A 57,671-nucleotide genomic window follows, 5' to 3' on the forward strand; every position below is an offset into this window, starting at 1 on the left:
ATCAGCACGTTATGCGCACACAAAAAGCATTTATCGTTGGGGAGTTAAGATGCTTTTGGCTGCTATTGTTCAACTGATGTTTTGGATTATCGGGGTCATCGCCCATAGCCAAAATTACCAACGCGTTTTTCAGGCAAACACCGTCAGAGATAAAAAAGTATTCTCTTATTTCTATCTGGGGCAGTTGATGATTGAATTTGATAAGCTACAAGAGCTCAATATTGACTATGAAAACTTGCCAACCCTGATGGAGCAGGAGTTGGCTAGAAAATGGTAAATTCTAGTTGTTCAAAAAATATCAGGGGATCACTCAGGCCGCGAAGGGCAGTAAGTTGAGACACTTCATTATTAATCAAAGTCTTTTGAGCCTGGCTTTCTTCTTTTAGGGAACTCACTTCCTGTACTTGTTTGCTGTGCAGGTCGTTTTCAAGTACTTTATTATGCTGAATGACTTTTTTAACTGACATTGCTTGTGGATCTTGCTTTAAGGCCTGGTAGCCTTTGAGGGCTTCGGCTTTCGCATTGGGATCAGCTTTGATTTGTTCCCAATCATCAGTTGCTTTAATAAGGTACAGTTGACCGTCTGCATCTTTAATCAGTTTTTGATTGGCGTTTAAGGTTAGTTCAGCATCTTTTATTGAACTAACGGGTTCTCCGTCTGCATTAACAAAGTATTTTTCGTTTCGATGTACGGCAAGCATGTCGAGGTAGCCTGCAGCCTGAGCGTTTAGCCCCGTTAGAACATGTAACAAAGCACGTGCTTCATCGTCCTTACCTATCGTGAGTAATTCATTCACTTCATCTGCATGGGCATCCATCTGAGCAGCAAGAGCGTCAATACGTTCCTGAATTTCTTCAGGAGTTAAATCGGGATTATCATCAAGGAATTGTTCAAAGAGAAGAATATTGGTCTCGTAAATTTCATATTTAACTTCAATATGCGCTTCTTCAGTTTTTAATTGCTCCATCTTTTTGTCAAGAGCTTGCTCTTTAGCTTCAATTGCCTTCAATGCTGAAGCATAACTGGACAAAGTCATCTCTACGTTCTTAATTGACTCAGATATGGCGTTGCTGTGTGTTTGAGGTTCAGGAGTTTTTGCTCGTTCAATAGCCAGTTCATTTTGCTGTATGACCAGCTCTTTAATTTTATCTTTAGCGTGGGCTTTCTTCTCCAGATACCAGAGAAACAGCATAGCCTGCAATCTGCTCATTAAGAGTCTTTTTTCTTGCTGTTCCAAGCGACGTTCGTCTTCAATAGCCTTTTCCAACGCCAGTTCCGCTCCAATTTCTCCGATAATCGCTTCTCCAGCAGGAGAATGAAGAAATTTCTTGACGTCTTCAGGAGTTTTTAATCCAAAGCGACTCAGATTGATTGTCGGTCTGTAATCTTCTTGTGATTTGTCACCCGTTCTTTTGCTTTCGGCTTGTGCATCTTCTGCAAAAATAGAGTCAACCCAAGCATCTAAAGATTGAGGTATTGAGCTGAGTTGGGTTTCTGATAGCGTGCTGGATTCACTTCTTGGATTAACATTTAAACCAGTTGAGTTAATTGGTTCTGCGGTTTTTTTACCAATTTCAAATGAGTTTGTTTGATTGTCATTAGCCATATATATGATCCTGTTTACGCCCAGTTAAATTAATTATACACAAATATGATCAAATAAGCATCAATTTTTTCAAGGGATATGCTTATTGTTAAAGTAATTGCAACCATTTTTTCCTTGGTAGTGGAACCTATGGATAGGGCAATGTTCATCTGATTTCATGGTGCCTCCTAATCTTAGGTATAACTCTCTGATTTTGCAAATGAATGTTCTTGATGGTTATGTAATACAGAGTGCAATTGAGCATCGAGTGGATTTCTGGATTCTTGTTGAGTGAATAATTGGGCGTAATGGTCTTGAGGATTGGGCGTTTCAATTGGAGTAATTTGTGCCTCATTGCCGAGCAGATTACGCATTAAACAGTGACTTTTAGAATGAGGAACTAATTCTGAGCGCCTTGGTTCACTGTAGTAATAATGTTGATCATCCAAAATGGTATGTAAACGCACATCCTCTTCACGGAAAGCCCAACGGTATAGTTCACTGCGACTTATTTCAACCTGGGATAGAACATACTGCTTTGTTTCTCCGGCTGCGTTATCCAGCCAATCGCACAGACCAGTCATTACCGACGCGCTGATTCTAAAGAGCATGCCCATTGAGTTATCCCAATAGGGTCCAATTTCGTTCAGCCCAGTGCCTGTTAAATAGAAGACTATTCGACTAACTGGATTGATAATGGTTAAAGAGATGCGTAATCCCAATGATAATGCATCTATTAATGGCAAAATCAGTGCATTCTTGATGAGCTGAAGTGGAGGAATAGAAAGTACTCGTACTGTATTGATGACTATGTTGAGGAAAGGAGAATCGGAACAATGCTGTATTGGGGAACTAAATCCATAAAGCGTTGAAAATTGAAATTCAGCGATAAAATTGTTCAGGGAGGGTCTTTCTGCAATTTCAATTAGTAGTTGTCCTATAACACCAATATTTCCGAGTATTGCCAGAAATTTGCGTAGAATGTTCGTTATTCCTCTAAAGGGAACATGAATGAACAAGGCAGATCCTTCAATTAGAGGTACTGTAAGAATTGCAAGGCAAAAATCAAACGCAGCGGCAATGAATTGTTTCCCTGTTTTGATTATTTGCGTGCCGCTTTTTTTGAGTCCATTAATAAATCCATCATGATAGCCATAAAAATACCATTCTACAAAGGGTGCCAAGCCTATTTTTGCAACAGTAATGCACGTCTTGCAAATCCATTTACACGTACCCAATAACCAATCATCCCCGGGATGCATAATCGTATCATACAGTGCAGCTCCACCCTTACCACCCAGAGCGGCATAATTGCTATAAGGAAAATCGCCCATTTCCTGTTGTAATGCCGGGATTGCTTTAGTGAGGCCATAACCCAGGCTAAGTGCCAAGGCTGCAATGATGGCGATTTCAGCTGGGTCTTCTTTTAATATTGAAACTGCTTCAACAAAAAATTTATCCAGATTACCAACAGCAATCATTCCTTGCCATAAAGTGACTGAAGCAGAAATCGCTTCTGAAATGGTGCCATGGTTCATCAAGCGTGCCAGTTTCTGTGTCGGTTCAATTCCTGATATGAGGCCGCTCAAGTAGAGCTTGTTTAAGACTGACTCCAGAGCTTTGGGCGCCAATATGGCGCCTGCACCGTATAAATAAGCAGCCATCGCCAGAGTGCCTACCATGGGATTACGCTCACTGGTATCAATGAAAAAAGTACCCAGATGCCGCAATACTCCTAAAAATCGATGTAGAGGATTGTCATAAGGATGCGGGCTGGGTGGATGATTGGCTCGAGCTATCACATAGGGAGAATTGGTAATGTGTTCTTTAATAAATTCTTCCAGAGTTTGACCATTAGCTAATAACCCTTTTTTTTTCAGGGCATCATGAAGTGAACGGCGTTTTGGATTTGTCGGTCCAGATTTATTTTGTTCGATTATGGGTTCGGGCTTTTTAGTATGAGTTGCATGGACATGACCCATAAAATCTTTATGTAAGTCATGAATAATGAAATGGCTCATCCGCTCATAAAAATTTTGAAAAAATGTTGGAATACGAGAGATAAAAGCGTTGATTCTCAGGCTGATACGTTCAGGTAAATAGAGATGACGTTTGCTCACCTGACTCAGAGTATAGAGATCCTGACCTTCTGGAAGAGGGTAGAACTGTGCGTCTTGTATGAAATAATTAAGTGCTACCAGTTTGTTGTCCAAGCGCATGATGATTTGGTTATTTGCGACGATAATGGCCCAATTTCCATCGGACAGTGCTCCAAGATCTTTTTTTGCTTGTTTGATGGATTGTGCATGAATGGGTTCAATGGCGCTGTTTGTTAAATTGAATACTAATTCATTTAAACTCGGATACCCTTTCTGGGGCAGCCCTTTAAGGACATAATAGGGTTTAATTTTAGTTATTGAAACGCCATCAGATCTTTGTTTTATTTTAGTTTTGTGGGTTGGTTTTTCGTTTATGGATAAATAATTTAGCCAATCCTGACCGTCATTCCATAAGGATCTAATAAAGGTTTCAAATTTTGAAAATCGGTTCGCGGGAACTTCATTAAGATGAGGTGCGGATATTAAATCATAATGAGTGCAAATGACTCTCAAAGCATCATCAAGATCGCGCGCATCGTGCCCAATGTGCAGTTCGCTATCCCAAATAAAGCACAGAGGTTTCTGTCTTGGGTCCAGTGTTTTGTGGATTTTAGAAAAATCCATTTGATCCTGGCGGGAGACTGAAAAAGCTCGGTTGAACTGATAATGTTGTGCTGCTTTGTGGGCGTCATACAGAACATTGCCTAAAGCGCCTTCAGAAAGTACTGGATTATTGGCAATTCTTCGGTTGCCATCCCTGCATGTCTCTATAATGGCCAGAACGTTTCTTCTTAATCGCTCGTGTCCAGCAAAATCGTCTGATTTTATATGGCGCTCCTCTTTGAGCAGAGCATTCAAAGAATTAATGCACGCGTTAGCCAACTCCATTTTGCGCTGTTGTTCTGGACTGAGCGGTTGCTTATAGCTTTCAGAACGAACTCGGTAACGATGAACAGTACTGATGACATCGGCAACCAGAGATGAAGGGCGGTTACCGGGAAGTAGTTTTATCAGGTCCGAATTATGAGTAAACAGCATTAATTGCACTGTTTTTTTATTATGATTGGCTATGAGTCGGAGTCTGTCGCCACCTTGAAGCAGATACTCCATAGTGTAATTTCCATAAAGAACTGTACCCGCTTCATGACTGAACGCATTGCCAGTTAAGGTTGGCATTTCTTTATGTTTGTAGGGTTTTATACGTAATGGAACAATTACTTGTGTATGACCATCCGTAGTCAGGAACTCAGGCATAAAATCCGTATTTTGCACATATAGTATGCAGATTAATGGGTTTTTAGGGAAAATAGCAAGTAGAAACGATACAATTTTTATTCCCACCTTATATACTTGGATCTCTGACGTGAAAAGCTGGATGTTTTACAGCCTGACTGCTAAAATGACTTAAAAATAAACAGGAATCTATTTGAATGGTTAGTTATTGCGGATATATCGCTTTGGTCGGAAGACCTAATGTAGGCAAATCAACCTTGCTGAATCGTATTTTGCAACAAAAATTAAGTATTACCTCCAAAAAGCCACAAACAACACGCCATAGCATTTTGGGAATTCGTTCCGAGGGAGAGTATCAATTTGTCTATGTCGATACGCCTGGAATACATCAGGGCAATAAAAAGGCGATGAATCGCCTGATGAATAAAACAGCCATCAGTGTTTTACGCGATGTTGATGTCATTGCGTTCCTGGTCGATGGCACGCATTGGGAAGAAGAAGATGAGTATGTGCTGGGTTTGATAAAGCAGGCAAATGTTACTTGTATTCTGGTTATTAATAAAGTAGATAAAATTAGCGAAAAAGATCAGCTGTTGCCCTGGATTGAGCACATGAGTCAACGTCATGACTTTGCTGCAATCATCCCTCTATCGGCTAAAACAGGAGTACAGGTTGAGGAATTGGAGAATCGTTTAATTCCATTTTTACCAGAAGGCCCGCATTTATTTCCTGATGATCAATTTACAGATCGATCCATTAAGTTCTTATGCGCAGAATTGCTACGGGAAAAAATATTCCGTTTCTGTGGACAGGAGATACCGTACTCGGTTTCTGTAGAAATTGAGTCTTATAAGGATGAAGGCAATCTGGTTCGTATTCATGCGTTAATATGGGTTGAAAAGGACAATCACAAACGTATGGTGATTGGCGATAAAGGCCAAAAATTAAAGGAAATGGCGACCAGCGCTCGTTTGGATATGGAAAAAATGCTTGGGAAAAAAGTATTTTTACAATGCTGGTGTAAAGTGAAGTCTGGTTGGGCTGATGATGAGCGTATGCTAAAACAACTGGGTTATGACAGCTAAATCACTACAGGCATGGGTTATTCATAAACAATGGTCTGGGGATACCAGTGCCAGAGTCACTTTTTTTTCCCGTGAATTAGGGTTGGTTAACTGTCTGTGTAAAGGGGGTAGAACCCCTAAAAAACAATCGTTGTTGCAGCCATTCACTCCTTTATGGGTTAGTGTTGATGAGCGTCATGATCGGTATTATACCCGAACCATGGAAAGTATCTCTCCCATGTTACCTCTTGAAGGTCATTCCCTTTTTTCCGGATTATACATCAATGAATTACTGTATCACGCCTTGCGTCCGATCTATCCAGATACCGAGTTGTTCGATGCTTATTTAGTGACCTTAAATGGGCTGGCTACAACCGAAAATCGGCTGACGATCGAATCCATTTTACGCCGTTTTGAATGGGCTTTGCTTCACTCCTGTGGTCATTCTTTTTCATGGACTGAAGAGGCACGAACCGGGGGACTGGTTCGCACCGAATACAATTATCAGTTTATTGCAGGGGAAGGATTTGTGGTCTCTGATAAAGGCATTCCAGGTGAGCATCTTCTGGCTTTGGCAGAAGATAACCTGGATGAGGCATCCTGTCTCAAATCAGCAAAGCGCATTATGCGCCAGGCGATAGATCATCTTTTAGGCGGGCGTGAAATTAAGGCCAGGGCTTTATACAGCAGCAGTTAATTGACATTCGGGAGAGTGCGTTCGGGCATTTCGGAGATGAAGTACATCAATAGCAGTTTGGCAGGAAGTCTATTATACTTTCCATTTTAAGATTTTGTGGTGAAAAATGAATAAAGAGTTATTGTTAGGCGTTAATATCGATCACATTGCCACGTTACGTCAGGCACGTGGAACTCGCTATCCGGATCCTGTTCAGGCTGCCATGGATGCCGAAGAGGCGGGCGCTGATGGCATTACCCTGCATATGCGTGAAGATTTGCGGCACATTCAGGCACGTGATGTTCGTTTGATTAAACAGGTATTGCAAACCCGGATGAATCTTGAATTGGCAGTTACAGATGCCATGCTGGATTTTGCGGAAGAAATTGCACCAGAGCATACCTGTTTAGTTCCAGAAAAACGTGAAGAGCTAACTACAGAGGGTGGTTTGGATGTATTAACTCATCAAAAAGCGGTAGAGCATGCTGTTCGACGTCTGGAGCGCATGGGAAGTGAAGTCTCCTTGTTTATCGATCCGGACAGGGATCAGATAAAAGCAGCTGCTGATATTGGTGCACCTGTTATTGAATTACATACCGGTTGTTATGCTGATGCGACAAATGCAGAACAGCAAAGTTATGAACTGGAGCGAATCAAACGTGCAGCAGAATATGCGTCCAGTTTAAACCTGATTGTCAATGCGGGGCATGGACTTCATTATCATAATGTGAAACCCATCGCTGCAATAAAAGAATTACTTGAATTGAACATAGGCCATGCCATTGTTTCCCGAGCTCTCTTTTGTGGATTAAAAGAAGCAGTTCGGCACATGCGCCAATTAATGCAGGAAGCGAGACTTTATGTTAATGAATGACGTGATTGTTCTATGAATAATATGAGGCGCTGGCGACGGCGTTCAATTGGTGTGAGAACAACTGAGTATTAGCACAGCCCTCACCGGTAGATGATCTGTAGGCACTTTTTGTGAGGGATTACAATGCTTTCAAAGATCTTTAAGAACAGGATTTTTCTTTATTTTGGTGAACATGGTCCCGAGCTTGATTATATTGTCGGAACAACCATAACGGATTTAACCAATTTAAAAAACAGCGCGAGCAATACACAACTGTCTCCAGCAACGATTACTAAAATCATTGTTGGATGGAACTATCTGGATGCAATTTTTAATTTTATGTTTGCTACCAGTTTGTTTGCTGATACAACAGATTATCGTTATAGATATAATGTTGTAAAAGGAATTATTAATGTATTCGAAGGCATTGAATTATTTGTTTTTTCTTACAACCCACCTCTAAATTCAGCCCTGAATTTAGAGGGAGGTATAGCGCTCGCTGGAACCGCATTTGCTTTGGGAATGGTCGCTGATGTGGTGTGTGCATCCCTAGATTTTCACAAGATTTATAGAGAGTCCTGTTTTCCAACCTGGCTGGAAGAACAACTTAAGGCTTATCAATACGCTGTGGCCCATGGTTTTGATACCAAGGAATTAATAAAAAAGATACGAACACGCTGTAAGGCTCATATTAATGGAAATCCATTTGTCGCCAATGTAATAAGCAATGTGTTAAAAAATCAATTGCTCACCGATCCTGAAAATCCGCTTTCTATTATCGATCTCACTCATAATTTAGATTCAGTAGAAACGAAGCACAAAATCAAAGATCAATGGATGCAGGAACAACTGGAGGAGGCATATAAAAGGAACAGAACATTTCTGGGAGTTAAAATAACCAGCATGATTGGCATGATTTTGTTAGCCGTTTCAGGCTTTTTGGAAAACGCCAGTGATAATAAAGATTCCTATCCTATACTCTTAACTTTTGGGTTGGCGTTGACCACTTTTGTTGGATGCTATTATTCATTAGTGAATGCGGAACGACTCGTTAATCAGGCTTCTACGATGTATCATCGTTTCTTTCCAGTGAGCAAAAATGAAACCAACGTCGTAGAACTTGAGGAAATACGCAGTGAACTGGCTATTCAAGGTTAATTAGGGGGCAGGCATCAAGTGGTTTATTTACTTTTAATCATACCACTCGAAAAATGAGTTTAATTTGGAGTCTTTGTAATGTTAGAGTTAACGATTAAAGGATCCAGGGGTGAGAATGTCTAAACTGATACCCAAAATGCCGAGAGGAGTCATTCCTCTTTATTTCATTCAAGGATTTTCCACATTCTCATTTGCCGTCTTGTACTCATCACTTGCCCTTTATAGTACGAAACAACTCGGTCTGTCTAACGTACTAACTAACAGCATTGTAGGTTTATTTATCGCGTTTAATTATATTTTGCAATTAACTGGAGGCTTGATTGGAGGTCGGCTGCTAAGCAATCGATGCTTATTTTTTATTACTATCATAATCCAAAGCATGGGAATAATTGTTCTTGCTTTGGCTCAATCGTCAATGCTCTATTTGGGGTTAAGTTTGTTTTTGGTTGGTTGTGGATTAAATACTACCAGTTTGAATAGTATGTTAACCCAGCGGTTTGAGCAAAGTGATGATCGCAGGGAAACAGCTTTTTTTATTAATTATTCGGCTATGAATTTAGGATTTTGTGCTGGATATTTTGCTAGTGGATTTTTTGATTACTCCAATCAGTATCAGGGTATATTTTACGTCTGCATTATGACAAACGGAGTTACACTTTATTTAATAACAAAATTCTGGTCTGCTCTTGGCGATAAAAATACACCTTTGATGCAGATGCCCACATCCCAATCTCGCCGACAAAAGAAAATCGCAGGACTCTTCTCCGTTTCAATTTTGGTACCGGCAATGTTTTTGTGCTTTCATTCAACAAACTTGAGTAATGGAATAATCGCAACTTTGAGTGTTCTGATGTTCGGTATGGTTCTTATGATTAAGAATAAACAAACATCATCTATTGATAAGCGCAATATAATGATTTATCTCATTCTGGCGGTGAGTACTTTGCTTTTTTGGATGATTTATCTGACTGGTCCTATGGGAGTAACTCTATTTATTAAGAATAATGTAGATAAAAACATGCTGGGTGTTGAATTGGCAACGCAATGGATTCGAAATATGAATCCGATAGTCATCATCATAGGTGCACCCCTAATGGCTATGATGCTTAACCAATTAAATGCAAAAGGATACACTATGTCAGTGCCCATGCAATTTGTATTCGCATTTATTTTTCTTGCAGGATCCTTCTGTTTTCTGTCTTGTGGTATTATTTATGCTAATCCTTTGGGACATAGTCATTTATTTTGGGTGTTCGGTTATATTATTCTGCAGGGTTTGGCTGAATTACTTATTGCTCCAGCAGGTTATGCCTTGGTTGGACGTTTAGCTCCTCCTCAGTATCAGGGCATACTCATGGGAACCTGGATGATGGTTTCAGGAGTAGCTGCCTCAATTTCTCAGTATTTCTCAAATGCCATGGTGAGGACAGAAGCCACTAATCCACTGATTACTAATAATGATTTTTATCAGGTATTTAAGCAATTGGCGGGGTGGTCACTATCAGGAGCATTGTGTTTGTATTGTATTTCTCTGTATTTGAAAAAGAACCAGCAGTCTTTAGAGTATAGTTAATTCCTTACCTGATTCATTATTGAATGGTTATCCACATTTTCTGTGGATATCTCTGTGCATAGGCTCTTGGTTTATGGATTATCGGGATATTGTGACAATTGCGCTGCTGTCCCTACATGATAAAGGAAGCTGCATCAGGCAGGTATTTGCTGATAATGAAACAAGGCGATGGTCAACAGAACCGGATTATTAAGTAAAAAAAATCCCGGCATAAAACCGGGACTCAGGTAGAGGAGACTTTATCAGTCACGGCCTGAAAATGCGCTTAGCAAGTTAAGCAGGCTGACGAACAGGTTGTATATTGATACGAAAAGGCCAACAGTTGCGGATATGTAGTTTGTTTCGCCACTATGAATAATTGCGCTGGTTTGCAAAAGTATCAATCCAGATGAAATTAAAACAAAAGCAGCTGAGATTGCTAACTGAAGGGCTGGTATCTGGATGAATATTCCAGCCACCATTGCCAGTAATGCAACCATAACACCTACAAAAAGAAATCCTCCCAGGAAGCTGAAGTCCTTTCTGGTTGTTAATGCATAGCCTGACAGAGCAAAGAAGATCATGCCAGTACCACCTAAAGCTGTGGCTATAAGTTGTGGGCCATTAGAAAATCCAGTCATGTAGTAATTCAGCAGTGGGCCGAGGGTGTATCCCAGGAAGCCGGTAAAGGCAAAAACGCTGACGAGACCCCAGACGCTGTTTCTCAAGGCTTGAGTTAAGAACATTAAACCATAGACACCAACTATCATAAGCAGTGGGTTCATGGGACCAGCACCACTTGCGTAGGACATATAGGCAGTGAAGGCACTGAATATAAATGTCAAGCTAAGTAAAAGGTAGGTATTACGCAATACTTTATTGGTAGCAAGTACAGATTCACTACGCTGAGTAAGGATTGTAACATCGTTTCGGTTCATCTTTAGAACTCCAGTTATTTATATTTAGTCTAGCATACCTATGGCCAAGTTTCCTGTTTTCAAGGGCTTTACTTGAAAATTTCAGGATAAACTTCATATTTAGATAGAAGCTGACACGTTATTATTAAGTTGAAACCAGTATCCTGTCAATTTTGTTTTTTTAATCCCTGGTGCCCCATAGGATCTATAGTGCTGTATACTCAAGATATAGTAAGATGAAATTAATAAAAAATATAATTCGGGGAATACTATGAATCGGGTTGCTCTGGTACAAATGGTTTCTTCATCCAGGGTGGATGAGAATTTGCGGCACGTTGAACAGTTTATGTTGCAGGCACGGAGCGAAGGCGCCGAATTGATAGTATTACCAGAAAATTTTGCATTCATGGGGCTTAAAGAAACCGATAAACTGGCGATTGCAGAATCCTATGGTGAAGGGCCAATACAGGATAAAATAAGTCAACTAGCTAAAAAAACAGGTTTATGGGTTGTTGCTGGCACTATTCCTGTTAAAGGAAGTGGCACAAAAGTCAGAGCAAGTTCTATTGTTTTTGATGATCAAGGGAAGCATGTTGCACGCTATGATAAAATACATTTATTTGATGTGCGTGTTTCTGAACAGGAAGCTCATCAGGAATCGTCTACAATAGAACGTGGCCATAGTGTGGTCGTGCTGGATACTCCTGTTGGAACCATTGGGCTGACTGTGTGCTATGATTTGCGTTTTCCGGAACTATATCAACAATTGCTGCTCAAGGGAGCACAAATTTTTACGGTTCCATCCGCTTTTACCGCAGTAACCGGTCTCGCTCATTGGGAAGTTTTGCTCAGAGCCAGAGCTATAGAAAATTTATGCTACGTCTTGGCTCCTAACCAGGGGGGGCAGCATGAAAATGGTCGCCAAACCTATGGACATAGCATGGTGATAGAACCTTGGGGTAAAATTTTGTCGCAAAAACAGGTTGGTGCTGGCATGATTACAGCCGATATCGATTTGCAACGGTTAGAACAATTAAGACGGCATTTTCCCTGTGTGGATCATCATGTTTTAGCGTTATCCTGAATAATTAATAGATAGGTATAGAAATGACACAAGCTCTTGCGATAGCGAAAAAATTGTTACTGGCCCCTGCTGCTCTGGATGAGTCAGGTATCGAAAAGCTATTTAAAACAATGATGAATCGTCATATTGATGACGCTGATTTGTATTTTCAAAGCTGCAGCTATGAATCCTGGTATCTGGAAGATTCGGAGGTTAAAAGCGGCAGTTATTCTTTGGATAAAGGTGTTGGAATAAGGGCAGTTAGTGGCGAAAAAACAGGTTTTGCTTATTGCGATGATATACTGTTACCTTCCATGCTGCGCGCCGCAGATGCTGCACGCTCGATCGCATTGACAGGTTCAAAAGCTGTTCAACCTGTTCATGTCAGTAGTGCGCCAGTGAGTCGATACCAAGGCCTCAACCCTATCGAAGGAATGAGCAAACAGGAAAAAATTGCTTTATTGGAAGCCATTGATAAGGAGGCTCGAAGCATTGATCCCAGAGTGATTCAGGTGAATGCTTCGTTAAGTGGTTGTTATGAAGTCGTTATGGTAGCTGGCATGAACGGTCAGATGATCGCTGATGTCAGACCGCTGGTCAGCGTCAATGTCAGTGTTATTGTTGAGGACAAACAAGGCAGGCGTGAGTCAGCACGAACCGGGGGTGGGGGGAGAGTCGCCTATTCGTATTTTACCGAAAAAGAAAATGCATTAAGTTATGCCAGGGAAGCCGTTCGTGAAGCCCTGGTAAATCTGGAAGCAAAACCGGCTCCCGCAGGAACCATGCCTGTTGTATTAGGTCCGGGATGGCCAGGTGTGCTATTGCATGAAGCAGTAGGGCATGGATTGGAAGGTGATTTTAATCGTAAGGGTCTTTCTGCTTTTTCAGGTCGTTTAGGTCAGCAAGTTGCTGCACCTGGAGTGACTGTAGTCGATGACGGCACTCTGGCTGACCGACGTGGCTCATTGACGATAGATGATGAAGGAACACCGTCTCAATGCACCACTTTGATTGAAAATGGAATCCTGGTGAATTACATGCAGGATAAATTAAATGCCAAATTGATGGGAATGCAATCAACAGGTAATTGCCGCCGCGAATCCTATGCTCATATTCCTATGCCCAGAATGACAAATACCTACATGCTGGCTGGACATCATGATCCGGAGGAAATTATTCGCTCCGTTCACTATGGTTTGTATGCGGTTAATTTTGGCGGTGGACAAGTGGATATTACTTCTGGTCAATTTGTATTTTCTGCAAGTGAAGCCTATCTAATTGAAGAGGGTAAAATTACTCAACCTGTGAAAGGTGCGACACTGATTGGAAATGGTCCGGATGTGATGAAAAAAATCAGCATGATAGGCAATGATTTGGCACTCGATCGTGGAATTGGCGTTTGTGGCAAGGATGGACAATCAGTGCCTGTTGGCGTGGGACAACCTACACTTAAAATTGATGCATTAACAGTTGGTGGCACCAATTAACGGATTCGGATATCCGCGGCTGTGACCGCGGAATCTGGACAGTATTTTTTGAGGTTAAAAATTTATTTAAATGAGTTCGATTGATGTTCAGAAGGCAACATGATGTTATTGTCTTTTAGTAATCCCTTAAATTCAACAACACTATGCGGTACCGCCCAGAAATGTAAGGAGTTGCGTTTTATTTTGCACACATCCATTATCTCCTTGACCCAATCGTCTTGAATTGTACCAGACTCATCACTGTTGGTGAGTCTATTCAGAATGGATTTTAAATCAGTTACTTTTTTATGTTGTGTACTTGAAGTATAACGCCCTCCAGCTCCCTCACTGATATTTTTGATTAGGATTGAAACGATATTTATTAGTTTTGTTTTAGCATCTTCTAATATTGGGGGTTCAGGAGTTTCTTCTAAAGCTTCTTCCGATGCCATTCCAAGAGGTGTGTCCTGTTGCTCGGTTATTTCATTGTCGTTGTTTGGTTCTTCATTCAGATGTTGTTGAGCCAGTTCTTGAGTTTGTGGACTTTGCATCTGGTGTTGGGATTGTGTTTCAATAGCGAGTTCTTGAACCATCGCTTCAGCACTCTCAATTTCCTTTATCCTGTCGTGTGCGCTTTGCTCCATTATGTTCTTCTTCTTTTTGATGGTTTTTTGTATTAAGCCACTATTCGTGTTCATTCCATCAATTTCTGCTAATAATTGTGTCTTATGGGCTTCAACTTCCTCTTTAGTCTGTTTATTTTCAAAGTTGACATCAATCGCTGCTATGGCCAGAGCAATCGGACGTCGTTTTAATATAGAATCCCATAGCTCTTTTTGGGGTGGGGTCATAAAAGGGATCAATTGTTCGAATTCTTTAAAGGGTGTAAATTCAATGTGTTCGGTAATGGCTTCTTGCCAGCGTTCTTTTCCTTCTTCGGATAATTCCATCAGGACTGCAGTCAGACTTGATGTATCAGGAAATTTATTAGCTATGTCCGATTTAAAAATATCTAACAATATGGGAATAAAATTGAATGTGATATAAGAGACTGTTTTATTGGTTAGTTCTAAAAGGAATTCTTTATTATCAATCACATCTTGTGCTGTAAGTACAGTGCTTTTAGGTAATCGTTTTTCTGTTCTCAGAATCTTCAATAAATCTTTAAGATCACCTGAATTATTTATGTCTTCAACCGTATGATATTTTCGGAGATCTTCGATACAGTCTTGACTTAAAAGACCATAGGTTGTAGCCAAGTACGTACTTTACGGTCAATTGGTATCATTCCCATATAAAGATGGAATATATGAGAAGACCAAGAAGCATCTAATGTCACAGTTTTGTTCTGTTCCAAAGCTTCTTTAATGGTCTCACGCATCACTGCAGTGCCAAAACCACTACCCTTGACATAGCTGTGCACCTTGTTAATATGTAATGCATCCTCTCTTGCTCTACTAAGGGTATAATAACCTCTTTTTAATAGCTCTTTATGGGCTGATTCATCATGTTTACTTTGAGTCATACTGATCCTTAGTTCAAATATTGAATATCAAGTAGTATCTCCAGGATAAAAAAATATGAATCGAATAATTCGAACAGCCCGGAAGATAATTTTTTAGCCCAACTGTAATTTTGCAAGGCAATTGTTGCTGTTTTTAATTAAGGAAATATTAAGACAGCTCTATGTTCCAGGCGCAGAATTGTTCGTGCTTTGATTTAACGTGACCGTATAGTAACCCCTTCCTCGAGTCTATTAATCTCTTCTTCAAGCTGATCCAGGATTTTTGACGAAGCGGTTTGATGTACAAAAAAGAAGCTTCGATTAGACGCTAAATTAACGATGCCTTTAACCATCAGGCCAACACCACCCAAAAGGGCCAGGCTCAGATTAACTAAAAACTCAGACCACCCTCTGTGCTTGTCCAGGGTCTTATGAGCTGTATTGATCAGCTCTTTCGTTTCATTTTTATATGCAGCAAAATTATGATGAATTAAATAACTCTCAGTTGCCGCGTTTAGACGGGTGTGAAGTGTTGTGGCGGTTTGGTATGCCTCATTGAGTGATTCAATTTCCCTGGTGTGATGTGCTGCTTTTGCTTGTTGAAGGCGCAGAGCAAGGTTGTTTATTTTATCTTCAAGCCGCTTCATATTTATTGCGATGTTATGGTTGTTTTTTTGCTCTTGATCCGCTGATTGCAGACTCTTGATTTCATCTGGGTTTTTAGTATTGGAATGATAATTCTGGAGCAGGTGGGATATCCCAGTCAGTCGCCCATGAAGTTCAGGATCATTTGAAGTCGGTAGCAGTTGACTTGCTATTACTCCATCGTTCCTTTGCAAATTCAGATCAGCCCCTGCTTTGAGCAAGGCATTGATGATTATGCGGTTGTCATATTTATCGCTGTGTTGAACAGCAATCATGAGAGCCGTGGCACCATCAGACATTTGCAGATTAACGGATGCATTTTTAGAAAGAAGCAGTTGTACTGCATCGTAATCATTCGCGAGAACTGCTTTCATTAAAAAGGTGTTTCTGACGTAGCCCTTGCGTTCATCAAATTGATTAATATCAAGTCCAGCTTTTATATAACGATCAAGTTGTTGTTCATTAATCGATATTTTATATGGTGTTGTATCTTCTTTCTGTAATGAAAATGGAACTATTGGTTGTGGTTTATCGAAAAATAGATTAATTGTACTTAAATCCGGTTGAACTCCTTTTTGGAGTAATACTTGAAAACATTCATCGCTGACTGAGTTATTATTCCATAATGCACGCCACAATAAATTATTTAGAATTTCAATATCCGTTATGGGGCTGATGTATTGTATCGCAGCATCATTATCGTGTTCTTTTATCGCTTGTTCATACAGCACTTTTAATTTGGCATGGTTTAATAGATGATAGGATTGTGGGTTATTATTTTTTAATACATTATCCATTGCTTCTAGGGTTGATGCATCATGCCATGGCACATTGCTGGCGTACGTTATCAATTTATCCAAAATGATGAAGTTATCATCGTTTTTCGCTGTTTTTGCTGCCAGGAGTATTATTTGCTCTGGTGAGGTAAGTTTCCAGCGATATTCCTTAATAAGAAATAAGGCAATTTCTTTCTGTTTGAGTTTAATAGCAGTAGTTAATGCGATGTTAACTGCTTCCGTGGAGTGGCGATTTCCATGCAATAGTAATGCGATATGTTCAAGAGACATCCTTTTTTCGATTGCATACACTATTTCCTCAATCGAAATTGGCTTGGCACCTTTTTTAATGAGTAAGTCTACCAACTGTTTGTTCAGTAAATAATATATCGCTACTTGAAGAGGAGTTTGGCCTTCGCTGCTTATTTCTTCCAGATCGGCCCCATTGCTGATTAGTCTGTCTAAAATATTGTGGCTGTAAATAGGATTACTGTTTAGATAATCAAATAAATTTGGCTTTACAAGGGTGGGGTATTGAGTTGTTGTGAATTCAAGATCATGCACATGGATGTGATCCTTTACTTGTTCAAGCAGGCTGCCTTCTGGTGCAAGAGTTCCATCAATAGCTGATGACACCAATTTTTTTATACCCTTCAAATGATTAATAAATTCAATTTCTTTTGGGTTCTGAGGTCGGTGGTGGAGGACGATTGTTGCACAATAAAAGGATGAAAATAAAAAAGGGAGTATGTGATCTGCATCCACTGAATAGCGCCCAACAGATAAATTGATTAGACCTATGACCCCATTAGGCATCTTTTCAAATAAGAGGATTGCAGCACTGCCTTTTCCTCCTGGGCATACTGCTAACAGATTTCTATTTTGATTAAACAGAACGCCATAAAACTCTCTGCCAAGGCCATTTGGTGAAATCACAGTGCCCAATTTTCCTTCCGGTACAACACGGTGCTCTGCAGTCAATAGTGTCAGATAGTCTTGAAGCAAACTTAGGGTGCTGTCTGGATAGTCACAAAATGGTTTATCGTATCCTTTTGTTGCTGATTGGAGCGCATCTTTATAAGGATTATTTTTATTGAGACTTAGCTCAAGTAATTGTGACTTAAATTGCTCCGTACTGAGCATCTCCCACGATGCATCCGTAAGCGAATAACGTCTTGTATTTGATGGCTCGGCCGGATTACTGGTCGCTGCACTGCCCTTACTCGCTTCTTTCTCATTTTTAACAACAATCGATGTATCGTGTTTCATAGCTAACTCCTAAAGTAATTCATTGTCGGTTGCATCGGTGTGGATTAAGTTTGTCATCTGAAGATTAAAGAAATATGAATTTTGCTGTGAGTTTGTTGATAGCGGTTATGAAGAATTTAAATGCTATCAGTTCCTTTTGTGAATGCACTTCAATGGTACCAATAGCAAAAATCAGGCTGAGCACAACGCTTGATATTTATTGAATTTGACTTGTCCTGTCACGATTGAATTGCTTGAGGCAAGCCGATAATTTTTAACATAGCCATATCGATTAAACATTTATATATAAATGCTTGATTGATAATGGGTACATTCGAATCAACGTGTTTTTTTATCATCTTATAAAATTGTGAGTTGTCCAATTTGCTTTCATGTCCAATCTCTGCGGGATGTTCCCATTTGTGGATGATCGGCAAGGGTGAATGGCGTTTTTGTATTCCTGATAACTGTTTCAAGCGAGTTAGAAACTCGCGGTACCATTCTTCATAGAATTCCAATTGATCTATTTTATAGCCGAACTCTATAACCCAATTGATGATGACATCTAAATTAATCGATCTATTTCCTGTTGGATTTATAACACAGTAAGTCGCGTAATCAGTTCCAAAAACTAATGCATCATCTGCAATCGTGTCGGCTATAAAGTCCACTGGCAAGCCATCAAAACATGGTTTGAAGTCCGTCTCATGTGTCACTTCGTAAAATGTTTTTGGCGCAATTCCTGTATTGATTATTCCAGCCATTAATCGAGTAAAAAAATCATCTGCATTGATTTCGCCTAAATAGGTACTGTGTGCCAGAATCATTCCACATCGAAATACATGTACAGGAAGATCAAACGCTTCACTGAAATTTTTTAACAGTACTTCACCGGCCCATTTGCTGGTTGCATAACCTTCCGCATAACCTGTTTTGTTATAACGCATTGGCCATTGTTTGCGAATGTCCTCAGTTTCCAAAATGATAGAACGGTGGTACAAGCCCTTGGTCACCGCCACACTGGACACAAAATGGATTGGTTTTAATTTATTTTGAAGCGCAAAACGGATCACCTCTACTGTTCCCAAGACGTTAGGTTCAAATAATTGCTCATAGGATAAAGCATGATTTACCAGTGCTCCATTGTGTAAAACCAAATCAACTTCTGTTGCCAATGTATCATAAACATCATCGCTTAAACCAAAGTTAGGGGCGGTTAAATCTGCTGCATAGACAACAAGGTGATTTTGAGCCAGCTGAATAAAACGCTCTCTTAGCGCAAATTCGCTGTGTTGAAAACTCTCAAACATTCGTTTACGGGCATGAGTGTTATTGTGAGCTCTGACGAAACAAATTAATTTCCCCTGATTAAGAGAGAGTTTTTCTAATAATGCAAGTGCTAAAAACCGTCCCAGATAACCATTGGCACCTGTCAGTAATACATTGGAAACAGGGAGGCTTTTGTCTCTTTTAGGTAATTTTTTAGCCTGTTCCATTTCATGAGAACTAAAAAATGCCGACAAGTGTAAATCACTGGCAAACAGTTTCATTTTTTCGGATTTGGATGCGTTAATTGGGTGTATGTCTGAAAAGATAATAGCATGAGTTCTGCAACGCTCCGTTTTGCCATGACGTTTCTCATTCACATTATTGATTAAATTTTTTATGCTGTATGCAGGATTTAAAATCAGACTAACGGGTACAGAGACAGAATAGATGTCTTTAATTGTATTCATCAATCGCACTGCATCTAACGAGTCACCACCTAAATCAATAAAACTGGAATTACCCCACTCAATGTTTTGTGACCCAAGAACAACACACACCAGATTCTCTATACTTGAATCAGAATTTCCTAGGTTGATTAGATCTGCAAGTTGGTTTTTTTCAATGTGTTCATAGAGTTCTTCCAAAGAATGCCCATATTTCTTTTTTAAATTGTTTCTTGCTAATTTATTACTTTCAGTAATCAATTGATTTTCTTGAGAAAAGGGTTCCAGTTCCATAATAAAATCTAATGGAACTTCATAAGATCGTATTTGTTCTAATTTGGCAATCGCATGAATTTCCTGGAGAAGGATTTTTTTCATTTGAACTGGATTTTCAGGTAAACCCAGTTCGATGAGCTTCTCTTTTAAAAGACTGATATCGGGAACTAAAACAGCTAACAGATAGGAACGTAGACTGCTGCCGTAGAGAAATAGTTGTTTAATTAATCTGCTGCCACCTAAAAAAATTTGTTCTAAACGTAACAAACTGACAAACTCGCCGTTTCCTAATTTAATAATATTATTTATCCTGTCAATCAAAAACAGGTTATTAGGGGCGCGCTCTTCAACGACATCACCAGTTTTTAAATAGCCCTCGGCATCAAATAAATCAGCGGTTGCGTCCGGATTTTGATAGTAGCCAATCACAGCGCGATGGGTTTTCATGTATAATTCACCGCGTGGATAGGGTTTGTCAGTGGTGAAAAAATCAAGTTCTGGACGACTTACCAATTTATAAGCTATTACATTTTGTGGTGACGTTTGGTTATTTATTAAGATAATACCGAGTTCGGTGGAGCCATAGACATCAATCACCGGTACATCAAAAAGACGTTTTAAAAAATACATTATTTCAGGTGGCGTTGGCGCTGATGCGGTAATCGCAATAGAAAGCCGATCACCCAATATGGTGTTTTTCATTTCAGACAGGATTTCGTTCTCTATCTCTGTCCTTGGGGAAGGGTTACTGGCTTGCAAACGATTATTTACAGCAATTTGAATATTTTGATAAATCAATTCAGAAACTCGTGGGACTAGGTATAACACTGTAGGTCTTACAAGGCGTATTTCTTCAAAAAAAGTAGACATATCTGATTTTGAAGCAAAGTAAGTAGTTCCACCCTGCATCAACGAGTTGATAACAATCATGCGCCCAAACATGTGACTTAGCGGCATAAAATTAAATACGATTAATGGAATATCAGGAGTGTGTTTATAAAATCCGGTCTTTGTCCATAACTCCCTCCATGATTGCTCTGTAATCATGGCTCCCTTGGGTAAACCGGTACTGCCTGAAGTGTAGACCAGTGTTGCCAGATGGTTTGCGTTGTTTTGGGGAATAAATGGTTTCACGATAACGGTATGTTGTCCCCCTCGCTCCAGATCAGCTAATGTCAGCAGCTCACATTGTATATTTTGATTTGCAAAATCGGCTCGAAGTGTCCGAATCTGAATGGAGTGATCTTTATCCTCTTCATGACAGTCAAGCACAATAATACTTTGTATGGAGGGGCAATGAGGTACTGCATTACAAGCCAACTTTAATTGCTGTAAACCTGTAATCAAACATCGCATCTTGGTGTCGGTTACAATTTTTATTAGTTCTGGCTCTTTGATATTGAATTGCAATGGAACAGAAACAGCACCGAGATAGAGGCACGAAAATTCAGCTAAAATATATTCTGGACTACCGAATGCGCAAATACCCACAAAATCATTGGGACTTACACGATTCGAATAATTGAATCCCTTTGCGATATAAGATATCCGATCCCAGACTTGTCTAAAAGTAAGTGTTTCAAATTCAGGTAAATAATGTATTGTTTGATTTTGATTTTGGTTGGTGATTTCTGTTTTGCGATAACCAAGCGCGGGTTTATCGCCATATTTGAGACAATATTGTTCTATGAGTTCAATACAACTTAGTGAAATTTCCATAAGCCTACTCTTAATCAGAACTGGCTCTGTGAGTCTTGGGAGTGAACGCTTAAATTGAGTATAGTATTCTGTTTTTAAAATTGAAAATGCTGCCTAGGCATTGTTTATAAATCAGGTTTGTTGACAGGTTACTTGCTTCGATAACTACTGGATCCCTCTGTCAATGCCTGTTTTGCGAGCAAATAGGCTACAACTCATAGATCCGGTGGTCAATGCCGCGGGAATTCGGATGGAATGAGAGTCATTGCGATGCCTTGGATTTCTGTGGGAATTGGGTTGATATGAGAATTGGTGCTGCATTTTGGATTATTGTGGCTTGGCTCTGTTCTCATTTTGTCGTCATTTATGAGAAGGGAAATATCTATTTGGAGATAATTTATTGACAATATCCTTCTTCGCTGAATCTGTTTGCATGATTAGATCAAACGCAAGTTGAGAAAATAATGGAGCAAGTTTATTGCCGTATCCAGCAAAACCTGTGAACCAGAATAATCCCTCTTTATTGCCATCAAAACCAATCAAGGGCAGTGTGTCTTCACTGATGGTTTTTATGCCCACCCAGGTTGTTTTTAATTTTGGAGTAGGAAATGTGACTTGCTTGAGTCTATCCAGCAGCTTTGCTACAGCCTGTCTATCGGGAAATGCAGGTGTGCGCAGAGTGGTTAATGAGGTTTTGGTAGTGTTGGAAGCCACTATAAATTCATTAGGGTGATGCACACTGGGTTTTATGAAAAAACTCATCGAATCATCCGTGATGGCAGGGATAAATTGAGCATCATCCTCTAACCCATCAAAACCAATTAACGCGCAATCTTCACGTTGTAGATGAATGTGGGGTGTGTTAAATAATTGATTAGTCCATGGCCCTGATGCATTGATCACTATCGGGGTGTTATAGGTTGTTGATGTGGTTTCTATTTGCCAAACTTTGTTCTGAGTCTTTATGTGTACGACGCGTTCAAAAGGGTGTAAGAAAGTATTTTTACACCTCTGAAGGGCAGTTAACAGTTCTTTTTTTATGCATTCTATTTCCAGGTCGAAATAATTTTTTTCATAATAGAACGATTGGAATGGATGAAAATCAATTAAGCTTTTTATTGCTTCAACTGTTTTGAAATCAAAGCCATAGTCTGATAGGGCATTGGGGGAGGATAGGGGAATGAAGTCCTTGTAGTCCCTCTCATCTACGGGCAGCAGCGAACTAATCAAACGGCCGCGTGGTTTGATGATGTCTGGATTTAAATTGGTGTAGAATTGAAGGCACTCATGCAGATAGGGTGTAAAGAGCTCTGAAGAATAAGATAAAGAAAACCCTGCAAGTGACTGCGAGGTTGTGCCGCTAAAAAAGTCATTTTGCTCAATCAGAAGTACCTTATTGGACCCCATGCATCGATAGGCTAAGGAAAGCCCGGCAATGCCACCACCAATGATAATGATATCGTGCATGAGTTACTCCCTTGTACTAATTTATCGGGTGAACAAACAGTTCGTTCAAGTTTCGGCTACTTTCTAAGTGTTCATCCCAAAATGGGTTCGAAACATCAAGGGTTTCAACCCTTGTTTTATCAAGTAATTTTTAATGTAGTCCACTTTGTTTTGAAGTTCATGGTCATGAAGTGAAATATAGACTCCAGCACAAGATCCACTATGAGAACCAATTAACCCAAAGACGATTTTATCATCCACAAGCTGTTTTAATTGTTTAACATACCGATTGGGATTGCGTTTTTGATTCATAAGGAAACTTGTTGTTGTGACGGTCCCAAATAATTGCTCATCACCATGTTCGCAGGAATAGACAAAATCTTTTAACAAATTTGCATAGTGTTCTTTTTCAGCTTTTGAATAATGAATTGTCTTATTGTATTGAATTGTGTCGACTGTTTTGTCATCAAAAACCCCCACAATCATCATGTCAGAAATTGTGTTTTTAATAAAATAAATTGGCTCGGCGGTGTAATGGTTAAACACCAGTAATCCTGGATACAAAGTACTGTCAGATGGCTCAATTTTTGATAGGATTTGTCCACACAGTGTATTGGAATACTGCTCTCCTGCCATCAGATTTAAGGCATTAAACAGAGCAACCAGGTCACAAGTAGAACTTCCTAATCCGACCCCACGAGGTATCACGCTTTCAAAAGTAATTTTATTTTTGATCGTGGCATGCGCCAGAGAATGGAACAACTCTAAAAAGCGTGCTTTTTTGGCTTCCAGGTTTTGATTTTCTTCAAAGAGGTCTTTGTAAATACGACAGGTGCAATGCACCGTAATCGGGCAAGACACTAAAAAAGGGGTATTGGTTGGCAACCATCCTTGCAAAAACTCGCCGAAATGGGCGTAAGACACGCCTTCATAGTACTCGTCATTAGAGATCCTGACCATGATACAATCCCCCAGTCAAGATCGCTACACACCTATCTCCAGGTTGAATCCATCCTTTATTTTTTAATTTCTTAAATGCAGCCACGGTGGCGGCCGAAGTATGGCATGCATTGACGTATTTATTAGCGAGAAATTTAAAACTCTGATCTATCTCATCCTGGGTCACCATACAAAAACAGCCTTTGGTCTCTTCCACCACCTGTTTGACATAAGGATAAGATTTTTTAGGATTACTGCGTAAAATTGCCTTGGCCAAGCCCACTGGATCTTTTGGGATATAAGACTCAATGATCTCTTCCGAACCCTCATTATAAGAGAGACACATCGGTTGACAGGTATCCTGTTGCACACAGACCATTTTGGGAATTTTCTTAATTAATCCTTGTCGATGCAGTAGTTTCACTAGGCTGTGAAAGCCAATAACGCCCATGCCACTGGAAACCGCTTGAATAAATACATCCACATCCCAATTCATTCGTAATAAACTTTCAAGGTATGAGGTCTTTAATCCCTCACGCCTAAAGGGATTAAAGAAGCCCCCCTCATAAAAAATATGTTCTTTTTTAGAAAATGCCATGCAGGCTTCATCTGCTGCTGAGAGGTTATTTTCCGCTACATGAACTGTTGCATAGGGATTCGTGAAATAGAGCCTTTGTGCATGCAGTGTTGATGCAAACACATGAATGCGCAAGGCACCCTTAACTTTATTCGCCCAATACATGTAGCTAGATCCTGTGTTGCCTGAGGAAACCAAAGTCACTTCTTTGCAACCAAGAGCAATTAAACTGGGCACAGAGATGACGCATTGTCTGTATTTTGTGCTGATACTGGGCAATACTCCTTCGTTTTTGCCATACAAGATGCTCTCGTCATCGATTAAAGGAATCAAAGGCGTTTCTGCACAATCATAAAACGAATGAAATAGAATGGGTAATATTGAATGAAACCGCCAGATCCCTGAATAACGCATGTCGATGGAGAATTCTGTATTTGGATAGTCGCAGGCTATAAGTCCATTGCACGCTTTACACTGAAAGTTTAGGCTTAATGAATCCTCGTTACCACATTTTAAACATATAAAACGGCAGGCTGGGTTAAGTTGGACTTGTCTAATATCATTCATTGAACACCTCGAGATCAAGTGCACTAATCATGGTTTTCTTGTAGAGAAACTGATGTTTCAAAAGGCGTAATTTACAGCGTTACCGTAAATCTCACGGAGCCTTTGATTCCGCCAATTTTCACCATAAAAGCATCACCAAATCAGTCGTTTAAAGTGTTTATTTCAAACATCATTAATACCATTAAACTATCCTAAGTGTTGACCAGATTGTTCATTTTTTCAAGACATGATACGGCTTTCCATCGTTGATAAAGGCGCATTTATTCAAAATTCGAGCATTTTTTGATGTATTATTTTTATACTATTATATTAAGGTATCTATTGAAAAAGTGACTTTTTAATGACTCAACGACTTAAAGTTGGCTTGGCACTGGGGAGCGGATCCGCTAGAGGCTGGGCGCATATTGGTGTGATCAAGGCATTAGTCCAACTGGGTGTTCGTATTGATTGTGTTGCCGGTTGTTCCATCGGCTCGCTAATCGGAGCGCTTTATGCACGTGGCACACTCGATGCATTTGAGCGCTGGGTTTTGCAACTTGACAGAAGAAAAATGAGTAAACTGATTGATTTGAATGTAATTGGGGGCGGGTTGATTTCGGGAAGTAAGTTAATGAATTTTTTTAAAGAATTTGGTCTGGATGGCACTATAGAGGAACTTAAAATTCCATTTAGCGCAGTAGCAACAGATCTTAATACGGGTCGTGAAGTTTGGTTGAATAAGGGTTCATTGATGCCTGCGATTCGCTCTTCAATATCGTTACCCGGTTTATTTACTCCATTACGTCACGAACATCGTTGGTTGGTCGATGGTGGCTTGGTAAATCCTGTCCCTATCTCTTTATGTCGTGCAATGGGAGCAGATCTGGTCATTGCGGTAAATCTTAATCACGAATTGTTACGCCCGGATCCTAGCGTAACTGATCAGTCCGGAATGTTCTCAATTCTTAGTCTTCGCTTGGAACAGTTGTTAAAACGGATTTTGGGATACAATGAAGGCCCGGGTTATTATGATGTGTTAACCAAAAGTATTAAAATAATGCAAGATCGAATCACTCGCGCCAGGGCTGCCGGTGATCCTGCTGATTTAACTCTAATTCCGCATTTGTCTGGTATTGCTTTACATGATTTTCATCGAGCTGAAGAAGCGATTACAGAAGGTATGTCTTGTGTATCAAGAGAAAAAATGAATATTTTACAGCTAGTTGGTCTAGACTAATAGTAAAGTAATTAAAGAAACTCGATTGCTTAAGGATACGCCATGCAAAATGAAACTACTTCTAATACCTTATTCCAGCTGCTTTTAAAAAATGAAAAAGAATTAGCTGATCGGATCTATCTTAGACAGCCTAAAGATGGGGTATGGCATGAATACACATGGGCAGAAGTGATGCTTCAGGCTCGAAAAGTAGCTGGATTTTTACATCAATTAAAACTTAAACGAGGCAGTCATATTTCCATTATTTCTAAAAACTGCGCTGAATGGTTTATTACCGATTTTGGTATTCAACTTGCCGGGATGGTTAATGTTCCACTTTTCGCAAATCAGAATGCAGACAGTGCTCGTTATGTGTTGGAACATGGGGATGTGAAGCTGGTCTTTATAGGCAAGCTGGATGATCATCAACATGTCCGCCAATTCATTCCGGATACTTATATTACCGCCGATTTTAACTATCATCGCGATTTAAAGGTGAATTACACATGGGCTGATGTAATGGCAAGCAATCCTTTAGTGGATTTGATTGAACCAGGTCCTGAAGATTTATATACCATCATTTATTCCTCTGGTACCACAGGCTCACCTAAGGGTGCTATGTACACAAACAAAGCAATAGCTAAGTATGTGACCTTGTTCCCTAAAGACATTCTTAGAATCAGGGATTTGGAGCATTATAAGCTAATTTCATATCTTCCTCTCGCTCATGTTTACGAACGTTCTGCCATCGAGTTAGCCAGTGTAACGATTCCTTGTGATGTATCATTTGTCGAAAGTCTGGATAAATTCGCTGAGAATTTAAAGGAAATTCAACCTACATTTTTTACAGCCGTTCCCCGAATTTGGGGTGTATTCAAACAAAAAATTGAGCAAAAGGTACCGCCGGCGAAATTAAATTTTTTATTAAAGATTCCTTTTATTTCATCACTGGTCAAAAAGAAAATCATTCATGGTCTTGGCTTGAACGATTGCGTCAATTCCTTTTCTGGCGCGTCGCATTTACCCATACCTATAATCGAGTTTTTCGAGAAAATAGGCATTAATATACAAGAAGGATATGGCCAAACTGAAAATCTGGCGTATGCGACCTTTTCTCTATTAAACGAAAGAAGAAAGGGATATGTGGGGACTCCCAGGTTAGACGTAGCAATTAAAATAGGGGAAGACTCCGAATTGTTGATCAACTCACCCTGTCTCATGTCCGGATATTACAAAGACAAACAAGCTACGAAGAATGCATTTACTTCTGACGGTTGGTTACGCACAGGTGATGTCGTAGAAATTGACTCCGCTGAGCGAGTTAAAATCCTGGGAAGACTGTCTGAAAACTTTAAAAATCAGACGGGTGAATTTGTGGCTCCCTCTCCAATAGAAAAACGCTTTGCCGCAAATAACAAGATTGAGCAATTATGTCTGGTTGGACGAGGATTGCCAACCAATGTGCTCCTGGTTACCTTAAGTGAAGGGGCTCGTTTGAGCCAAAATAAGGAAGAAATCAATCTATCCCTACAAGAGAGCTTGCATAAGGTTAATGCCAAGTTGATGAAATATGAGAAAATCAGTCATATCATCGTTGTAAAAGACGCATGGACTACCAATAATGACATGCTAACTCCAACTCTTAAGGTAAAACGTAAAGTAGTCGAACAAAATTACGAGGGCTTGATTCAGGATGTCATATCGAAACATCAAGTTGTGGTTTGGGAGTAATGGCTCTTAAAATAAAACGCCTAATGTATACCAAAAGGGGATGGATGCCAGGATTACGAATAACTTTAAAAAGGTAAACCAGGCATTTAACTTTAGCAGGGGCTTTAGCAGAAAATTATTATTGCTTTTAAGTAGTTCTTCAAAACAGAGAAAGTAACTGGATTGATAAGGAAATATCCAGGCTTCTGTTGCTAATAGAATGACAAAAGCGACAATCCAGTTGCAAACGGGGCTTTGTAGTGCAAAGGGGATAATTGCAGTAAATAAAATGGCAGGTGCAATCATGGTGCCGAGAACCAAACCGCCAATCCAGCTAATTGCATAAATCAGCGTAATGAAACAAGCGACATTACTTTGAGCAAGATGGGTCAACCATTGGAAATGATTAATCAACCAGACATCAACCCCAAGGCTTTGAATGGTACGCATAACCCCAATAATGGCGCCAAAATAAAATAAGAATCCCCAGTTTATTTTATTTTGCAGTTCTTTTGAAGTTAAAGCACCAGTGATAAAAAGGATGATAAAAATAGACAGACAAGTCCATAATCCCGATATATTAAAGCAGGTTGATATTATGGTTCCTGCAAAAAAAACGACGAAGCTTAGGATTGCTATATGTTCAATCAAGGTGGGTTTTCCCATAGAACACAGTTCTTTTTTAAGCTTATATTGATTGATGTTCAGGTTGTTATTGGGTTTGAACAGAATAGATTGCAAAATAAAAAATAAGGTGATGAGCATTAATCCGGGGAACGATGCCAGTTCAAGCCAACTAAGCCAATTTCCTTGCCATTGATGTTGTTCAGACAGTAATCCATAGATAATAAAATTACTTGATTTACCGGTAAGAAAAATTGTAGAGAGCAATATGCAACCGTTAAATGCAGAATTAGCCAATGCATTTGCCGAACTGCTTCGTGGCCTTATTCGACTGCTTTCCATAATATCATTTAATAATGGAGCGATTAATGCCACTCTGGAGCTTTGGACGCTCATCATGGGGGTCATTAACGCGCCAAGAAAAAACAAGCATTTTTGCAATAACGATTGTTTTAAAGGCAGTTTAATTAACAGGATCAATGACACACGATAAAAGAGCCTGGATTTGGTTAATAAAGCACCAACAGCAAACACACTGACTGCAAAATAAAAACTGTCCGAATTAAATCCGGAGAGTATTAACGTGCTAGGGGCTACATGAAGCAGCATGGCCGCAATTAAGATAATTAGCGAGGGAATGTATTCGGGTACCAGCCTGAAGATCCACATGACCACTGCTGCGACCAGAGTGATGGTGAATTTGGAATAGCTAAAACTGACGGTATAGCTTTCCGTGATATCAAAGACTATCAGGGAACATAAAATAGTAATTAACCACCCTAAAACAGCGACGTTGTTTTTAGAAATCGTGATCAGGGTCTTATTCAGAAGAGGACGAATTTGATGAAATAGTGCACTCGAACCTTGCAAAATAAAATTAAAAATGGCCATCAGTAAATAGAACCGTAATGGGTGATTACTCAGTAAGGATAAGCTATCAGCAAGCTAATTTACTTAACAAAGAACTTATTTCAAAGATGCGATCTTCGGGAGCTGTGCTATCCAAAGTGAAGCGCAGGCGCTGTGGACCTTCCATTTGATAACGTTTTGCATGTACTTGAATCAGGCTAATTAAAGCGCCTGGGTCTATTGATGGTTTTTCGTTAAAATCTAATTTTCCCTGTTGTCCACTGGCACTGATTTTTTGGATGCCAAGCTCTGCAGCCTTTAATTTCAGTTCAGTAATCAGTAGTAAATGTTTAACAGGTTGGGGTAATAAACCGAACCTGTCGATTAATTCAATTTGTAAATCATGAATCTGTTGTTTGTTTTTAGCATTGGAAATACGTTTGTACATGATCAAACGATTATGGATGTCTGCAATATACTCTTCAGGAATAATCGCACTGATACGTAAATCGATTTCAGGACCTTGGTGCATTGGCGCTGATAATTCCGGAATTTTTCCAGCTTTCAAATCATGCACGGCTTTATCCAGCATTTCCATAAACAAATTAAAGCCTATGGCATGCATGTTGCCACTTTGATCTTCTCCCAGTAATTCACCCGCCCCTCTAATTTCCAGATCATGGGTTGCCAGGGTAAAACCTGCCCCTAAATCTTCAAGCGACACGATGGCCTCAAGGCGTTTTACTGCATCAGTTGTTAACGATTTTTCGTCAGGTGTTAACAAATAAGCATAAGCCTGATGATGTGAGCGTCCTACACGGCCACGGAGCTGGTGTAACTGTGCCAACCCAAATTTGTCTGCTCTATCAATGATGATGGTATTCGCGGTTGGTATGTCTATCCCTGTTTCTATTATCGTTGTACAGACCAGAACATTAAAGCGATGATGGTAAAAATCAGACATCACCCGTTCCAGTTCGCGTTCACGCATTTGTCCATGAGCACTGCGAATTTTTGCTTCAGGTACCAGGGTTTGCAGATCCTGGCATACTCTGTCGATGGTTTGAACGTTATTGTGGAGGAAAAATACTTGTCCACCTCTTAATATTTCACGTAGCAAGGCCTCTCTGACTACGATGTCTTTCTTCTCTTGCCAGAAGGTTTTAATTGCCAGCCGTTTTGCAGGCGGGGTTGCTATCAACGAAATGTCCCGGATTCCTGCCATCGCCATGTTGAGCGTTCTGGGGATAGGAGTTGCGGTCATGGATAAAATGTCGACATGAGTTCGCAATGATTTCATGTGTTCTTTTTGTTTTACGCCAAATCGATGTTCTTCATCAATAATTAATAGCCCGAGATTTTTAAAATTAATGGTACTTTGGAATAATTTATGAGTTCCAATGACGATATCCACTTTGCCAGAGGTGAGCGATTGAAGCACAGACTCTGATTCTTTAGCGCTGCGAAAGCGGGATAAGAGTTCAATGTTGATTGGAAAATCCGCGAAACGATCTCTGAATGACTCAAAATGCTGGCCAGCCAAAAGGGTGGTAGGCACTAAAACACAGACCTGTTTTCCATTTTGTACGGCCACAAATGCTGCACGCATGGCTACTTCCGTTTTGCCGAAGCCGACATCGCCGCAGATCAATCTATCCATTGGTCTTGGGGATTGCATGTCTTTAATGATCTGGTCTATGGCCTGAAGCTGATCGGTTGTTTCAGTAAATGGAAAGGCACTGGCAAATTTAATGTATTCGCTATGATTAAACTCATACTGATGTCCTGGTTGCGCTTCCCTCTTGGCATAGAGATCCAGCAATTCAATAGCCACATCATGAATTTTTTCAGCTGCTTTTTTCTTTTCTTTTTGCCATTGATCCGTACCGAGTTTATGCAGTGGTGCATGTTCGCTGTCGACGCCAGTATAGCGGCTGATTAAATGGAGCGAAGTAACGGGTACGTATATTTTATCCTCGCCTGCATAAGCAAGAACGAGGAATTCGCTGGAAGTATCATTTGTGGTGATGTATTGCAAGCCTTGGTATCGCCCTACACCAAATTGCAAGTGGACTACCGGAGCGCCGAGTCTTAATTCAGCCATATCGCGAATGATTAAATCAGGATCGACTGATTTTTGCGCCGCTCTGCGCTGTGGAGTACTTTGTTCACCGAACAGCTGAGATTCTACAATTAAGATAATATTTTTATTCGTTAATTCACAGCCGTAAATTAGTGGTCCTGTGGTAATGTTGATCGGAGAATTATCATTAATAAAATCTACCCAAGAATTGTGTACCGTAGGGAAGATTCCACTCGTTTTAAGAAGATCCAGCACTACTTCACGTCGCCCTGCGCTTTCAACAACGATTAAGTATCGGAACGAGGGTATCGAACAATACTGACGTAATTGAAGCAAAGGTTCCTGATTTTTTCGGTCTATCGGTAATTGAGGTGCTTTTGAAATATCAAAATTGATTACTGCGCCTTTTTTCTCTGAGGGTTTATGGAAGAGGCGTAATTGTTCATAAGTATTAGCATAGGTAAGCAATTCAGTTGGATTAATGAAGCATGCGGCTGGAGTTAGAATAGGGCGGCTTACGTCATAACGTCTTTGCTCGTATCGTTCATTTAATTCTTGCCAGAATTGCTCCGCATTTTCCTGAATGTCTTCAATCAGGCACACTCGCGACTCTTCAGGAAGGTAATCAAAAAAGGTAACTGTTTTGTCAAAAAACAGGGGGAGATAATATTCTATCCCTGCGGGAAACTGACCGTTAGAAATGGATTCATAGATGGGGCATTGGCTGGGGTTACCTGGGAAAAGCTCTCTGAACGATCTTCTGAAGAGGGTTTGGCTCTGTTCATTTAAAGGAAATTCCCGTGCTGGTAATACATTGATTTCTTTAATTTTTTCTATGGTTCGTTGCGTTTCTGTATCGAATTCTCTTAAGCTTTCGATTTCGTCGTCAAACAATTCAATTCGAAAAGGTAGCCCGCTTCCCATGGGATACACATCGATTATGGAACCGCGTAAGGCATATTCCCCATGCTCCAATACTTTATTGACGCAGTGATAACCTGCTTGCTGTAACTGATTTCTGAACGTATTGAGGTCAAGTTTTTGACCTTCTTTCAGCATTAATGCATAGTGGTTTAAAAATTCAGGCGGGCAAAGTCGGTGCATCAACGTGCTGGCTGAAGTAATCACGACAGCATCCTTCACCTGTTGCATACGACTTAGGGTATAAAGTCGTTCTGAAATAATGTCCTGGTGAGGGGAGAACTGATCATAGGGTAAAGTTTCCCAATCAGGGAAAAATAACAGTTCTTGTTGTTTTTTTTGAGGGTTCAGGAAAAATTGCAATTCGTCCTGTAACTGACTGGCGCTGAGATTATCTTGCGCGATAAGTAATTTAATTCCTGGTGTTTCCTGGCAATATTCTGCCAAAGCAAGCGCCAGACTGCTACCGTATAGTTGCCCCCAAATTTGTTTGTTTTTTGTTGGATGGTAAAGCAGTGTTTCAGTAACCATGGAATTATAAAGCAGTTAAAACCTAAAGGAAATCCATTATACCTGTATATTTTCTATTCTGCATCTTAAAAGACATTCATCAGGGGAAACGTATCTAAATTTAGAACCTTGTTGTCATTAAGCTTAGGATTATTCATTGTAGATTGGCTATTTTCCTAACCCTATTAGCAAAGCGTAATACGGGCTTCGAAGGATTAGCTTAATGATAGTGAGGGGCGAGTGAAGCGACTTAAGCCGACATGGACTCCAGTTCAAAGGTTATTTCTTTATTCCCTTCAATTTTGTAGCCTGTTGGGCTGTACATGAAAAAAAAACTGTCTTGCCCGCGCAGGCGGGCAACCATCCATCAAAATAATCTGAAACTCAAATCAAACCACTGGGGATTGTATTGCTCGATATAGACTAACAGCAGGCCAGCCCTGTTTATTGATTTTTATTGGTTTTTTCTCATTCTGCCATTCGCCAGTACGATGAGCCCATTTAAATGCAACGGCCAAGAGTGCAACCATTTTTTTATATGAATTTTTTATACGTGAGATGTGTGTCTCCAAAGTTAAATTCACGTACCTTAAAACAGCCGAATAGGCATTTAATTTCCCAGCGAGCTATCTTAATTTACTTCAGTGCCAAACTAGAAATGGTTGCCCGCCTGCGCGGGCATGACAGGCTTTTGGTTTTCTACAGAGCTGTTTGCGTGCAAACAGGATTGTTCTCTCCCAAATTCGGTTGTAATGAGGTGCTGATTGCAAACAAACGGGCTTAACTGCTAAGTCGCTATGGTTTCCAGGTTAAAGTCTACTTCTCTTCATTTTTGTACCCTGTTGAGCTGTACCTGACAAAAAAAACTGTCTTGCCCGCGCAGGCGGGCAACCATCCATCAAAATAATCTGAAACTCAAATCAAATCACTGGGGATTGTATTGCTCGATATAGACTAACAGCAGGCCAGCCCTGTTTATTGATTTTTATTGGTTTTTTCTCATTCTGCAATTCGCCAGTACGATGAGCCCATTTAAATGCAACGGCCAAGAGTGCAACCATTTTTTTATATGAATTTTTTATACGTGAGATGTGTGTCTCCAAAGTTAAATTCACGTACCTTAAATCAGCCGAACAGGCATTTAATTTCCCAGCGAGCTATCTTAATTTACTTTAGTGCCAAACTAGAAATGGTTGCCCGCCTGCGCGGGCATGACAGGCTTTTGGTTTTCTATAGAGCTGTTTGCGTGCAAACAGGATTGTACTCTCCCAAATTCGGTTGTAATGAGGTGCTGATTGCAAACAAACGAGCTTACCTGCTAAGTCGGTATGGTTTCCAGGTTAAAGTCTACTTCTTTATGTCCCTCAATATCTAAAACGATCTGAGACAGATGAAGAACGATGATGCTTAAAGGAAGAAGACACACGAGATCCACCGGAAATTTAAGTACACCAATTCCTCCAAAAGAGCCAAGGTAAGAAATCAAAAGCAAGGAAAACATATAAAATATAAACCAGTACAAGGGGTAATTATGGAGGATGAAGCTTTTTCTATGATAAGCGACACAGACTAAAAGGCCTATCAATAGCGCGACATCAAGTTTCCATAAAATAGTAAATCCACACCAATACAGCATTAAATTACAAAAATAAAACGCCAGATGGGAACATACCAGGCTCCCTGCCAGTTTAAATGGTCTGTGGGTATTAGGTTGCAATTGACGCATTGCCAGAAGGCAGATAGGGCCTATGCTGTAAGAAAGAATGCTTGCGGAGGACAGGAATGCTACCAGTTTTTGCCATCCGGGAAAGGGTAAAAAGGATAAAATGCCAACCAGAAAATTGGCGTAAAGAGTGATATAGGGAATGTTGTGGCGATTTACTTTTAAAAATAATTTGGGTAAATGGTTATTCAACGCCATACCGTAGACAATTCGTGACGTTGCAGCGGTATATACAAGGGTAGTACCAAAAGGTGAAAAAGCAGCATCTATCATTAACAGAGTAGCTACGACCCCAAGCCCTAGCAATAAAGCCAGCCCAACCAAAGGACCACTATCACCAGGATAATTTAAAGCGCCCCAGCCTTGCGTCAGATATTTTTGAGGCATGGCTGCAATAAAACTGAACTGCAACATGAAATAAAGAAGAAAGCCAACCAGAACAGCGCCCAATATGGCAATTGGAATATTGCGTTGCGGATTTTTTACTTCTCCCGCCAGAATCAGTCCATTTTGAAAACCGGTAAATGCAAAAATAACCCCTCCAGCGGAAAGTGCAGAAAAAATATTGACCCAGCTGCTTTTATCTCCGAGGCTCAGACTGATGTTTCCAAGGTCTGGCGCACTGTGGAGAAGTGCAATAATAGCCACACTGGGCAGGGCAAATTTGATGAGGCTGGCGTATTTATTACATTCTGCCAGTAATTTGATCCCATAAGAGTTGAGCAATACGACAAATAGCATAATGCCTATGGCTACGATATAACCAGTTCCTGACAGTTTCAGCGTCGCGGGATCGTCAATAATCAGGGTTGGAAAAAAATGGCTGGAATACTGAAGAATTGCCTGTATTTCTATGGGCGTCATCACGACGTATGAGAGCCAGGAAGTCCAGGCAAATAAAAAACCCACCTCCTGTCCATGAGTGTAGGTTGGATAATTGGACATGCCTCCCGAGACAGGGAACATAGTACCCAGTTCACACAAGGGCAGGGCGATAAACAGCATGAATAGAGCAGCAATGATCCAGCTTATCAACGCATTGCTTCCTGCCATTTGAGCACTGATGTAAGGGCTGAACAGCCAACCCGAACCAATCATTCCACCAGCAGCGGCGACTAATATATTCACTGTCGAGATATCACGTTTTAGCAAGGATAACTCCTTTTGGTTATGCTGTTTCGATTAAGTCTACTTGAGCTAATTCCGTTTCATCCAATTCAATATCTACTGCTTCAATTTTTTGGAAACGCGAGGTGATTTTTTTTGCCGAAGTATTTACTTCATTGACGTCTTGATGAGCTAAATCAATATGCCTGGACAGTTTATCCATACGTTTTTCAAATCGTTGAAAATCATCTGCAAGAGCATGTAAATGCTTTTGGATAATATGTACCTGCTTTCGAGTCGCATCATCTTTAAGCACCGCTTTAGCCGTAGTTAATACAGCCATCAAGGTACTGGGAGAGACTAGCCATACTTTTAAGCGTTGCGATAAGGAAATCAGGTCGGGGTAATTCGCATGTATTTCGGCAAAAATGGATTCAGCCGGTATGAACATCATAGCACCATCTGTTGTCTCATTAGGGATGATGTATTTTTCTGCAATGTCTTTAATGTGTTTCTGGATGTCCTGTCGAAATTGCTGTTGAATGGATTTTTTTTCAACGGACATGGCATCCGTGTTGATTAATCGTTGGTAGGTTTCCAGGGGAAATTTGGCATCGATTACGACATTTCCTGTAGGTTCTGGTAAGAACAAAATACAATCAGCTCGCTTTTGATTGCTCAATGTATATTGCATTTGATAATGTGTACTTGGGATCATATTGCTGATTAATGTTGCAAGTTGTACTTCACCAAAGGCTCCTCGCGCTTTTTTGTCCACCAGCACATCCTGTAAACTGACCACATGATTGGACAGCTCTGTAATTTTCTTTTGTGCTTCATCGATAATGGTAAGTCGTTTGACTACATCAATAAAGGTGGATGAGGTCTTTTCAAAACCTTCGGTAAGTTTGTGATTGACCTGTTGAGTAAGGCTGTGCAAATGCGTCCTTATTTCTTCGGTAAGAAGTTGTAAGTGAGAGGTAAGTGAACTGGCATGCTGTTGAAAGCTATGATTCATCTGTTCTCGTACATCCGTCATTTGCTTTTGTATGGTATCACTGATGATTTGTTGGGTAATCAGTTGCCCCTGAGCTATTTTCTCATTAATGCTGTTTTGACTGCTTTGGTAGGATTGTGTCAGATCCAACTGTAACTGGTGCAGTTGAGTCGTAAGAGCCTGCTGGATTTTTTCGTGAATAGTCTCGCTTAACGCTTGTTGCTGATGTTGTTTTTTTATAAACCAGAAGGTGAGAAGCAGTTGGAGGGCAATAGCGTATGCTAAGCCCTCGGTAAGGGTGAAGGAAGAAAAAGATATCATGCATTATTCCACTAATTGGGTCAGCTTGATAGGTTGATTGTATTGGTAAACAGTTTTCAGTTGACCGTAATCTATCAAGCGTAAATAGCCTAAATAAAGATTATCGTCTGATAATTGATTGGAATTGTCAAAGGTAAATTGAATAATCTGCTTTCCTGGTTCAAGCCATTGTGCTCTTTGGGAAGTTTCAACTGGTATGGCTTCCCCTTTATTATTTTTTCGATATAAGACACTTTGCAAGGCGTAGCGGCTTGCGGTGGCGACATCAAGGGTTGCGACAAAGGTTAATGGTTTTGATGATAATTTTTTAACATTCAGCATGCTGGCAGAAGGTACAGAATAGGAAAATGCGGTGTGTCCGCTACGTCGTACCAGTTGATGTCCATATTCAGACTGGATGTTTACTTCAACATACCAGTTCTCGCCATGGTCATTAGTTTCCGAGTTTAGTAGCGCAGTAGCTTCAAATTGATTTTTTTTAATTTTACTAATGTCTAGAGGGAAATATTGTCCTCCTGGTCCTATAAGCGTCGCATTAATATCAAAAACATCATAATCTGCATAATCATCAATCAGAGATATTTGTGCCGTTAATTTATCGCCATATTGATAATGAAGGGCATCCGTTTGGACTTCCAGATACGTTGGGGAAAATTTGTCATACACGTTAATCAGATAGGAATCTGCATCTTTTAATGAGACTTCATCGCTTTTAAGAATGAATGTTCCAAAACCCAATTCAGGCTTTATTTGCAGCATGGTTTGATGTTTGGTCGATAAGGTTTTATCTCCAAATGGCTCATCCTGACTGTATAAGGCAGATGCGTCCTGTAAACTCAATAATTGATTTTTAGGAGTTTTAATCGAAAGTTGTGGAACCAGTTTATTTTGCATGGGAGTAATACGAACAATCGCTCCCGGGGCTGTTGTCGTGATCTTTACTCCAGCACGAAGCTGTTCCATGCTGATGCGTTCTTTATAACCGTAACTTTTTTGGCTGTTATTTATTTTCTGATCCAATGGCTCATTGGATATGCTCCATTTATCTTGTAAATTTTCATGGGATAATTGGCTGCACACATCACATTCATAGGATTTTACAGGTTGTCTTGGTAATGTCAGTGCATGTGCCTGGGTAAAACAAAACGCAGAAATTAATACAAATTGGATTGTTTTCATTGTACAGCTCCTTCTGTAGATAACGCACTTATCAGAATTTGATCAAAGCCAAAGCAGGAATGACGACTTTGATTATGACTTAAAGGCGCGTTATTTTCGGTTTTATCTCTATCGTAAAACCACAGTTCGCCAGCAGCCAATTGTGAGGTGCAATTTAAAAAGCCATCCGCACAAGTGTCCAGATACAATTTCGTTATTTTTAAACCGCTATTGAGCAAATAGCCATTACAATAACTTGCAGAAGATAAGGGGGAGGCATAAACATCGGTACCTACAATTACTTTGAATGGTGTTGAGAGAGAGGGGCGACCTTTTCCACCTAATAATAATTCTTCATTATAAATGAGCATATCACCTACACGCTGTTGTTTCACTGCATCAGAGAGATAACCCAGCAGCCAGGCAAGGCTGGTTTCAAAAACGCCACCGCCTAGTATTTCATCTGCCAATGGTGTTCCTAAACTGGAAGGCGCGATCGCGATCACCTGATTTATTTTGTGTTTCAGGGTCAAATATCGGCCATCATAAGTCGGATTGGAGAGTATCCAGCGAATAATATTGGCGCCATCCGAGTGGGTATAGACAGTCATGGAGCTGATATTTTTTTCATTAATAAATTCAAGGAGCTGGTCTGCAACGCAGTTTGCTGCATCTTCATGCCACATATACTGGCTAAAATCACAATGGACCACTAATAAATTTTCCGGCTTGGCCAATCCTTTTGACATACTGTCGATAAAGTCTGCTTTCCAATATCCCCCATAGGCATCTTCTCTATGATCACGGGTCCCATGAACTAAAGCCATACCTGGATTGGGGGTGTTTTCTGGAAGAGCCTGGATTAAGGTTGAGAATAAAAACAAACAGAGGGCGATTATTTTGCGTTGAAGGTCCATTTCTTAAATACCTTATCAAAATCAGAAACGTATCTATATCATAATTATGATTCTGGATTCAAGCAGGATACGACGAAGTATAAAGTGTACTTTTTTGTTGTTCGAAAGTATGAATAAAAGTGATAAACTGGATTTTTTAAAATCGGGAATCTTTTCAATGAGTAACGATGAAATTCAAGAGCAAATTAAAACTCTCAGAGATTTAATTCAAACCTACGATCATCATTATTATGTTCTTGATGAACCCTTGGTTCCTGATGTTGAATACGATCGTAAGTTCAGGGAATTGCAACAATTGGAAGCCGAGTTCCCTCAATTTTTAACACCAGACTCACCAACCCAGAGAGTCAGCGGAACACCTGCTGATGCATTCATGCCGGTTTCTCATAAACAACCGATGTTATCTCTCTCAAACGTTTTTTCTGATGACGAGTTGCAAGCATTTATAAAGAGAGCAACTGACAAGCTGGATGAGCCTAATCAACAATTACTCTTTACCTGTGAACCCAAGCTGGATGGGCTGGCGGTGAACATGACCTATGAGTATGGCGTTTTAACTCACGCAGCAACTCGGGGAGATGGCGCTACAGGAGAAAATATTACTGCGAATATCAAAACGATCAGTTCTGTTCCTTTAAAATTGAGAACTGACAATCCGCCCCGTTTGATTGAAATTCGAGGTGAGGTTTATATTCCTAAAGCAGGTTTTGAAGAATACAACAAAAAGGCTCGGGAAACTGGTGAAAAAACTTTTGTCAATCCACGGAACGCTGCCGCAGGCAGTTTAAGGCAATTAAATCCAGCAGTAACAGCCAGCCGACCATTGGCAATTTATTGTTACGGTATTGGTGCATGTGAAGGTTACAAACTCCCTGACAGTCATTGGGAGCAGTTGCAGTTGCTTAAAGATTTTGGTTTTAGAGTATCTAATGAATCAAAACAAGAAATGGGAATCGAAGGATGCCTCGATTATTACCATCGAATGTTAGAAAAAAGGCAATCATTACCTTTTGAAATTGATGGTGTTGTTTATAAAATCGATAGCATTCCCTTGCAACAGCAATTGGGTTTTGTTTCACGAGCTCCTCGATTTGCCTGTGCTCATAAATTTCCTGCGTCTGAAGAAATGACCCAATTGCTGGCTGTCGATTTTCAAGTCGGTCGTACGGGTGCTTTAACTCCTGTAGCACGTCTGGTTCCTGTGAGTGTAGGTGGTGTTACAGTGAGTAATGCTACTTTGCATAATATGGATGAAATTGTTCGAAAGGATATTCGTATTGGTGATACCGTTATTGTTCGTCGTGCTGGAGATGTCATCCCTGAGGTGGTTTCTGTAGTTTTAACCCAACGGCCTGCAATCACTGAAGCCATAAAACTTCCGGAGCATTGCCCTGTTTGTGGTTCAGATGTGGTTCGTGAGGAAGGCGAGGCTATAGCACGCTGTATTGGTGGATTATTTTGCAAAGCACAATTAAAAAGGATGATGTGGCATTTTGCTTCGCGTAAGGCCATGTATATTGAAGGTTTAGGTTCTGTATTGATTGAGCAATTGGTGGATGAAGGTTTGGTACGTCACCTGGCTGATCTTTATGAACTTGATTTACCTACTTTAGCGAATTTACCCAGAATGGGGGAGAAATCGGCGCAAAATCTTTTGGCTGCTTTGGAACAAAGTAAAAATACAACGTTCAATAGATTTCTGTATGCTTTGGGAATTCGAGAAATCGGGGAGTCCAGTGCGCGGGTTTTAGCGGATCACTATTCGGATATTGAAATGCTTCAATCCGCTACCGTGGATGATTTAATGACTCTTCGTGATATAGGTCCAGTGGGAGCTTCATACATCGTTCATTTTTTTGCCCAACCTCACAATATGGAAGTGATTAATCGTTTACTCGCGCTTGGTGTTCATTGGCCAAAAGCTGAGAAAAAACAGATGAATCAGGATAATCCATTTTTTGGAAAAACCGTCGTCTTGACTGGAACTCTGGCAACTATGGGTAGGGAAGAAGCGAAAGCTCAGTTGCTAGGCTTGGGGGCTAAGGTGAGCGGCAGTGTTTCTGCAAAAACAGATTTTGTCATCGCTGGAAGCGAGGCTGGATCCAAATTGATCAAGGCTAATGAATTAGGCATCACCGTTTTGGATGAAGAGAGTTTTAGAGAAATGCTGTCATCGTAAAGAACATGACACTCGCTAATCAGTTTGAGATAAGGATATACTCTGATGAATAGTTTATTATTTTTGGCACAGGGAATTTAAGTGCGGCGATTTTCTTTTATCGTAATCTTGTTGGTTTTATTGCACTCCAGCTTTGGCTTGGCTGTTGCTAGCTCCTGGGTGTTAAATAATCCCTATCCAGAAAGCGAGTCAAAAGAAACGATTTATTATTCGTCATTTAATGAGCAACCAAAAACACTGGATCCGGCAAAATCCTATTCATCCAATGAGTATGTGTTCATAGCGCAGATTTATGAACCATTATTGGAGTATGATTATTATCTCAGACCCTACCAATTAATTCCGTTAACGGCTACGCAATTACCTCAAATCAGGTATCTGGATGAGCAACGTAATCCCATTCCTGCTGCTGAACAGATTAATCCCGCGTATAGTGTTTATACCATTCAAATCAAGAAAGGCATCTTCTATCAGCCTCATCCCGCCTTTGCCAAAAATAAAAAGGGTGACTATCGTTACCATCATTTATCACAAGATTATCTTGATGACCATGACATCAATCAGTTATCTGATTTTAAATATGCAGATACCAGGGAGTTGGTTATTGATGATTATATTTATCAAATAAAACGCATGGCCAATCCAGGTGTGAATTCGCCGATTTATGGATTGATGAGTCATTATATAGAGGGTTTTAAGGAGTTTGGTGAAACGGTTCCTCAGGTATCTTTGTCCAATAATCACTTCATCGATTTGAGACAGTACCCCCTGCGAGGAATACAAAAAATTGATGACTATACCTTTGAACTGACTTTAAAAGGGCAGTACCCGCAATTTTTATTTTGGTTGGCTATGCCGTTTTTTTCTCCCGTACCCTGGGAAGCCGATCTCTTTTATTCTCAGAAGGGTATGGATGATAAAAATTTATCATTTGGATGGTACCCAGTGGGAACCGGTCCTTTTATGTTGACGCAAAACAATCCAAACAGACAAATGGTTTTAGAAAAAAATCCGAATTTTCGTGAAGTCTATTTTCCTGTTGACGCTTCCGAGAGGGATAGACGGGAAGGATATACAACCAATATAGGCAAAAGATTACCTCTTATTGCCAAGGCAGTATATACCCTTGAAAAAGAATCTATTCCTCGCTGGAATAAATTCATGCAAGGATACTATGATATTTCCGGGGTCAGCGCAGACAGTTTTGATCAGGCAATCCATATTAATCGTTTTGGAGAAGCCATTTTAAGTCAGGAAATGGTGGATAAAAAATTACATTTAACCCAAACCCAGGAACCTTATATCTATTATATGGGTTTTAATATGCTGGACAATGTGGTCGGCGGACGCAGCGAGCGAGCGCGTAAATTAAGACAAGCTATTTCTATTGCGGTTAACTACGATGAAAACATTGCCATATTTTTTAATGGTCGTGGTATTCCTGCGCAAGGCCCAATACCTCCGGGGATTTTTGGTTATAGAGAAGGGAAGCAGGGGATCAATCCCTACATTTATAATTGGAACAATAATGTCCGTCAACGACGTTCCCTGGCTGATGCAAAACAATTGATGAGGCAGGCAGGATATCCAGATGGTATCGATCCCAAGACCGGAAAGGCGTTGATTTTGCATTATGATGTGACCACCAAAGGCGGCCCTGAAGATAAATCAATGCTGGATTGGATGCGAAAACAATTTGCCAGCATAGGTATTGATTTGAACATCCGAGCGACTTTGTATAATCGTTTTCAGGAGAAAATGCGCCTGGGCAATGCCCAGATATTTAGCTGGGGTTGGAATGCGGATTATCCTGATCCTGAAAATTTCCTGTTTCAACTGTACAGCAAAAATGGAAAAGTTCAATTTGGTGGTGAAAATGCGGCCAATTATAATAATCCTGAGTTTGATCGCTTGTTTGATTTAATGAAAAACCGAAGCAATGATGAGATCAGACAGAACTACATCGATAAGATGGTGCAGTTGGTTCGCTATGATGCTCCATGGATCTGGGGTATGCATCCCGAGGACTTCATTTTATCTCAAAGTTGGGTTTCAAATGTGAAACCGAATGCCATTGCGCTTGGTACATTAAAATATGTTTCTATAAATACCAAAGAACGTAATAAATTACGTGAGGCCTGGAATCAACCGGTATTTTGGCCTTTGATTGTCATCGTGCTTTTGTTAGTGGCATTAACTCTTCCTTTGATTATTGCGTATCGAAAAAAAGAGAAACAACCAGCAACGAGGTCTAAATTATCATGCTGATTTATTTATTACGAAGAATTATTTATGCAATTCCCATTTTGTTTGTAATCAATTTGTTAACTTTCGTTCTTTTTTTTATGATCAATACACCTGATGATATTGCTCGCATGCATTTGGGGAATAAACACGTAGAGCAAACTGTGGTTGATGATTGGAAAGAAGCTCATGGCTATAATTTGCCTTTATTTTTTAACCAGAATAAACAAGGAATCAGTTGTTTTGTAGAGACTTTGTTTTATCAAAAATCGCTGATGCTGTTTACTTTTAATTTTGGTGTTTCTGATTCAGGAAGGGATATTAGTCATGATATTAGCTACAGAATGTGGCCAAGTCTGGCGATTGCCGTTCCTATCTTAATATTTGGAATTCTGATTAACATCTTTTTTGCCATGGGGATGGCCTTTTTTCGCACCTCTTATCTCGATCTGAGCGGAGTCGTTATCTGCATCATTTTAATGTCTATTTCCAGCCTTTTTTATATCATCGGCGGTCAGTATCTTTTTGGAAAAATCCTGCGTTTGTTTCCAATTTCTGGTTACGATGGGGGATTTGAAGCGCTTAAATTTATTATTCTTCCTGTTTTGGTTGCTGTGTTAAGTCAATTAGGGTCTGGAGCCAGATGGTATAGAACTTTGTTTTTGGAAGAAATACATAAGGATTACGTTAAAACGGCTAAAGCCAAAGGATTGTCCGATCAACGGGTTTTGTTCCAACATGTTTTGAAAAATGTCATGTTGCCTATTTTGACTGGAGTCGTTGTAATTATTCCCTCACTGTTTATGGGGAGTCTGGTGCTGGAATCCTTTTTTGGTGTGCCTGGTTTGGGGAGTTACATCATAGACGCGATTCAGCAGCAGGATTTTGCCATTGTTCGTGCTATGGTTTTTCTGGGGTCGATTCTTTATATTATTGGATTGGTTATGACGGATTTCTCTTATATGCTGGTTGATCCGCGTGTGCGATTATCATGAGGCAATTGAGGTTGAAGAGCGGTGAATATAACTTGAGAGTTGAATCATGAGCTTTGAATTTCTATGGACAGACATCTGTTTTCTTTTCTTGCTGACGTTTGGGGTGATCATCTCATTGCTGAGCTTGCGAAAGCAACACATAAGGTTATCGTTTTCCATCATATTGCATAGGCCTATGGCATTAAGTGCTGCGATTGTATTATTGCTGTTTTTGGCTATCGGGGTATTGGACTCAATTCATTTTAAATCAGGCGAAACGGGTTCTGATATTGCAGAATCACTTTTGGATAAAATTTTAGCTCCGTTGGGCACGGCTTATGAAAAGACCTATTCAGCACCATTGGCCTTAAACATGTTTGTAACCGAAACCGAGCTGGTGGATGGTATTACAAAACAGGTCTATCCTCGTTTAAAGTATCCCCCTGACTTCATCAAGACTGACGCAGATAAAGCGAACATCATTAAATCAACCCTGCAAAGTGCCGTGCTTTATAGTTTAGGTATTACCTTTGGATGTTGGGCATTGGCTTTTCTTATAAAATTAGCGACAAAATCGAAGCGACTGTATCAATTAAGCCCCAGAGGGATCAGTGTTTTATCGACTGTTGGCTTGCTTACTTTTGCTGTTCTTTTGAGCTTTTGGTTATCACGCTCATTCCATGTCCTTGGAACCGGGCAGATTGGGCAGGATATCTTTTATTTTACTGTAAAAAGTATTCGCACCGGTTTAATTATAGGTTTGTTGACTACCTTGTTCATGCTGCCTTTGGCTTTGTTTTTAGGTATAGTGGCCGGATATTTTGGGGGCGTAGTAGATGATGTGATTCAGTTCATTTATACCACTTTAAGCTCGATTCCTGGTGTTTTATTAATCACGGCCTCTGTATTGTCGTTACAAACCTATATTGCCAGCCATCCCGAGCAATTCTCAACCTTGGCCAAAAGTGCGGATGCTCGTTTATTGGCATTATGCCTGATCCTTGGGGTAACCAGTTGGACCAGTTTATGCCGTTTGCTGCGCGCAGAAGCATTGAAGTTACGAGAAGTGGATTATGTAATTGCTGCCAGAGCCTTGGGAAGTAGCTGGTTTACGATCATACAAAAGCACTTACTGCCTAATGTGATGCATATAGTGGTAATAACCTTGGTATTGGATTTTAGTTTTTTGGTCATGGCGGAGGCGGTGTTGTCTTATGTTGGAGTGGGTGTTTCTCCAATGACCATCAGCTGGGGTAACATGATAAATGGTGCTCGACTGGAATTGGCTCGTGATCCTGTGGTTTGGTGGCCAATTTTTGCTGCATTTCTTTTTATGTTTATCCTGGTTCTGGCAATAAATTTGTTTGCTGATGCAGTTAGGGATGCCTTTGATCCCCACCAATCTTTAGGATAGGCAAAGCAAAGTCAGTTTTAAATTCAGGGAGTGGGATCTGGTTTAAAAAATCATGCAGTATAGAGAAAAATTGATACAGCTAGTGGATTCGATCCCGCTATTTAGGTTAAAGTTCCTTAATTAGTTTCAAAGAGTTTATCCTCCTATGCAACAACGTTTTGTTCATTTGCGTGTACACACTGAATTTTCTTTGGTTGATGGTTTGGTTCGAGTGAAACCTTTAATGAAAGCGTTACCGTCCCGGGGAATGTGTGCAGTCGCAGTGACTGATTATTGTAATTTATTCGCTGCCGTCAAGCATTTTAAAACTGGTGTTGATGCAGGAATCAAACCCATTATTGGAAGTGATCTTCCTTGTCATAACCCTGAAATACCTGATGTGACGTCTTCTCTTGTTCTATTGTGTGTTAATGCGCAAGGTTATAAAAACTTAACCTGTCTGGTATCCAAAGCATACCAGGAAGGGCAATACCAAGGTCATCCCAGAGTACAGTTTCAATGGATAGAAGAATATTCTGACGGATTAATTGCCCTGTCCGGAGCCAAAGCAGGCGATATTGGGCAGGCAATTTTGGCTAATGATGAAGCGCTTGCTACTCAAAGGGCATTGCATTGGATGAAGTTATTTCCAAATCGGTTTTATCTGGAGATTCAGCGCACTGGCAGAGCAGATGAAGATTTATACAATGAGAAAGTAATTGCTTTAGCCGACAGATTGCAATTACCCATAGTGGCAACCAATGATGTCCGTTTTCTTAATCCTGATGACTTTGATGCCCATGAGGCCCGAGTGTGTATTCATGAAGGATATACCTTGGCCGATCCCCGTCGAGTTCAGCAATACAGTCCACAGCAATATTTACGCTCCGCAGAAGAAATGGAGGCTTTATTTGCCGATTTGCCCAGTGCTATTACCAACACAGTGGAAATCAGTAAACGATGCAATGTGAAATTGAATCTTGGCAATAATTACTTGCCCAATTTCCCTATCCCTGAAGGATCTACCGTTGAAGAGTATTTGTCTCATTTATCGGAACAGGGCCTTGAGGAACGGTTAAAGCATTTGTTTCGCAATAAATCCGAAGACGAGCTCAATGCATCACGAGGTGAATACGATAAGCGTCTGCAGATTGAATTAAAAGTTATTAATAACATGGGATTTGCGGGCTATTTTTTAATTGTTGCTGATTTTATTCAATGGGCAAAACAAAACGGTGTTCCTGTAGGCCCTGGGCGTGGATCGGGTGCTGGATCGTTGGTGGCTTATGCTTTAAAGATTACTGATCTTGATCCACTGGAATTTGAATTGCTTTTTGAGCGTTTTTTGAATCCTGAACGGGTTTCAATGCCTGACTTTGATATTGATTTTTGCATGGAGGGACGGGATCGGGTTATCGAATATGTTGCTGAAAAATACGGCAGACAAAGTGTGTCTCAGATTATTACTTTCGGCACCATGGCGGCAAAGGCGGTGGTACGCGATGTGGGTCGTGTCTTTGGTCATCCTTATGGATTTGTTGATAAATTAGCCAAACTCATTCCTTTTGAAATTGGAATAACCCTAAGCAAAGCAATGGAGCAAGAACCTGAGCTTCAGCGTCGCTACGATGAAGAAGAAGACGTTAAAGAATTAATTGATCTTGCTTTAAAACTGGAAGGAATCACACGAAATGCAGGCAAGCATGCAGGGGGAGTAGTCATTGCTCCATCGCAACTTACTGACTTTACAGCCATTTATTGTGAGGAAGGATCGGCACAAATCGTCAGCCAATTTGATAAGGATGACGTTGAGGCAGCAGGATTGGTCAAATTCGACTTTTTAGGTTTGCGAACGCTTACCATCATCGATTGGGCTTTGGCGACAGTAAATAAACAACGTGAACAGGCTGGTTTGCCTCCAGTAGATATTAGCCATATACCCATTGATGATACCGCCACTTTTGATCTGCTGAAGGCCTGTAAGACAACGGCTGTGTTTCAGCTTGAATCACGCGGCATGAAGGAATTGATTAACCGATTACAACCCGATTGCTTTGAGGAAATCATCGCTTTGGTTGCTTTATTCCGCCCCGGTCCCTTGCAGTCAGGGATGGTGGATGATTTTATCGATCGAAAACATGGCCGGGCTGCGGTGGATTACCCTCATCCTGATTTGGAGCCTATTCTAAAACCTACTTATGGGGTTATTTTATATCAGGAACAGGTCATGCAGATTGCTCAGGTACTGGCAAATTATACCCTGGGTGCAGCAGACATGTTACGAAGAGCCATGGGTAAGAAAAAACCCGAAGAGATGGCTCAGCAGCGTGCAATTTTTACCAAGGGAGCTACAGAGCGGGGTGTAGATGAAGACGTAGCGACTCACATTTTTGACTTGATGGAAAAATTCGCGGGATACGGCTTTAATAAATCGCATTCTGCAGCGTACGCTTTAGTGGCTTATCAAACGGCATGGTTAAAAGCGCATTATCCAGCGGCCTTCATGGCTGCTGTAATGTCTTCTGATATGGATAATACGGATAAAGTAGTTACTTTTATTGATGAATGTGCGCATATGAAACTTAAAGTGTTGCCGCCATCCATCAATCACTCCATGTATCCTTTTACGGTAAGTGATGACGCTACAATTATTTACGGTTTGGGTGCTATAAAAGGGGTAGGGGAGTCTGCTATTGATTGTATCACTCAGGAACGTTCATTGAGTGGAGCATATAGCGATTTATTCAGTTTTTGCCAAAGGCTGGACTTACGCAAGGTAAACAGGCGGGTTCTGGAAGCCTTAATTAAAAGCGGTGCATTTGATGATTGGCAGGTTGAGCGGGCGGTATTAACTGCTTCTCTGGAAAAAGCTTTAAAAGTGGCTGAAAAAGAGCATCAGAATCAATCGAGCGGGCAATTTGATTTATTTTCCCTCTTGGATGATAAAGCTGATGAACAGGATTACATCCCTTCCAAACCTTGGTCGGACGCTCAGCGGCTGGAAGGGGAGCGGGAAGTATTAGGATTTTATCTGACAGGTCACCCAGCTGATCAGTACCGACGTGAGTTTGGTGATTTTATTGTTCCCATGAGTCAATTGAATCCTTCCATGCATAAAAAGGCTAATATTTGCGCACAGGTTACCGCGATTCGTAAAATCATAACCAAACGCGGCAAAAAATTAGTGATTATCGGCATGGACGATTCTACCGCAAGGATGGATGTGGTTGTATTTGGCGAAGTATTTGATTTCTTTAGCGAACCTCTGGCAACAGGAGACATGTTGGTGGTAGAAGGTGAAGTCGCCCATGATGATTATAATGGGGGAGTAAAGATGACGGCAACTCATCTTTACAGCATTCCATCCGCAAGGACCAGATTTGCCCGATGCCTTGAATTAAGATTAAGTCAGTCCAGTCAATCTGTATTGCCTGCGATTCAATCCATTTTAAAAGCACATTCGGGTAATTGCGTTGTGCAGTTTTCTTATACTAACGAACATGCAAGAGCACATCTGAGTCTGGCACAAAAATGGCACGTAACCCCAAGCGATGAGCTGATTGGGCTTTTAATTAATGCTTTGGGTGAAGAACATGTGGCAATGCGTTATTGATTAACGGGCTTAATACTTTCGAAGTTGACGTGTTGCTTAAATTCATATTGCTTTGAATGGTGATGGTACAAAATAGGCTCCCGTATTTTGGGGAGCCTGGTGGACACATCATGGAACAGTTCCAGTATTGCTCTTAAATTGTCGCAACAACTTCAGATGGAGTTGAGCTTGCAGCTTGAGCTACTTCCAGAGAGCTCAAAGGGCTTAATTTTAGTTTTAACTGTTCAAGGACTTCCGGGGGAAGTTGAATGCCGGTATCAGGAATTGTAAATTCTTCACCATTGATGTACAAACTACCGTCTTTCATTTCAACGGATTGCAGATCCTGATGATGTTCCAGGGTGGGATCTGATTCTGGGAGGAATTTTATTTCCATGCCACTGATCATGTTGGCTCCGTCTTTAATGCGAATACCTGTTGTAGTATTTGGGGTATCAGAATAATAAGCACCAAGTACAGCACAAGCTTTCCAAAGTAAATTATAGGCTGCATCAAGCGGTAAACCGACTCCCATGCCCACTCCTTGACCTACTATGCCCATCGCGGTGCTCAGTATGTGAGCCAAGCTGATGCTGCAAAAAGTAGTAATGAGTTTGCAGGCTATAACCTGAGAAAATAAAGCGACTCCCATTGGTCCTGCAGACCCAACCATGAGCAATGAGCTGCCAATAAGTGCAGTGAGCTGAAACTTCAGGGGGATTACCTGGACTGAATCGCTGACCATTTGGCCGCCCATACATCCTAAAGTTGCTCCAGTATACGCGAAGGCTGCTCCAAACATAGGTTGAGTGATTGAGGTGATCGGGTAATTTTTATATGGATTTTCCGCACGGGATTGTTTGCACGTTTCACTCAAAAATTTGGAAAATTTGTTCCACTCATCCTCAGAAAAAGGGTCCATACCGGCTTCTCGAAGTTTTTTATTGGCATCACTGAGTGCCATTAGGGAGGAGTTAATAAATCGATTCGCAGCCATAAAACAGATTAATTTGTCGTCATCTTCAAGATAGTTTTCATCGTTTATGCCTAAATCTCGATTAATTAATTTATACAAGACTGAATGGCTTTTTGGCATGGAAATTTGCGATTGGACGTACATGCACGCAGCAACCATGATTCTGGAAGCAATAAAATGAGCTTCCAACTGACCGGCCCAGAGATCTACATTTTGTCTCATGGCTTGAATTTGAGCGTCTTGAAGCAAATTGGCGGAAAAGACGACCAGCATTTTTTTTATAAATTTTGTTTGAGCATCACGTGCTACTACATCTGTTCCGCCTAAAATGATGGGAGTACCAAAAATTGATGGTGATTTATCGAGGTCGACTTTTCGTTCTTTTTGATAATTATCGCGTAAAAAATTGATACTTGTGAATGCACCAGGTGGTAAAATATAACGCATAATAGACCTCATATCCTTTGATGAATTTCCTTATGTGTTTTTTATATTACTAATTCATTGATTAATTGCAATCATATTTGGTTATTTTTTATTAAATAAATTTATAAAATTCAATCAATTCATTTTATTTGTATTTTAACTTATTGAAATGATGATTTTTTTGAGGATTATGGTACTTTTAGCAAAGGGTTTCTTCTTAAGCGAGTTTGTTCACCGTTCCGGTATTGACCTACGATGACTGGTGCCTGTGAGATCTTTACTCTTTATAAGTTTATCATCCCCGCTTTCATGAGGATAACGTAAAAATGTGAGGATAGTTCTGAAACAAGTTGAGAGTGGTTAGGTGTTAATCGAAGTATGGTCAACACGAAGTGGTCTTGTAAGGAACAATAAATCTCTTGGGAAACTGATTGCCGTGTGAGGTTTAATGATGCCCATGACCTGTGGCTTGCTTTATAAATCATTCCAGTTGTTTGTCGAGTTTGGGAATTGATTTAAGGTGTTTAAATCGTTTTGGGAAGTTTAATATGATCGAATTACAGAATCACTCCATCAAGGTACGTTTTATGGACAGGTTAATTAATTTCTTTTTACTCCTGAGGGTATCGCATTGGAGTAAGTCTGTATTTGTTATGCTGGGCTATTTCTATACTCCCGTGCCAGGCTATCTGGTTCCTGCCTTATTGGCTTCGCTTTCTTTTTGTCTTATTTCCAGTGCTGTCTATATTTATAATGATATTCAGGACCGAGATGAAGACAGTTTACATCCCTATAAATGCCATAGGCCTTTGGCTAGTGATCAGATCACTGTATCTGATGCTATTTTTATGTTGTTTTTTTTGTTAGTTACCGGACTGGTTCTTGGCGCCCTGATTTCAAAACAATTGGCTATTATTTTAACAGCCTATTTGTTGGTTAATCTGGCATATAACCATGTGTTAAAATTAATTCCAATCCTTGATGTGGCCTGTATTGCTTTGGGGTTTATGTTAAGAGTACTGGCAGGAACGGTAGGTATAGGCGTTGCTATTTCTGGTTGGTTGATAGTCGCAGCAACCTTGCTCAGTTTATTTATCGCATTGAACAAGCGTCAATTGGAAATGCATTTGGGTTTAAAGAATTCTACCCGGAATGTATTGAGGAAATATAACCCCACACTGCTGCAACGACTCATAGTGGGTACAGGATTAGCCAGTTTTGTTACTTACTTGTTTTATACGGTTTATGCACGAGGCGAGTCCTTTTTCTTCATATTAACTCTGCCATTTGCGGCTATAGCTCTTTGGCGTTTTGCCTGGTTATCTAACCGGAATGTTGAAAATGATGATCCTGTTAATGTATTTCTTGGTGATCGTTTATCGCGAATCAATCTGTATTGTTTTGTCATTCTTACCTTCATGGCATTGACCTCATGAAATCTGGTTTTAAATGGTATGACAGTATTGGGGTCGTGCTGTTTTTTTATTTGTTGGTTTTACAAGTTCAGGCTATCTGGCCGTTTACCGTAGACGATATGTACATCTCTTTACGTTATGCCAAAAATTGGGCTTCTGGAGATGGGTTACTATGGAATATTGACTCACCACCAGTTGAAGGATATTCCAATTTTAGTTTTGTTGTATTGGGAGCGTTGGCTTTACTGTTCAATGGAAATCCAATTGTTTCTTTAAAAATAGCCGGTTTTCTTGGTTTGGTGGGTACTTGTTTTTTTCTTTTTCTGATCACCAGATTCTGGTTTTCAAAACGTGAGTCTCTGATACCCTGTATCGTTTTATTATTATACAAGGGACAAATCATCTGGGCTGTGAGCGGGTTTGAGACTACTGTCTATCAAGCTTTAATATGTGGTTCTGTTTATTTTATTTTTCGGGGACTGGGATATGCTTTATCTCCAGGAGGACGAAGCGAAATTCGATGTTTCAACTTGTTTCTTGCGGGTATTTCTCTTGCCCTGGCTGGAATGACTCGTCCTGAAGCACCTGCTTTGATGATCGTGTTTTTTATTTTAATGTGCTGGGATAAGCCCGATACCCAGTTATCTCGTCATAGGAAAGGGGTGCTGTGCTTTGTTGTTTCTATACTGTTGTTCTATCTGCCTTATTTTCTCTGGCGCTTGCATTATTATGGCTATTTGTTCCCAAACTCGGTGTACTGTAAAGGTTTTACAGAGACCTTTTTATATGAACTGGATGTTAATTATCTTAAATTAATTGGGCCTTTTGCTGTTTTGTCTATTCCTGCCTTGATACTGAAATGGGATAAACGCTATCTTTTCTTATGCCTACCCAGCATTGCTTATCTGGTTATGTTACGCGATGCAGATCCTGTTGTGGCTTTTGATAATCGTCTTTTTTTACCAGCTTTTACACTGTTCCTACCTTTGGCCTTCAAAGGCCTGTTCGAGCTTTATTTGTGTTGGTTCAAAAAAAAGGAGGCCATTAACTCATTCGTGTTTTATCTTGTTTTATTTGCTGTGCTTGCTCTGTTTATGCCCTGGATGTCTTTGGCACAATATCGCTATTTTAGCGAAAATCCTGTTCGAGGCGAGCAGTTACGAATGTCGGTTATTCAATGGTTAACAGATCATGGGCAGGTTGGTGACAGGGTTGTGTTAGGTGATTCAGGTTTGATTCCTTATATGAGTCCACTTCATTATATTGATTCTTATTGCTTGAACAATTTATCTATGGCGCACTATCCGAAACAGCAACGATACAATCAATTCTGCTATCAAATTTTAACTGAAAGACCGGAAATTATTATTTTGACCTCGTTGATTAAAAATGGCCAAGTAATCTACACACCAAGCGATGCGTGTTTAAAAGTAGAGCTCAATAATCAAAGTGATTATAAATTAGTCAATTCATTTGAGGCAGTAAATCCCGATTCAAAATACCGATATGAATTGTTTACGAATTTTTAATGCGATGATGAGTAACATGGTGTAACATCCTTTTTTATTATAATGGATTTAACCCTGTATCTTATATGAAACAACGAATAAAATTATTTATAGCAAAATTACTGTCCAAGTTTCCAGTTATCCTGTTTGATATAACCGCAATCCCAGTAGCATGGTATGCCGCATATTGGTTACGATACAACATGCAACCGTATCCTAGCATGTTAACCTCAACACATTCTTTTGTTGCTTTAGCTTTACTGTTTGTTGTTCAAGTCAGCTGTTATTATTATTTTAAAATTTATCGTGGATTATGGCGCTTCTCATCGCTAAATGATGTGATCCGTATTTTAAAAGCTACGGTTTCCGCCATGATTTTGGTTATCCCTGTTTTTTATGCCACTTCAATATTGCAGCATTTGTCCCGATCAGTCTTTCCATTATATTGTATGATTCTGGCGTCCATACTCTGCGGCGGTCGGTTGTTGGTTCGGTTACGATGGGACAGAAGAGGGCGAAACGATAAAATATCCGATGTCAAAAGAGTATTGATTGTTGGAGCCGGTCAGGCAGGAGAGGGATTGGTTCGAGACTTAAAACGCAGCAGCTACTATCAACCCATAGGTTTTGTTGATGACAACATTAGCAAGCGTGGTTTGGAAGTTCATGGGGTGAGGGTCTTGGGAACCACCCGTCAAATCGCTGATTTAGTCAGACAAAATGTTGTCGATCTGATTTTTATTGCTATACCTTCAGCTCGATCAGCAACCATGCGCAGAATAGTGACTCTATGTGAAACGAGTAATGTGCCCTTTAGAACGTTGCCCAGTATTTCTGCTTTGGCTGCAGGGCGGGTCGAGGTTAATGCCTTGCGACCTGTAAATATTGAAGATCTACTAGGAAGGGATCAGGTCACTCTGGAGTGGGACAAAATAGCCACCACAATATCTGGAAAACGTGTATTAATTACCGGTGGCGGTGGTTCAATTGGTTCTGAGTTGTGTCGTCAAGTGATGGCATTAAATCCTGAAAGTCTTGCTGTAGTCGAAAATTCCGAATTTAATCTGTATCAGATTGAGCAAGAACTTAAGTTGAATTTTCCCGAAATTCCTATTGATCTAGCTTTAATCAGTGTCACAGATGAAGTCGCAATAAATCACGTCTTTCAGCGATTTCAACCTGAAATTGTCTTTCATGCGGCGGCTTATAAACACGTGCCCATGTTACAAAATCAAATTCGAGTGGCTGTATTTAATAATGTTTTGGGCACGCAGGTGGTTGCTAAAGCCAGTGTCGCTATGGGTGTAGAGAAATTTATATTAATTTCTACCGATAAAGCCGTTAATCCAACCAATATTATGGGGACCACCAAGCGAGTTGCCGAGATTTACTGCCAGAATCTGAATATTCGGGTTGAAACGCAATTTATTACAGTCCGTTTTGGTAATGTTTTAGGATCTGCTGGCTCGGTAGTTCCCTTGTTTCAAAAACAATTGCAGGCAGGTGGGCCTTTGACCGTTACTCATCCTGATATGCAACGTTATTTCATGACTATTCCTGAGGCCTGCCAATTGATCCTGCAAGCTATGGTTAATGGGCATGGTGGTGAAATATTCGTTCTTGATATGGGCGATCCAGTCAAAATCAGTTATCTGGCAGAGCAAATGATCCGACTGGCTGGCAAGGAGCCCGGAAAAGATATAACGATTGAATACACTGGATTGCGTCCTGGTGAAAAAATGTATGAAGAACTGTTTCATGAGACAGAGCAATTAGCATCTACAGAACATGAAAAGCTGTTTAAAGCTCGATTTAGAGAACTGGATTGGCATGAGTTAACTCAAACCATGCGCATGCTGAATACAGCCTGCTATGAACATCAGGATGATGAGCTATTAATTCTGCTGAAAAGTTTGGTCCCCGAGTTTCAATTGGATACCATGGTCACGGCATAAATAGGATCTAATACCCAGAAAAATAGAACATTGTTTTAAAATGCTTTTTTTTGTAAGGTACTTTAATCAATGAGCTATTTTAGTCAATTAAGACCTGATTATGCAGACGGAATAGGCTAAGTAGCGTGTTAGAGAATTAAATTTTATCAGGGATGAATACAATTTATGCACACAAAGCGCTTTTTTATTGGTACTGTATTCTTAATGGGGCTTTTTTTGGCAGCCTGTAAGGAAAATAAATCCGTTCAGACTGCACCTCGCTCTGTTCCTGTCGTCAAAGTTGCCTTAACTAAAATTCCACTGAAACGAACCTATATTGGCATCACTCAATCTATAGCAGAAGTGGGTATTCGCGCACGGGTTGAAGGTTTTCTTATCCAAAAGAATTTTATAGAAGGGAAGCCGGTTAAAAAAGATCAATTAATCTATGTGATTGATCCAAAACCATTTCAGGCTCAATTGGATCTAGCTAAAGGCCAGCTCGCTAAAAGTATTGCTAATATGGAATATCAGAAGGTTCAATACCTGCGATTAAAAGAGTTGGTCAAAAAAGGGGATGTGTCACAAACCTTGTTCGACGAAACTGCCGCACGATACGGCGAAGCCCAGGCCGAAACTCTGGTACAGAAAGCCAACGTAGAAACAGCCGAGATCAATTTAGGCTATTGTTCCATGATTGCTCCTTTTGATGGAATAATTGGTAAAAAATACGTTGATGTAGGAAATCTCGTGGGATCTGGCGAGAGCACCTTACTGGCCAATATAGTTCAGTTAAATCCTATTTATGTATTATTCAGTCCAAGTGTTGAGGACTATGGAACCTTCCTTAAATATCGAAAGAACATGCCATTTCATGTTGAGGCAGTTTTGCCTTATGACAATAAATTAGTATTCAAAGGCAAAGTCGATTTAGTAAATAATCAGGCAGATACGCCTACCTCTACAATTTTGATGAGGGCGCTTGTCGACAATCCAGCGCAATTATTGTTACCAGGAATCTATGTGAATATTACTCTTGAACTGACTAAAGAGGAGCCGTCCATACTTATTCCTGCCTCTGCAGTAACTGAATCGCAAGGTCAAAGAACAGTTTATTTAGTCAATGCAAAAAAACAGGTTGAAGTGAGTAAAATACAAACTTCCGGAATGTACAAACAACAGTATATTGTAACCTCCGGGATTAAAGAAGGCGATTTATTAATCATTAATGGGATACAAAAAGTACTACCTGATGAAGCGGTAATACCTCAGTTGCAAGAAGACCAAGGCCAAAACAATGGTTAGGTTTTTTATATACAGACCGATTTTTGCCATGGTGATCGCTATTATGATGGTATTGGTTGGGGGCATTTGTATCTTTATTTTGCCCGTAGCTCAATATCCATCAATAGTTCCCCCGGAAGTGCAGGTTTCTGCTCAGTATATAGGCGCAGGTTCTCAAGTTGTTTCTGATACCGTTACAACCCCGCTTGAACGAAATATTAATGGCGTGGAGGGTATGATTTATATGTCTTCCAACAGTACTAATAATGGTGATTCGATTATTAGTATTACGTTTGATGTGGGTTATGATGTAGATATAGGTGCAGTGGATGTTCTTAATAATTCAAATACTGCCAACCCCTTGCTTCCTCCTGATGTGATTCAAGCCGGTATAACCATTCAAAAAGTGTCCAGTGATATGGTTTTGGTGGTTAATCTAATCTCTCCTGACGGAACACTGGATGATGTGTTTCTTGGCAATTATGCCGACATTCATTTGACTCCGGCAATTGAGCGTATACCTGGTGTAGGTAACGTGGATAACTTTGGCCTATTGCAATATTCCATTCGAATTTG

Annotated in this window: 36 protein-coding genes and 1 pseudogene (1 of these 37 running past the window's edge); 20 read left to right on the forward strand and 17 right to left on the reverse strand. The window is 40.2% G+C overall.

Features of this window, described 5'->3' with window-relative positions; all coding sequences use genetic code 11:
- Positions 1-277 (forward strand): annotated as a pseudogene (locus tag G543_RS17925) (hypothetical protein); the annotation flags it as partial.
- Here G543_RS17925 and G543_RS0112925 read toward each other — a convergent pair.
- Together G543_RS0112925 and G543_RS17930 are read right to left on the reverse strand one after the other, a co-directional pair.
- A complete protein-coding gene (locus G543_RS0112925) occupies positions 264-1,607 on the reverse strand; it encodes a hypothetical protein (RefSeq protein WP_028384895.1) in 1,344 nt (447 codons plus the stop codon). The pseudogene G543_RS17925 and the gene G543_RS0112925 sit on opposite strands and share 14 nt — an antisense overlap.
- A gap of 173 nt (positions 1,608-1,780) precedes the next feature.
- Positions 1,781-4,939, reverse strand: coding sequence for a hypothetical protein (locus G543_RS17930; RefSeq protein WP_065236049.1), 3,159 nt, complete (start codon positions 4,937-4,939; stop codon positions 1,781-1,783).
- A 176-nt stretch (positions 4,940-5,115) separates the two neighbouring features.
- Here G543_RS17930 and era point away from each other — a divergent pair, with 176 nt between their 5' ends.
- The 5 genes from era (at position 5,116) to G543_RS0112960 (ending at position 10,242) form a co-directional block, all read left to right on the forward strand.
- Positions 5,116-6,003, forward strand: coding sequence for a GTPase Era (era, locus tag G543_RS0112940; RefSeq protein ID WP_028384896.1), 888 nt, complete (start codon positions 5,116-5,118; stop codon positions 6,001-6,003).
- Entirely contained in the window at positions 5,993-6,679 is a 687-nt protein-coding gene (gene recO / locus G543_RS0112945; protein WP_028384897.1) for a DNA repair protein RecO, read from the forward strand. The genes era and recO overlap by 11 nt, the downstream gene beginning before the upstream one ends.
- A 106-nt stretch (positions 6,680-6,785) precedes the next feature.
- A complete protein-coding gene (gene pdxJ / locus G543_RS0112950) occupies positions 6,786-7,532 on the forward strand; it encodes a pyridoxine 5'-phosphate synthase (RefSeq protein WP_028384898.1) in 747 nt (248 codons plus the stop codon).
- 123 nt (positions 7,533-7,655) lie between these two features.
- Positions 7,656-8,669: a hypothetical protein gene (locus G543_RS0112955; protein ID WP_028384899.1), complete on the forward strand. Its 1,014-nt coding sequence runs from the start codon at positions 7,656-7,658 to the stop codon at positions 8,667-8,669.
- Between the two features lie 115 nt (positions 8,670-8,784).
- Complete coding sequence (locus G543_RS0112960) at positions 8,785-10,242, forward strand: peptide MFS transporter (protein ID WP_028384900.1); 1,458 nt, start codon at positions 8,785-8,787, stop codon at positions 10,240-10,242.
- Positions 10,243-10,484: 242 nt separating this feature from the next.
- On the opposite strand, the gene G543_RS0112965 is transcribed toward G543_RS0112960, so the two are convergent.
- Positions 10,485-11,159 carry a Bax inhibitor-1/YccA family protein gene (locus G543_RS0112965; protein ID WP_028384901.1) on the reverse strand — a complete coding sequence of 225 codons (675 nt, stop codon included), beginning with the start codon at positions 11,157-11,159 and terminating at the stop codon, positions 10,485-10,487.
- 250 nt (positions 11,160-11,409) lie between these two features.
- On the opposite strand from G543_RS0112965, the gene G543_RS0112970 reads away from it, so the two are divergent.
- Positions 11,410-12,222 (forward strand): carbon-nitrogen hydrolase family protein, encoded by an 813-nt coding sequence (locus G543_RS0112970; protein WP_028384902.1) that lies wholly within the window; start codon positions 11,410-11,412, stop codon positions 12,220-12,222.
- Positions 12,223-12,245: 23 nt separating this feature from the next.
- Positions 12,246-13,688 (forward strand): metalloprotease TldD, encoded by a 1,443-nt coding sequence (gene tldD, locus G543_RS0112975; protein WP_028384903.1) that lies wholly within the window; start codon positions 12,246-12,248, stop codon positions 13,686-13,688.
- 62 nt (positions 13,689-13,750) lie between these two features.
- On the opposite strand, the gene G543_RS0112980 is transcribed toward tldD, so the two are convergent.
- From G543_RS0112980 to G543_RS0113010, 7 genes are all read right to left on the reverse strand, one after another.
- Positions 13,751-14,926 (reverse strand): hypothetical protein, encoded by a 1,176-nt coding sequence (locus tag G543_RS0112980; RefSeq protein ID WP_028384904.1) that lies wholly within the window; start codon positions 14,924-14,926, stop codon positions 13,751-13,753.
- A complete protein-coding gene (locus tag G543_RS0112985; RefSeq protein WP_028384905.1) occupies positions 14,902-15,192 on the reverse strand; it encodes a hypothetical protein in 291 nt (96 codons plus the stop codon). Before G543_RS0112985 ends, G543_RS0112980 begins: the two co-directional genes overlap by 25 nt.
- A 194-nt stretch (positions 15,193-15,386) precedes the next feature.
- Positions 15,387-17,861: an ankyrin repeat domain-containing protein gene (locus G543_RS0112990; RefSeq protein WP_028384906.1), complete on the reverse strand. Its 2,475-nt coding sequence runs from the start codon at positions 17,859-17,861 to the stop codon at positions 15,387-15,389.
- A 218-nt stretch (positions 17,862-18,079) separates the two neighbouring features.
- The gene (locus G543_RS0112995; RefSeq protein WP_028384907.1) at positions 18,080-21,547 is read right to left on the reverse strand and encodes a thioester reductase domain-containing protein; all 3,468 of its coding nucleotides are present in this window, start codon (positions 21,545-21,547) and stop codon (positions 18,080-18,082) included.
- A gap of 339 nt (positions 21,548-21,886) precedes the next feature.
- The gene (locus G543_RS0113000; protein WP_028384908.1) at positions 21,887-22,993 is read right to left on the reverse strand and encodes an NAD(P)/FAD-dependent oxidoreductase; all 1,107 of its coding nucleotides are present in this window, start codon (positions 22,991-22,993) and stop codon (positions 21,887-21,889) included.
- 63 nt (positions 22,994-23,056) lie between these two features.
- Positions 23,057-23,932 (reverse strand): GHMP family kinase ATP-binding protein, encoded by an 876-nt coding sequence (locus G543_RS0113005; RefSeq protein ID WP_028384909.1) that lies wholly within the window; start codon positions 23,930-23,932, stop codon positions 23,057-23,059.
- Entirely contained in the window at positions 23,916-25,055 is a 1,140-nt protein-coding gene (locus tag G543_RS0113010; protein ID WP_028384910.1) for a pyridoxal-phosphate dependent enzyme, read from the reverse strand. Before G543_RS0113010 ends, G543_RS0113005 begins: the two co-directional genes overlap by 17 nt.
- A gap of 340 nt (positions 25,056-25,395) precedes the next feature.
- Between G543_RS0113010 and rssA the strand changes: the two genes are divergently transcribed.
- Positions 25,396-26,271, forward strand: a complete 876-nt coding sequence (rssA, locus tag G543_RS0113015; protein WP_028384911.1) for a patatin-like phospholipase RssA — start codon at positions 25,396-25,398, stop codon at positions 26,269-26,271.
- Positions 26,272-26,313: 42 nt separating this feature from the next.
- Positions 26,314-27,981, forward strand: a complete 1,668-nt coding sequence (locus G543_RS0113020) for an AMP-binding protein (protein ID WP_028384912.1) — start codon at positions 26,314-26,316, stop codon at positions 27,979-27,981.
- Between the two features lie 6 nt (positions 27,982-27,987).
- Here G543_RS0113020 and G543_RS0113025 read toward each other — a convergent pair whose 3' ends face one another.
- The 6 genes from G543_RS0113025 to G543_RS0113060 all read right to left on the reverse strand — a co-directional run bounded on the left by G543_RS0113025 (position 27,988) and on the right by G543_RS0113060 (position 39,170).
- The gene (locus G543_RS0113025; protein WP_028384913.1) at positions 27,988-29,475 is read right to left on the reverse strand and encodes an SLC13 family permease; all 1,488 of its coding nucleotides are present in this window, start codon (positions 29,473-29,475) and stop codon (positions 27,988-27,990) included.
- A gap of 46 nt (positions 29,476-29,521) precedes the next feature.
- Positions 29,522-32,968 (reverse strand): transcription-repair coupling factor, encoded by a 3,447-nt coding sequence (gene mfd / locus G543_RS0113030; RefSeq protein WP_028384914.1) that lies wholly within the window; start codon positions 32,966-32,968, stop codon positions 29,522-29,524.
- 1,297 nt (positions 32,969-34,265) lie between these two features.
- Positions 34,266-35,822 carry an APC family permease gene (locus tag G543_RS0113045; protein ID WP_028384915.1) on the reverse strand — a complete coding sequence of 519 codons (1,557 nt, stop codon included), beginning with the start codon at positions 35,820-35,822 and terminating at the stop codon, positions 34,266-34,268.
- Between the two features lie 16 nt (positions 35,823-35,838).
- On the reverse strand, positions 35,839-37,095 hold the full coding sequence (locus G543_RS0113050) for a DNA recombination protein RmuC (RefSeq protein WP_028384916.1): 1,257 nt from the start codon (positions 37,093-37,095) through the stop codon (positions 35,839-35,841).
- A gap of 3 nt (positions 37,096-37,098) precedes the next feature.
- Positions 37,099-38,274: a DUF4785 domain-containing protein gene (locus G543_RS0113055; RefSeq protein WP_028384917.1), complete on the reverse strand. Its 1,176-nt coding sequence runs from the start codon at positions 38,272-38,274 to the stop codon at positions 37,099-37,101.
- Positions 38,271-39,170, reverse strand: a complete 900-nt coding sequence (locus G543_RS0113060; protein WP_028384918.1) for a hypothetical protein — start codon at positions 39,168-39,170, stop codon at positions 38,271-38,273. Before G543_RS0113060 ends, G543_RS0113055 begins: the two co-directional genes overlap by 4 nt.
- Positions 39,171-39,327: 157 nt before the next feature.
- Here G543_RS0113060 and ligA point away from each other — a divergent pair, with 157 nt between their 5' ends.
- From ligA to dnaE, 5 genes are all read left to right on the forward strand, one after another.
- Positions 39,328-41,349 carry an NAD-dependent DNA ligase LigA gene (ligA, locus tag G543_RS0113065; protein WP_028384919.1) on the forward strand — a complete coding sequence of 674 codons (2,022 nt, stop codon included), beginning with the start codon at positions 39,328-39,330 and terminating at the stop codon, positions 41,347-41,349.
- A gap of 81 nt (positions 41,350-41,430) precedes the next feature.
- A complete protein-coding gene (locus tag G543_RS0113070; RefSeq protein ID WP_028384920.1) occupies positions 41,431-43,617 on the forward strand; it encodes an ABC transporter substrate-binding protein in 2,187 nt (728 codons plus the stop codon).
- On the forward strand, positions 43,611-44,588 hold the full coding sequence (locus G543_RS0113075) for an ABC transporter permease (protein WP_028384921.1): 978 nt from the start codon (positions 43,611-43,613) through the stop codon (positions 44,586-44,588). The genes G543_RS0113070 and G543_RS0113075 overlap by 7 nt, the downstream gene beginning before the upstream one ends.
- Positions 44,589-44,634: 46 nt before the next feature.
- Positions 44,635-45,981 (forward strand): ABC transporter permease, encoded by a 1,347-nt coding sequence (locus G543_RS0113080; RefSeq protein ID WP_028384922.1) that lies wholly within the window; start codon positions 44,635-44,637, stop codon positions 45,979-45,981.
- Between the two features lie 145 nt (positions 45,982-46,126).
- The gene (gene dnaE, locus G543_RS0113085) at positions 46,127-49,573 is read left to right on the forward strand and encodes a DNA polymerase III subunit alpha (RefSeq protein ID WP_028384923.1); all 3,447 of its coding nucleotides are present in this window, start codon (positions 46,127-46,129) and stop codon (positions 49,571-49,573) included.
- A gap of 133 nt (positions 49,574-49,706) precedes the next feature.
- On the opposite strand, the gene G543_RS0113090 is transcribed toward dnaE, so the two are convergent.
- Complete coding sequence (locus G543_RS0113090) at positions 49,707-50,975, reverse strand: hypothetical protein (RefSeq protein ID WP_028384924.1); 1,269 nt, start codon at positions 50,973-50,975, stop codon at positions 49,707-49,709.
- A 527-nt stretch (positions 50,976-51,502) separates the two neighbouring features.
- On the opposite strand from G543_RS0113090, the gene G543_RS0113095 reads away from it, so the two are divergent.
- The 5 genes from G543_RS0113095 to G543_RS17945 all read left to right on the forward strand — a co-directional run.
- Positions 51,503-52,390 (forward strand): decaprenyl-phosphate phosphoribosyltransferase, encoded by an 888-nt coding sequence (locus G543_RS0113095; RefSeq protein WP_028384925.1) that lies wholly within the window; start codon positions 51,503-51,505, stop codon positions 52,388-52,390.
- Positions 52,387-53,898 carry a protein LphB gene (locus tag G543_RS0113100; protein WP_028384926.1) on the forward strand — a complete coding sequence of 504 codons (1,512 nt, stop codon included), beginning with the start codon at positions 52,387-52,389 and terminating at the stop codon, positions 53,896-53,898. Before G543_RS0113095 ends, G543_RS0113100 begins: the two co-directional genes overlap by 4 nt.
- A 65-nt stretch (positions 53,899-53,963) precedes the next feature.
- Positions 53,964-55,832, forward strand: coding sequence for a polysaccharide biosynthesis protein (locus tag G543_RS0113105; RefSeq protein ID WP_028384927.1), 1,869 nt, complete (start codon positions 53,964-53,966; stop codon positions 55,830-55,832).
- Between the two features lie 165 nt (positions 55,833-55,997).
- Positions 55,998-57,116, forward strand: coding sequence for an efflux RND transporter periplasmic adaptor subunit (locus G543_RS0113110; protein ID WP_028384928.1), 1,119 nt, complete (start codon positions 55,998-56,000; stop codon positions 57,114-57,116).
- Positions 57,109-57,671, forward strand: partial view of an efflux RND transporter permease subunit gene (locus G543_RS17945; RefSeq protein ID WP_051190705.1) — the 5' end (the start) only. Its footprint extends 2,569 nt past the window's final position; the window shows 563 of its 3,132 coding nt (coding positions 1-563); the start codon lies at positions 57,109-57,111; the stop codon falls past the right edge of the window. The genes G543_RS0113110 and G543_RS17945 overlap by 8 nt, the downstream gene beginning before the upstream one ends.

The sequence above is a fragment of the Legionella moravica DSM 19234 genome (genome assembly GCF_000423305.1).
GTDB classification, from domain to species: domain Bacteria; phylum Pseudomonadota; class Gammaproteobacteria; order Legionellales; family Legionellaceae; genus Legionella; species Legionella moravica.

Coding starts and splice junctions, on each gene's coding strand:
- rssA (WP_028384911.1), top strand. CDS start 25,396: ATGACTCAACGACTTAAAGTTGGCTTGGCACTGGGGAGCGGATCCGCT.
- G543_RS0113060 (WP_028384918.1), bottom strand. CDS start 39,170: ATGGACCTTCAACGCAAAATAATCGCCCTCTGTTTGTTTTTATTCTCA.
- dnaE (WP_028384923.1), top strand. CDS start 46,127: ATGCAACAACGTTTTGTTCATTTGCGTGTACACACTGAATTTTCTTTG.
- G543_RS0113010 (WP_028384910.1), bottom strand. CDS start 25,055: ATGAATGATATTAGACAAGTCCAACTTAACCCAGCCTGCCGTTTTATA.
- ligA (WP_028384919.1), top strand. CDS start 39,328: ATGAGTAACGATGAAATTCAAGAGCAAATTAAAACTCTCAGAGATTTA.
- G543_RS0113000 (WP_028384908.1), bottom strand. CDS start 22,993: ATGCACGATATCATTATCATTGGTGGTGGCATTGCCGGGCTTTCCTTA.
- G543_RS0113080 (WP_028384922.1), top strand. CDS start 44,635: ATGAGCTTTGAATTTCTATGGACAGACATCTGTTTTCTTTTCTTGCTG.
- recO (WP_028384897.1), top strand. CDS start 5,993: ATGACAGCTAAATCACTACAGGCATGGGTTATTCATAAACAATGGTCT.
- G543_RS17930 (WP_065236049.1), bottom strand. CDS start 4,939: ATGCCTGAGTTCCTGACTACGGATGGTCATACACAAGTAATTGTTCCA.
- G543_RS0113005 (WP_028384909.1), bottom strand. CDS start 23,932: ATGGTCAGGATCTCTAATGACGAGTACTATGAAGGCGTGTCTTACGCC.
- G543_RS0113020 (WP_028384912.1), top strand. CDS start 26,314: ATGCAAAATGAAACTACTTCTAATACCTTATTCCAGCTGCTTTTAAAA.
- pdxJ (WP_028384898.1), top strand. CDS start 6,786: ATGAATAAAGAGTTATTGTTAGGCGTTAATATCGATCACATTGCCACG.
- G543_RS0113100 (WP_028384926.1), top strand. CDS start 52,387: ATGAAATCTGGTTTTAAATGGTATGACAGTATTGGGGTCGTGCTGTTT.
- G543_RS0113050 (WP_028384916.1), bottom strand. CDS start 37,095: ATGATATCTTTTTCTTCCTTCACCCTTACCGAGGGCTTAGCATACGCT.
- G543_RS0112995 (WP_028384907.1), bottom strand. CDS start 21,547: ATGGAAATTTCACTAAGTTGTATTGAACTCATAGAACAATATTGTCTC.
- G543_RS0112970 (WP_028384902.1), top strand. CDS start 11,410: ATGAATCGGGTTGCTCTGGTACAAATGGTTTCTTCATCCAGGGTGGAT.
- G543_RS0112955 (WP_028384899.1), top strand. CDS start 7,656: ATGCTTTCAAAGATCTTTAAGAACAGGATTTTTCTTTATTTTGGTGAA.
- G543_RS0113025 (WP_028384913.1), bottom strand. CDS start 29,475: ATGGCCATTTTTAATTTTATTTTGCAAGGTTCGAGTGCACTATTTCAT.
- G543_RS0113105 (WP_028384927.1), top strand. CDS start 53,964: ATGAAACAACGAATAAAATTATTTATAGCAAAATTACTGTCCAAGTTT.
- G543_RS0113110 (WP_028384928.1), top strand. CDS start 55,998: ATGCACACAAAGCGCTTTTTTATTGGTACTGTATTCTTAATGGGGCTT.
- G543_RS0112990 (WP_028384906.1), bottom strand. CDS start 17,861: ATGAAACACGATACATCGATTGTTGTTAAAAATGAGAAAGAAGCGAGT.
- G543_RS0113055 (WP_028384917.1), bottom strand. CDS start 38,274: ATGAAAACAATCCAATTTGTATTAATTTCTGCGTTTTGTTTTACCCAG.
- G543_RS0112960 (WP_028384900.1), top strand. CDS start 8,785: ATGTCTAAACTGATACCCAAAATGCCGAGAGGAGTCATTCCTCTTTAT.
- tldD (WP_028384903.1), top strand. CDS start 12,246: ATGACACAAGCTCTTGCGATAGCGAAAAAATTGTTACTGGCCCCTGCT.
- G543_RS0112985 (WP_028384905.1), bottom strand. CDS start 15,192: ATGACTCAAAGTAAACATGATGAATCAGCCCATAAAGAGCTATTAAAA.
- era (WP_028384896.1), top strand. CDS start 5,116: ATGGTTAGTTATTGCGGATATATCGCTTTGGTCGGAAGACCTAATGTA.
- mfd (WP_028384914.1), bottom strand. CDS start 32,968: ATGGTTACTGAAACACTGCTTTACCATCCAACAAAAAACAAACAAATT.
- G543_RS0112965 (WP_028384901.1), bottom strand. CDS start 11,159: ATGAACCGAAACGATGTTACAATCCTTACTCAGCGTAGTGAATCTGTA.
- G543_RS0112925 (WP_028384895.1), bottom strand. CDS start 1,607: ATGGCTAATGACAATCAAACAAACTCATTTGAAATTGGTAAAAAAACC.
- G543_RS0113075 (WP_028384921.1), top strand. CDS start 43,611: ATGCTGATTTATTTATTACGAAGAATTATTTATGCAATTCCCATTTTG.
- G543_RS0113090 (WP_028384924.1), bottom strand. CDS start 50,975: ATGCGTTATATTTTACCACCTGGTGCATTCACAAGTATCAATTTTTTA.
- G543_RS0113095 (WP_028384925.1), top strand. CDS start 51,503: ATGATCGAATTACAGAATCACTCCATCAAGGTACGTTTTATGGACAGG.